General features: G+C 70.2%; 56 protein-coding genes, 1 tRNA gene and 1 pseudogene (2 of these 58 running past the window's edge). 30 read left to right on the top strand and 28 right to left on the bottom strand.

The annotated features are described in order from the left end of the window. The 3 genes from AB0K35_RS15960 to AB0K35_RS15950 all read left to right on the top strand — a co-directional run. Positions 1 to 163: the 3' portion of a YihY/virulence factor BrkB family protein gene (locus AB0K35_RS15960; RefSeq protein WP_363885895.1), read on the top strand. It extends 839 nt beyond the left edge of the window; only the last 163 of its 1002 coding nucleotides appear in the window; its start codon lies beyond the left edge, outside the window; its stop codon occupies positions 161 to 163. A gap of 69 nt (positions 164 to 232) precedes the next feature. Then, positions 233 to 1723, top strand: a complete 1491-nt coding sequence (locus tag AB0K35_RS15955) for a phosphatase PAP2 family protein (protein ID WP_238671956.1) — start codon at positions 233 to 235, stop codon at positions 1721 to 1723. Positions 1724 to 1734: 11 nt separating this feature from the next. Then, positions 1735 to 2544 (top strand): endonuclease/exonuclease/phosphatase family protein, encoded by an 810-nt coding sequence (locus AB0K35_RS15950; RefSeq protein ID WP_238671957.1) that lies wholly within the window; start codon positions 1735 to 1737, stop codon positions 2542 to 2544. A 138-nt stretch (positions 2545 to 2682) separates the two neighbouring features. Here the strand turns inward: AB0K35_RS15950 and AB0K35_RS15945 are convergent, their stop codons facing one another. Next, on the bottom strand, positions 2683 to 3558 hold the full coding sequence (locus AB0K35_RS15945) for an alpha/beta hydrolase (RefSeq protein WP_238671958.1): 876 nt from the start codon (positions 3556 to 3558) through the stop codon (positions 2683 to 2685). Further along, positions 3555 to 4517 (bottom strand): TIGR03557 family F420-dependent LLM class oxidoreductase, encoded by a 963-nt coding sequence (locus AB0K35_RS15940; RefSeq protein ID WP_238671959.1) that lies wholly within the window; start codon positions 4515 to 4517, stop codon positions 3555 to 3557. Before AB0K35_RS15940 ends, AB0K35_RS15945 begins: the two co-directional genes overlap by 4 nt. A 375-nt stretch (positions 4518 to 4892) precedes the next feature. Between AB0K35_RS15940 and AB0K35_RS15935 the strand changes: the two genes are divergently transcribed. Further along, entirely contained in the window at positions 4893 to 6269 is a 1377-nt protein-coding gene (locus AB0K35_RS15935) for a cellulase family glycosylhydrolase (protein WP_363885892.1), read from the top strand. Positions 6270 to 6324: 55 nt separating this feature from the next. On the opposite strand, the gene AB0K35_RS15930 is transcribed toward AB0K35_RS15935, so the two are convergent. The 7 genes from AB0K35_RS15930 to AB0K35_RS15900 form a co-directional block, all read right to left on the bottom strand. Further along, on the bottom strand, positions 6325 to 6645 hold the full coding sequence (locus AB0K35_RS15930) for a multidrug efflux SMR transporter (RefSeq protein ID WP_238671961.1): 321 nt from the start codon (positions 6643 to 6645) through the stop codon (positions 6325 to 6327). A 543-nt stretch (positions 6646 to 7188) separates the two neighbouring features. Next, positions 7189 to 8451, bottom strand: coding sequence for a sigma-70 family RNA polymerase sigma factor (locus tag AB0K35_RS15925; protein WP_363886144.1), 1263 nt, complete (start codon positions 8449 to 8451; stop codon positions 7189 to 7191). Positions 8452 to 8455: 4 nt separating this feature from the next. Beyond that, the gene (locus AB0K35_RS15920; RefSeq protein ID WP_238671526.1) at positions 8456 to 8857 is read right to left on the bottom strand and encodes a YciI family protein; all 402 of its coding nucleotides are present in this window, start codon (positions 8855 to 8857) and stop codon (positions 8456 to 8458) included. Positions 8858 to 8961: 104 nt separating this feature from the next. Further along, positions 8962 to 11097 (bottom strand): alpha-galactosidase, encoded by a 2136-nt coding sequence (locus AB0K35_RS15915; protein ID WP_363885890.1) that lies wholly within the window; start codon positions 11095 to 11097, stop codon positions 8962 to 8964. After that, a complete protein-coding gene (locus AB0K35_RS15910; protein ID WP_363885888.1) occupies positions 11094 to 12008 on the bottom strand; it encodes a carbohydrate ABC transporter permease in 915 nt (304 codons plus the stop codon). Before AB0K35_RS15910 ends, AB0K35_RS15915 begins: the two co-directional genes overlap by 4 nt. Beyond that, complete coding sequence (locus AB0K35_RS15905) at positions 12005 to 12961, bottom strand: sugar ABC transporter permease (RefSeq protein ID WP_238671523.1); 957 nt, start codon at positions 12959 to 12961, stop codon at positions 12005 to 12007. Before AB0K35_RS15905 ends, AB0K35_RS15910 begins: the two co-directional genes overlap by 4 nt. Before the next feature lie 21 nt (positions 12962 to 12982). Further along, complete coding sequence (locus AB0K35_RS15900) at positions 12983 to 14311, bottom strand: ABC transporter substrate-binding protein (protein WP_238671522.1); 1329 nt, start codon at positions 14309 to 14311, stop codon at positions 12983 to 12985. 283 nt (positions 14312 to 14594) lie between these two features. Here AB0K35_RS15900 and AB0K35_RS15895 point away from each other — a divergent pair, with 283 nt between their 5' ends. The 3 genes from AB0K35_RS15895 to AB0K35_RS15885 are packed head-to-tail and all read left to right on the top strand — an operon-like array spanning position 14595 to position 17933. Next, positions 14595 to 16586, top strand: coding sequence for a beta-galactosidase (locus tag AB0K35_RS15895; RefSeq protein ID WP_363885886.1), 1992 nt, complete (start codon positions 14595 to 14597; stop codon positions 16584 to 16586). A gap of 37 nt (positions 16587 to 16623) precedes the next feature. Beyond that, on the top strand, positions 16624 to 17400 hold the full coding sequence (locus tag AB0K35_RS15890; RefSeq protein ID WP_112675483.1) for a DeoR/GlpR family DNA-binding transcription regulator: 777 nt from the start codon (positions 16624 to 16626) through the stop codon (positions 17398 to 17400). A gap of 38 nt (positions 17401 to 17438) precedes the next feature. Beyond that, a complete protein-coding gene (locus AB0K35_RS15885; RefSeq protein WP_363885884.1) occupies positions 17439 to 17933 on the top strand; it encodes a hypothetical protein in 495 nt (164 codons plus the stop codon). Here the strand turns inward: AB0K35_RS15885 and AB0K35_RS15880 are convergent. The 3 genes from AB0K35_RS15880 to AB0K35_RS15870 all read right to left on the bottom strand — a co-directional run bounded on the left by AB0K35_RS15880 (position 17914) and on the right by AB0K35_RS15870 (position 19062). Continuing rightward, positions 17914 to 18447, bottom strand: coding sequence for a hypothetical protein (locus AB0K35_RS15880; protein WP_238671519.1), 534 nt, complete (start codon positions 18445 to 18447; stop codon positions 17914 to 17916). The genes AB0K35_RS15885 and AB0K35_RS15880 overlap by 20 nt on opposite strands. Positions 18448 to 18466: 19 nt before the next feature. Next, positions 18467 to 18703 (bottom strand): hypothetical protein, encoded by a 237-nt coding sequence (locus AB0K35_RS15875; RefSeq protein ID WP_363886141.1) that lies wholly within the window; start codon positions 18701 to 18703, stop codon positions 18467 to 18469. Between the two features lie 86 nt (positions 18704 to 18789). After that, the gene (locus AB0K35_RS15870) at positions 18790 to 19062 is read right to left on the bottom strand and encodes a DivIVA domain-containing protein (protein ID WP_363885882.1); all 273 of its coding nucleotides are present in this window, start codon (positions 19060 to 19062) and stop codon (positions 18790 to 18792) included. Between the two features lie 335 nt (positions 19063 to 19397). Here AB0K35_RS15870 and AB0K35_RS15865 point away from each other — a divergent pair. The 3 genes and pseudogenes from AB0K35_RS15865 to AB0K35_RS15855 all read left to right on the top strand — a co-directional run bounded on the left by AB0K35_RS15865 (position 19398) and on the right by AB0K35_RS15855 (position 21830). Then, positions 19398 to 20267: pseudogene (locus AB0K35_RS15865) on the top strand (helix-turn-helix transcriptional regulator). Beyond that, complete coding sequence (locus AB0K35_RS15860; protein WP_357365347.1) at positions 20264 to 20476, top strand: DUF397 domain-containing protein; 213 nt, start codon at positions 20264 to 20266, stop codon at positions 20474 to 20476. The pseudogene AB0K35_RS15865 and the gene AB0K35_RS15860 overlap by 4 nt, the downstream one beginning before the upstream one ends. 406 nt (positions 20477 to 20882) lie before the next feature. Then, on the top strand, positions 20883 to 21830 hold the full coding sequence (locus AB0K35_RS15855; RefSeq protein ID WP_363885881.1) for a sporulation protein: 948 nt from the start codon (positions 20883 to 20885) through the stop codon (positions 21828 to 21830). Between the two features lie 68 nt (positions 21831 to 21898). On the opposite strand, the gene AB0K35_RS15850 is transcribed toward AB0K35_RS15855, so the two are convergent. Both AB0K35_RS15850 and AB0K35_RS15845 read right to left on the bottom strand, forming a co-directional pair. Continuing rightward, the gene (locus AB0K35_RS15850) at positions 21899 to 22273 is read right to left on the bottom strand and encodes a hypothetical protein (protein ID WP_357286889.1); all 375 of its coding nucleotides are present in this window, start codon (positions 22271 to 22273) and stop codon (positions 21899 to 21901) included. 177 nt (positions 22274 to 22450) lie between these two features. Beyond that, positions 22451 to 24493: a glycerophosphodiester phosphodiesterase family protein gene (locus AB0K35_RS15845; protein ID WP_363885879.1), complete on the bottom strand. Its 2043-nt coding sequence runs from the start codon at positions 24491 to 24493 to the stop codon at positions 22451 to 22453. A 191-nt stretch (positions 24494 to 24684) separates the two neighbouring features. Between AB0K35_RS15845 and AB0K35_RS15840 the strand changes: the two genes are divergently transcribed. Continuing rightward, entirely contained in the window at positions 24685 to 25104 is a 420-nt protein-coding gene (locus AB0K35_RS15840; RefSeq protein WP_363885877.1) for a hypothetical protein, read from the top strand. 54 nt (positions 25105 to 25158) lie between these two features. Here the strand turns inward: AB0K35_RS15840 and AB0K35_RS15835 are convergent, their stop codons facing one another. Beyond that, positions 25159 to 27453 carry an ATP-binding domain-containing protein gene (locus AB0K35_RS15835; protein WP_363885875.1) on the bottom strand — a complete coding sequence of 765 codons (2295 nt, stop codon included), beginning with the start codon at positions 27451 to 27453 and terminating at the stop codon, positions 25159 to 25161. Between the two features lie 146 nt (positions 27454 to 27599). On the opposite strand from AB0K35_RS15835, the gene AB0K35_RS15830 reads away from it, so the two are divergent. Further along, positions 27600 to 28226, top strand: coding sequence for an SGNH/GDSL hydrolase family protein (locus AB0K35_RS15830; protein WP_363885873.1), 627 nt, complete (start codon positions 27600 to 27602; stop codon positions 28224 to 28226). A gap of 68 nt (positions 28227 to 28294) precedes the next feature. Here the strand turns inward: AB0K35_RS15830 and AB0K35_RS15825 are convergent, their stop codons facing one another. Continuing rightward, positions 28295 to 29434: a sigma-E factor regulatory protein RseB domain-containing protein gene (locus tag AB0K35_RS15825; RefSeq protein ID WP_238671511.1), complete on the bottom strand. Its 1140-nt coding sequence runs from the start codon at positions 29432 to 29434 to the stop codon at positions 28295 to 28297. A gap of 95 nt (positions 29435 to 29529) precedes the next feature. Between AB0K35_RS15825 and AB0K35_RS15820 the strand changes: the two genes are divergently transcribed. Then, positions 29530 to 30186 (top strand): response regulator transcription factor, encoded by a 657-nt coding sequence (locus tag AB0K35_RS15820; protein WP_124816037.1) that lies wholly within the window; start codon positions 29530 to 29532, stop codon positions 30184 to 30186. A 74-nt stretch (positions 30187 to 30260) separates the two neighbouring features. Then, on the top strand, positions 30261 to 31673 hold the full coding sequence (locus AB0K35_RS15815; protein ID WP_238671528.1) for an ATP-binding protein: 1413 nt from the start codon (positions 30261 to 30263) through the stop codon (positions 31671 to 31673). A gap of 282 nt (positions 31674 to 31955) precedes the next feature. On the opposite strand, the gene AB0K35_RS15810 is transcribed toward AB0K35_RS15815, so the two are convergent. Together AB0K35_RS15810 and AB0K35_RS15805 are read right to left on the bottom strand one after the other, a co-directional pair. Further along, a complete protein-coding gene (locus AB0K35_RS15810) occupies positions 31956 to 33620 on the bottom strand; it encodes a tetratricopeptide repeat protein (protein WP_363885870.1) in 1665 nt (554 codons plus the stop codon). A gap of 57 nt (positions 33621 to 33677) precedes the next feature. After that, the gene (locus AB0K35_RS15805) at positions 33678 to 34139 is read right to left on the bottom strand and encodes a MarR family transcriptional regulator (RefSeq protein WP_238671509.1); all 462 of its coding nucleotides are present in this window, start codon (positions 34137 to 34139) and stop codon (positions 33678 to 33680) included. A 49-nt stretch (positions 34140 to 34188) separates the two neighbouring features. Here AB0K35_RS15805 and AB0K35_RS15800 point away from each other — a divergent pair, with 49 nt between their 5' ends. Further along, positions 34189 to 34710, top strand: a complete 522-nt coding sequence (locus AB0K35_RS15800) for a VOC family protein (RefSeq protein WP_238671508.1) — start codon at positions 34189 to 34191, stop codon at positions 34708 to 34710. A 24-nt stretch (positions 34711 to 34734) separates the two neighbouring features. After that, positions 34735 to 35619, top strand: coding sequence for a hypothetical protein (locus AB0K35_RS15795; protein ID WP_363885868.1), 885 nt, complete (start codon positions 34735 to 34737; stop codon positions 35617 to 35619). 236 nt (positions 35620 to 35855) lie between these two features. On the opposite strand, the gene AB0K35_RS15790 is transcribed toward AB0K35_RS15795, so the two are convergent. After that, entirely contained in the window at positions 35856 to 36035 is a 180-nt protein-coding gene (locus AB0K35_RS15790) for a DUF4236 domain-containing protein (protein ID WP_030333600.1), read from the bottom strand. Between the two features lie 248 nt (positions 36036 to 36283). Here AB0K35_RS15790 and AB0K35_RS15785 point away from each other — a divergent pair, with 248 nt between their 5' ends. From AB0K35_RS15785 to AB0K35_RS15755, 7 genes are all read left to right on the top strand, one after another. Beyond that, positions 36284 to 36361 carry a putative leader peptide gene (locus AB0K35_RS15785; protein ID WP_349881247.1) on the top strand — a complete coding sequence of 26 codons (78 nt, stop codon included), beginning with the start codon at positions 36284 to 36286 and terminating at the stop codon, positions 36359 to 36361. 164 nt (positions 36362 to 36525) lie between these two features. Beyond that, entirely contained in the window at positions 36526 to 37563 is a 1038-nt protein-coding gene (locus AB0K35_RS15780) for an ABC transporter substrate-binding protein (RefSeq protein WP_238671506.1), read from the top strand. Next, positions 37560 to 38489, top strand: coding sequence for an ABC transporter ATP-binding protein (locus AB0K35_RS15775; protein ID WP_238671505.1), 930 nt, complete (start codon positions 37560 to 37562; stop codon positions 38487 to 38489). Before AB0K35_RS15780 ends, AB0K35_RS15775 begins: the two co-directional genes overlap by 4 nt. After that, the gene (locus AB0K35_RS15770; protein WP_363885866.1) at positions 38482 to 39354 is read left to right on the top strand and encodes an ABC transporter permease; all 873 of its coding nucleotides are present in this window, start codon (positions 38482 to 38484) and stop codon (positions 39352 to 39354) included. Before AB0K35_RS15775 ends, AB0K35_RS15770 begins: the two co-directional genes overlap by 8 nt. Before the next feature lie 11 nt (positions 39355 to 39365). Then, a complete protein-coding gene (locus tag AB0K35_RS15765; RefSeq protein WP_238671503.1) occupies positions 39366 to 40700 on the top strand; it encodes an LLM class flavin-dependent oxidoreductase in 1335 nt (444 codons plus the stop codon). Then, positions 40697 to 41257 (top strand): flavin reductase family protein, encoded by a 561-nt coding sequence (locus AB0K35_RS15760; RefSeq protein ID WP_363885864.1) that lies wholly within the window; start codon positions 40697 to 40699, stop codon positions 41255 to 41257. The genes AB0K35_RS15765 and AB0K35_RS15760 overlap by 4 nt, the downstream gene beginning before the upstream one ends. Further along, the gene (locus AB0K35_RS15755) at positions 41254 to 41865 is read left to right on the top strand and encodes a malonic semialdehyde reductase (protein WP_238671501.1); all 612 of its coding nucleotides are present in this window, start codon (positions 41254 to 41256) and stop codon (positions 41863 to 41865) included. The genes AB0K35_RS15760 and AB0K35_RS15755 overlap by 4 nt, the downstream gene beginning before the upstream one ends. A gap of 12 nt (positions 41866 to 41877) precedes the next feature. Here AB0K35_RS15755 and AB0K35_RS15750 read toward each other — a convergent pair whose 3' ends face one another. Continuing rightward, complete coding sequence (locus AB0K35_RS15750; RefSeq protein WP_238671500.1) at positions 41878 to 42333, bottom strand: Rrf2 family transcriptional regulator; 456 nt, start codon at positions 42331 to 42333, stop codon at positions 41878 to 41880. A 7-nt stretch (positions 42334 to 42340) separates the two neighbouring features. Next, complete coding sequence (locus AB0K35_RS15745; RefSeq protein WP_363885861.1) at positions 42341 to 43333, bottom strand: AraC family transcriptional regulator; 993 nt, start codon at positions 43331 to 43333, stop codon at positions 42341 to 42343. A 202-nt stretch (positions 43334 to 43535) separates the two neighbouring features. Here AB0K35_RS15745 and AB0K35_RS15740 point away from each other — a divergent pair, with 202 nt between their 5' ends. Next, entirely contained in the window at positions 43536 to 44312 is a 777-nt protein-coding gene (locus AB0K35_RS15740; protein ID WP_238671498.1) for a glucose 1-dehydrogenase, read from the top strand. 116 nt (positions 44313 to 44428) lie between these two features. Here AB0K35_RS15740 and AB0K35_RS15735 read toward each other — a convergent pair whose 3' ends face one another. Further along, entirely contained in the window at positions 44429 to 44860 is a 432-nt protein-coding gene (locus tag AB0K35_RS15735; protein ID WP_007457244.1) for an SsgA family sporulation/cell division regulator, read from the bottom strand. Between the two features lie 273 nt (positions 44861 to 45133). On the opposite strand from AB0K35_RS15735, the gene AB0K35_RS15730 reads away from it, so the two are divergent. Both AB0K35_RS15730 and AB0K35_RS15725 read left to right on the top strand, forming a co-directional pair. Next, the gene (locus AB0K35_RS15730; protein WP_363885859.1) at positions 45134 to 45772 is read left to right on the top strand and encodes a PGPGW domain-containing protein; all 639 of its coding nucleotides are present in this window, start codon (positions 45134 to 45136) and stop codon (positions 45770 to 45772) included. Between the two features lie 50 nt (positions 45773 to 45822). Beyond that, positions 45823 to 45894, top strand: a tRNA-Val gene (locus AB0K35_RS15725). A gap of 260 nt (positions 45895 to 46154) precedes the next feature. Here the strand turns inward: AB0K35_RS15725 and AB0K35_RS15720 are convergent. The 3 genes from AB0K35_RS15720 to AB0K35_RS15710 all read right to left on the bottom strand — a co-directional run bounded on the left by AB0K35_RS15720 (position 46155) and on the right by AB0K35_RS15710 (position 48346). Continuing rightward, positions 46155 to 46511 carry a VOC family protein gene (locus tag AB0K35_RS15720; RefSeq protein ID WP_363885857.1) on the bottom strand — a complete coding sequence of 119 codons (357 nt, stop codon included), beginning with the start codon at positions 46509 to 46511 and terminating at the stop codon, positions 46155 to 46157. Between the two features lie 138 nt (positions 46512 to 46649). Next, positions 46650 to 47270, bottom strand: a complete 621-nt coding sequence (locus AB0K35_RS15715; protein WP_363885855.1) for an HAD-IA family hydrolase — start codon at positions 47268 to 47270, stop codon at positions 46650 to 46652. A gap of 50 nt (positions 47271 to 47320) precedes the next feature. Beyond that, entirely contained in the window at positions 47321 to 48346 is a 1026-nt protein-coding gene (locus tag AB0K35_RS15710) for a nitronate monooxygenase (RefSeq protein ID WP_363885853.1), read from the bottom strand. A gap of 149 nt (positions 48347 to 48495) precedes the next feature. On the opposite strand from AB0K35_RS15710, the gene AB0K35_RS15705 reads away from it, so the two are divergent. The 3 genes from AB0K35_RS15705 (at position 48496) to AB0K35_RS15695 (ending at position 50347) form a co-directional block, all read left to right on the top strand. Further along, positions 48496 to 48804: a helix-turn-helix domain-containing protein gene (locus AB0K35_RS15705; RefSeq protein ID WP_357286785.1), complete on the top strand. Its 309-nt coding sequence runs from the start codon at positions 48496 to 48498 to the stop codon at positions 48802 to 48804. A 20-nt stretch (positions 48805 to 48824) separates the two neighbouring features. Then, entirely contained in the window at positions 48825 to 49691 is an 867-nt protein-coding gene (locus AB0K35_RS15700) for a PhzF family phenazine biosynthesis isomerase (protein ID WP_363885851.1), read from the top strand. Positions 49692 to 49987: 296 nt separating this feature from the next. Continuing rightward, positions 49988 to 50347 (top strand): VOC family protein, encoded by a 360-nt coding sequence (locus tag AB0K35_RS15695; protein ID WP_238671495.1) that lies wholly within the window; start codon positions 49988 to 49990, stop codon positions 50345 to 50347. Positions 50348 to 51422: 1075 nt separating this feature from the next. Here the strand turns inward: AB0K35_RS15695 and AB0K35_RS15690 are convergent. The 3 genes from AB0K35_RS15690 to AB0K35_RS15680 all read right to left on the bottom strand — a co-directional run bounded on the left by AB0K35_RS15690 (position 51423) and on the right by AB0K35_RS15680 (position 53468). Then, positions 51423 to 51803 (bottom strand): VOC family protein, encoded by a 381-nt coding sequence (locus tag AB0K35_RS15690; protein ID WP_357365410.1) that lies wholly within the window; start codon positions 51801 to 51803, stop codon positions 51423 to 51425. 343 nt (positions 51804 to 52146) lie between these two features. Then, positions 52147 to 52380, bottom strand: coding sequence for a holin (locus AB0K35_RS15685; protein WP_088990712.1), 234 nt, complete (start codon positions 52378 to 52380; stop codon positions 52147 to 52149). Positions 52381 to 52775: 395 nt separating this feature from the next. After that, a complete protein-coding gene (locus AB0K35_RS15680; RefSeq protein WP_363885848.1) occupies positions 52776 to 53468 on the bottom strand; it encodes a GNAT family protein in 693 nt (230 codons plus the stop codon). A gap of 281 nt (positions 53469 to 53749) precedes the next feature. Between AB0K35_RS15680 and AB0K35_RS15675 the strand changes: the two genes are divergently transcribed. Further along, positions 53750 to 55602, top strand: the 5' portion of a protein-coding gene (locus AB0K35_RS15675) for a hypothetical protein (RefSeq protein ID WP_363885846.1). It continues 181 nt past the right edge of the window; only the first 1853 of its 2034 coding nucleotides appear in the window; the start codon lies at positions 53750 to 53752; its stop codon lies off the right edge, out of view.

Below are 55602 nucleotides of genomic sequence, written 5' to 3'. Positions count from 1 at the left end.
CTGGGCCAACCTGACCGGGATGGCGCTCTTCGGTGGGCTGGCCTTCGCCGCCCAACTGGAGGCGCTGCGCATCGGCGCACGGGAGCCCGCCCAACCGGATCTGTGGGAGCCCGACCCGGACCGCGCCGAGCTGTACGACACCGGGGACATGTCGGCGCTCTGACGGCACCGGCGTGTACGACGGACGCAGATCGGGTAAAGCGCCTCGCCAGACAGATAAGGGAGGTGCGGGGTGACCGCGGTCAAAGAGGTGGCGCGTCGTCCGCTCGGTCATTTCGCCGAGCGGAGCATTGCCGGTCTGGTGGCCGTCACCGGCGCCGGGGTGGCCTTCGGGTTGCTGCTGCTGCTCGTCCGGGTGCAGTGGAGCCCGTTGCAGGACGTCGACCACGGTCTCGCCGAGTGGTTCAACGGCCTCGTCGCCCCGCACCACGCGCTGGTCACAGTGCTCCAGGCGGTGACGGACCTGGGCGGCCGACCGATCCTCATCTGGCTGGTCACCATCGCCGTCGTCGGGTTGCTGATCCGGCGCCAGCCCCGGCTCGCCGTCTACCTGATCATCACGGGGGTCGGTGGTCTGATCCTCGACCCGTCACTGAAGACGCTCGTCGGCCGGCTCCGCCCGGTCGTGGACGTGCCGATCGCCAGTGCGCCCGGCAACAGCTTCCCGAGCGGGCACGCGCTCGGCTCGTTCGTCGCGTACGGAGCGCTGCTGCTGGTGTTCCTGCCGGCCATGGCGCCCCGCTGGCGTAAGCCGGCCATCGTCGGCGCCGGTTTGCTGGTGCTCCTGGTCGGGCTGACCCGGATCGCGCTGGGCGTGCACTTCGTCTCCGACGTACTGGCCGCCTGGCTGCTCGGGGCCGCCTGGTTGGGCGTCACCGCGTACGCCTTCCGGCTGTGGCGGCGGGAGCGGGGGCGGCCGGTGCCGCCGCTGACCGAGGGCCTGGAGCCGGAGGCGGGGCACGACATCGCCCCCGCCCCGGCCGAGGAACACGTGCTGGCCCATCCCCGCTCGGCGGTGGCCGAGCTGCTGGTCGGCTGGGTGATCGTGTTCGGGGCGCTGTACGGCTTCGGCACGTACGTCAGCTACCACGCCAAGGGCACCTTCTTCGACACCCTCGACACCAAGGTGCCGCAGTGGTTCGCCGAGCGGCACACCGAGGTGCTGACCGACGTCAGCTGGTGGTGGAGCAAGTTCGGAGACACCCATGCCATCCTGCTGATCTCGCTGGTGTTCTGCCCGCTGGTGCTGGCGGTGTGGCGGCGCTGGCGTCCGGTGCTCTTCGTGGCGCTGGCGATGGTGGGGGAGTTGACGCTCTTCCTCGCGTCGGCCCGCGCGATCGACCGGCCGCGTCCGCCGGTGGAGAACCTTGACGGGCAGATGCCCACCTCGTCGTTCCCGTCCGGGCACATCGCGGCCACGATCTGCGTCTGGCTGGCGATCACCCTCATCGTCTTCCCGCGTACCGACCGGTGGTGGCGTTGGATCTTCGTGGGGTTGGCAGTGCTCATGCCGGTCGGGGTGGCCACCTCCCGGATGTACCGGGGGATGCACCACCCGACCGACTTCATGGGCGCGATCCTGCTCTCCGCGCTCTGGATCGGCCTGCTCTACCTGGTGATCCGCCCCAACGAGGACCTGAAGGAAGGCAACCAACCGGCCATCGAGTCGGAGGACGTGGACACCCTCGACGACGAGCTGGCGCGGGCCGGCCGAGCCGACTAGGCGCCGCCGTCGTGCTGCGGGTGATGACCTGGAACATCCGCACCGGCGGCCGGGATCGCGGCGGCCCCGACCGGTTGGATCAGGTGGTCCAGGTCGTCGACGAGCAGGCACCGGACGTGCTGGCCCTGCAGGAGTTGCGCGGCTTCGACCGGGACGGGCTGATGACCACCGTGGCGGACCGGTTGGGGATGACAGCCCACCTGGCCCGGTCCTGCTTCGGGCAGCCGGTGGCAGTGCTGGTCCGGTCGCCGTACCGGGTCGTCGAGGCCGGGTCGGTGCGTCGTCCGTTCCACCACGCCGCCGCCCGCGTCGTGGTGGCCACGTCCGCCGGCCCGCTCACTGTGCTCGGCACCCACCTCTACCCGTACTCCGGGGGCCGGCGGCGGATGGAGGTCGACTGGTTGGTCGCCGCGATGCGTCGCAACCACGGTCCGCTGACGCTGGTCGCCGGTGACCTCAACTCACTCGACCCGACCGTCGACCACACCGCCCGGCTGGCCGGTATGCCCACCCTCTACCGGCGGCGGCACCTGCGTCGCTCCGGTGACACGGTGGACACCCGCGCGATCGCCCGGCTGCTCGCGGCCGGCCTTGTCGACCTCTGGCCGTCAGGCAACGCCGATGCCCCGGAGGCCGCCGGCCACACAGTGCCCACTGGGTTGGGCGGGGCCGAGTTCGCCGGGATGCGGTTGGATTACCTGCTCGGCAGCCCTGCGGTGGCGCAGCGCACGCACGACTGTCGGGTGCTCCGCGACGGCGTGGCAGCCACCGCCTCCGACCACTATCCGCTGCTCGCCACGCTCGAGTTGTCGCCGGGCTGAAGCCGTCGGGCCATCAGAGCACCAGATTCAACAGGACGGTCAGCACCACCGAGGCCACGATCGAGAAGAGGATCATCAGGAGGCAGCCGAGGCCCCCGCCGAGCGGGCGGATCTCCGTGTTGCCGAAGCGCATGATGGTCACCTGTCCGTGAGTGCGGGCTGAGGGGCGAGCAGGTGCCGGATCGCGTCCGCGACGGCAGTTGGGGCGGTCGTGACCACGTTGTGCGCGGCACCGGGAACGACTACCAGGGCCGCCTCCGGCACCAGCCGCGTCGCCTCGTCCCGCCACCGTTGCGGCACGACCGGGTCGCGTTCGCCGGTCACGACGGCGGTCGGCGCGCTGACCTGGACGAGGTCCGCCTCGATCGCATTCCGCACCGAGTGCGACAGCGTGGCGAGGACCCGCCAGGGCCGGGCGTTCCAGACGTCCCGTACCAGGATCGGGGCCTGTAGCGGCGCCTCGCGCAGGCTGTCCACCAGCCAACGACCGAACTGGCCCCGTCGGGACCGGGCCGCCGGGTCACTTGTCGGTCCGGCCAGCACCAGCGCGCGTACCGCGTCGGGGTGGGTCGCGGCGACCGCGGCGGCCACCTCCGCGCCGAACGAGTGCCCCAACAGGCAGACCGGCGGCAGTTGGTACGTGGCCAGCCAGGCAGCCAGGTGGTCGGCGTGCCGGCGGACGTCGTACGCGCCCCGGGGGTGTTCGGACAGCCCGAAGCCGGGCAGGTCCGGCACGTACACCTGATGGGTGGTGGCGAGGGCGACGGCCAGCGGGGTGAGATACCGGTGCGAGACCGCCAAACCGTGCACGAGCACCACGGGTGGCGCCCCGGTTCCCGGGTCGGCGCTGCGGCGGGTGTGGGTGCGCAGTCCGTCGACGACCCGCCACTCGCTGGTCAGCCTGCCGGCTGGCCGGGGCGCGGCCATGGCGAGCCGCAGTTCGGCCGGCCCGAACCGGCCGACGGCGCTGCGGCTGGTTGACCCGGGCGGCCGGGGTGCCGCGCCTCGGTTCACAGCTCGCGCAACCGGGGCAGCAGTTGCTCCTGCGCCCAGTCCAGGAACATCGGCTGGGTCTCCCCACCGACCTGGATGATCGCCACGTGGGTGAAGCCGGCGTCGACGAACTTGCGGAACGCCTCGACGTGCGCGTCCACGTCCGGACCGCAGGGAATGCCCTCGGCGACGTCCTCCTCGCGGACGAACTGGGTGGCGGCGGCGAAGGACTCCGGGCCGGGCAGGTCGGCGTTGACCTTCCACCCCATACCGAACCAGCGGAACTGGTCGTGCACGATCTTGCGGCACTCGGCCTCGTCGGGCCCGTAGCAGATGGCCACCTGGCCGTAGCGGGGCTGGCCGGCGCCCCCGGCGTCGTCGTACATCTCGATGATGTGCCGATCGGGTTCGGTGGAGATCAGGCCGTTGCCGTACTCGGCGGCCAGCGTCGCGGACTGTCGACCGGACGCGGCGACGGCCATCGGCACCGGCCGTTCAGGGCGGTCCCAGACGTAGGCGTCGGGCACGTCGAAGTGATTGCCGGAGAAGGTCAGCGTCTCCCCGTTGAGCAACGGCCGGATGATCTGCAACGCCTCCTCGAACATTTCGTGCCGCTGCTGGACGTGCGGCCAGCCGCCGACCACGTGCTCGTTCAGGTTCTCCCCGGCGCCCAGGCCGAGGGTGAACCGGCCGTCCGAGAGCGCCCCGATGGTGCTGGCCTTCTGCGCGACCACGGCCGGGTGGTAGCGGCGGATCGGGCAGGTCACGAAGGACATCAGCTCCGCGCGGGAGGTGGCGTGAGCGACAGCGCCGAGCACCGACCAGGCGTACGGGGAGTGACCCTGGGAGTCCAGCCAGGGGTAGTAGTGGTCGGACATCACCAGTTGGTCGAATCCAGCCGCCTCGGCCCGTACCGCATGGTCCACCAGCTGCTTGGGCCCGGCCTGCTCGCTCATCAAGGTGTAGCCGACGCTGACCATCCTGGTATCCCCTCTCGCTGACGGATCGTTCCCGGGATACCCCGGTGCACGGCGGTCAACCCTCCCGTCCGGTTCGGCTGCCGCAGTGCTTGACGGATCCCGGCCGCCTGCCTACCGTCGCTCTTAACCGGTTAAGAGCCGGGTGTGGCGCACATCCTGTGGTGGGGATGACCGCCCCGTGACGGCCTGCGTCCGCGTGGGCCGTTGCGGCTGTCCGGGCTGCGGGCCCGTCAACTGAACCGGTTGCGAAGACCAATCCATCGTCCTACGCTGATGCCTGCGCCGGGAGCCGGGCGCGGCTGCCGGGCTGCAGCCGCCTTCCCCTGTCACGTCCCCACCCCTGTCGGGCACCGGGGGTCCTCCCTGAGGAAGGCCATGAAGATTCGACTCTCCGCCGCTGGCGCGACAGTGCTCGCGTTGCTCGCCACAGTGCTGGCGTTCGGCCAGCCGGCACACGCCGCGGCTGGTTTCTCCGTCGCTGGCGGCAAGTTGTACGACGCCAACGGCGCCGAATTCGTCATGCGCGGCGTCAACCACGCGCACACCTGGTACCCGCAGCAGACCAGCTCGTTCGCCGACGTCAAGGCCCTCGGCGCGAACACCGTGCGGGTGGTGCTCTCCAGCGGCGACCGGTGGACCCGCAACACCAACGCCGACGTCGCCAACGTCATCTCGCTCTGCAAGGCCAACCGGTTGATCTGCGTGCTGGAGGTGCACGACACCACCGGGTACGGCGAGCAGAGCGGCGCGATCACCCTCGACCGCGCCGTCGACTACTGGCTCAGCCTCGCCGACGTCCTCGCCGGCCAGGAGAGGTACGTCATCGTCAACATCGGCAACGAGCCGTACGGCAACCAGAACTACGCCTCGTGGGCCACCGACAACGCCAATGCGATCAAGCGCCTGCGGGCCGGCGGGTTGACCCACACGATCATGGTGGACGCGCCGAACTGGGGGCAGGACTGGTCGTTCACCATGCGCGACAACGCCGCCTCGGTCTTCGCCGCCGACCCGGCCCGCAACATCGTGTTCTCCATCCACATGTACGGGGTGTTCGACACTGCCGCGGAGATCAGCGACTACCTGGGCCGGTTCCGCACCGCCGGGCTGCCCATCGTGGTCGGTGAGTTCGGCTTCAACCACTCCGACGGCAACCCGGACGAGGACGCCATCCTCGCGTACAGCCAGGCCAACAGGATCGGCTGGCTGGGCTGGTCGTGGAGCGGCAACGGCGGCGGCGTCGAGTATCTCGACCTGGCCACCAACTTCAATCCGACGAGCCTGACCGACTGGGGTCAGCGCCTCTTCAACGGCGTCAACGGCATCCGGCAGACTGCCCGCGAGGCAAGCGTCTTCGGTGGCACCCCACCGCCGACGACGCCGCCGCCCACCACGCCCCCGCCTACCACGCCGCCGCCCACGACGCCCCCGCCGACGACGCCCCCGCCCGCCGGTGCTTGCACGGCGACGTACACGGTGACCAACCAGTGGCAGGGCGGCTTCCAGGGTGAGGTACGGGTGACCGCTGGCGCGAGGGCGATCACCGGTTGGAGCGCCAAGTGGACCTTCGCCAACGGCCAGAGCGTCAGCCAGTCCTGGAATGTGGCCCTCACCAGCAGCGGAACCACGGTGACCGCCCGTAACACCGACTACAACGGACGGCTGGCCGCCGGGTCCAGTGCCAGCTTCGGCTTCCTCGGCAGTTGGACCGGCACCAACAGCCCGCCGGTGGTGAGCTGCACGGCGAGCTGACCGTCGGACCGGTGGCCGGGTCCCCGTCGGACCCGGCCACCGGAGACCGCGGTGGTCAGTGCTCCCCGGCCAGGTTCACGATGACCACCCCGGCGATGATCAGCGCGATGCCGGTGAGCTTGGCGAGCCCCACCGACTCACCCAGGAACACCGCCCCGATCGCCACGATGGCCGCGGTGCCCAGACCCGACCAGAGGGCGTACGCCACACCAATAGGGATCTCCTTGACGGCCTGGGCCAGCAGGAGGAACGCCAGCGCGTAACCGCCGAGGCACGCCACCGTCGGCCAGAGCCGACTGAATCCGGCGGTGCTCTTGATCAGGCTGGTCGCCACCACCTCGGCGAGGATGGCGATCCCCAGCAGCACGTACGCCATGCGTCCCCTTGGTCCTTCGTGGTCGATGAGTGCGTCGCCGCCCCAGGCTAGTGCCGGCGATGTCCTCACCCTTCCGACCCGTCGGCGTGCCGTCGGTGCGGGCCCAGCATCTGTCACCGAACGCCTTTGGAGCTGATGTCGCAAACGAATCGGGCGTCGCAGAGGACCGGGCGTTGCACCGTCACATCCGAGTCGGCCGCGCGGGCCCGGCACCCGTCCCGTTTGGTGAATCGTTTACGGCATCAGCTCCAAAGGAAGCCCACCCACCCACCGCTCGCCGCCGCCCGCGGCCCGCCACCGCCCGCCCGCCCGCCACCGCCCGCCCGCCCGCTGCCGCCCGCCCGCTGCCGCCCGCCCGCTGCCGCCCGCCCGCTGCCGCCCGCCCGTCGCCGCTCGCCGCCGCGTCTGTAGGGCGTGGGAGAGGGCTGGCAGGGTAGATCTTGGACACTTTCCGTTCAGACCGAACGGAAAGTGTCCAAGATTGCCAGCTGTGGCGGTGAAGCGGCCGGGGTCGCACCGGGCGGGACCAGTTGGTCCCTGTCGTCATTCGTGATCAATGGGCTGGGTGGCCAGTCGGGCTGCCCGCATGGTCAGGTAGAGCTGTTCGGGGCGGCTGCTCGTGCGGGCGGCGGCGATCCGGTAGCAGGCGATCGCCTGGGCCTGGTCACCGGCCATCTCGTGCAGGTGGGCGCGGGCGGCGGCCAGCCGGTGGTGTCCGGTCAACTGCGGGTCGTCGGTCAGCGCGTCGAGGGCGGCCAGGCCAGCGGCCGGTCCGTGCACCATTGCCGTCGCCACGGCCCGGTTGAGGGCCACCACCGGGCTGGCGGCCAAGCGTTCCAGCACCTCGTACAGCGCCAGGATCTGCGGCCAGTCGGTCTGCTCGGTGCTTGGTGCCTCGTCGTGCACTGCGGCGATGGCGGCCTGTACCTGGTACGGGCCGACCGGCCCGCGCGGCAGGGCCCGGGTGACAAGTGCGACGCCCTCGGCGATCGCCGTCGCGTCCCAGCGGCTGCGGTCCTGGTCGGCCAGTGAGATCAGCTCGCCGGAGGGCCCGGTCCGCGCCGGGCCGCGTGCCTCGGTGAGCAGCATCAACGCCAGCAGGCCGGCCGATTCGCTGTCGTTCGGCAGCAGCGTGTGCAGCGCGCGGGTCAGCCGGATCGCCTCCGCCGCGAGGTCGATGCGGCGTAGGTCCGGGCCGGTGGTGCTGACGTGTCCCTCGGTGAAGACCAGGTAGAGCACCTGTCGGACGGCGATCAACCGGTCGGCCCGCTCCGCCAGCTCGGGCATCCGGAACGGCAGCCCGGATGCCCGGATGCGCTGCTTGGCCCGGCTGATCCGCTGCGCCATCGTCGCCTCGGGCACCAGGAACGCGCGGGCGATCTCGGCGGTGCTCAACCCACCGACGGCGCGCAGGGTCAGCGCCACCGCCGACGTCGGCGCGAGCGCCGGGTGGCAGCAGAGGAAGAGCAGGACCAGCGTGTCGTCCCGCTCGGCGGTCAACTCCTCGTCTGCGGCTGGCGCGTACCGCTGGTCGTCCGGATCCCGGCGGGCGACCAGGTCCTCCCGGCGGCGTCTGGCCTGCTCACCGCGGACCAGCTCGATCATCCGCCGGTAACTGACCTGGATCAGCCAGCCACGGGGGTTCGCCGGTAGCCCCTCGGTCGGCCACTGGGTGGCGGCGGCCAGCAGTGCCTCCTGCACCGCGTCCTCCGCCGTGGCGAAGTCACCGAAGCGGCGGCTGAGCACGCCGAGGACCTGCGGCGCCAACTCGCGCAGCAGGTCCTCGATGCGGGGATCGGTGTTCAGCCGCTCACAGCTCCTGCGAAGGGGCGGACATCACCGGGTGCACCTCGATCGGCATGTTCAGCGGCCGGCCACCGGGGCCGGGCGCCGTGGAGATGTGCGCGGCCAGCTCCACGGCCCGCTGCGGGTTCTCACAGTCGACGATCCAGAAGCCCGCCAGGAACTCCTTCGTCTCGGCGAACGGCCCCTCGGTGACCACCGGCGCCCCGCCCTCACCGGCGCGGACGATCCGGGCCTGCTGCGGGCCGCCGAGGCCCTGCGCGTCGACCCATTCGCCGGCGGCGGTGAGCTTGGCGTTGACCTCGCCCATGAAGGCGATGTGCGCCCGGACCTCGTCCTGGGTCCAGGTGTCGATGCTCGGGAAGTCGGTCCCGGCGGCGCTGAACTGCATCAGCAGCATGTACTTCATTGTGTGCTCCTCACGCCTGCGCACCCTCGTCGGTGCTCTCACAGTGAGGTAGAAGCAGGCCCCGTCGTTCTCGACACCCCGGCCGAAGATTCTCCAGAATTTTGTCAGTCGACGGCGTCGACCTCCAGCACCAGGCTCTGCTCCGGGTGCAGGGCGGGTAGCTGCACACCCACCCGGGCCAGCGCCGCCCCGCTGAGGGTGAGACCACCCGCCAGCCAAGTGGGCGGGGACAGGTCGATGTTCGCCGGGGCCGCTACGCCCGACACCTGTCGCACCCGGTACCGCCGGCCCGGGTCGAGGCCGGGCAGCCGCACCGCGCCGGGCACCCGCGTCACAGAGGTGGTCAGCCGGGCCACCGCGTACACCGCCCGGGTGTTGTCGTGATCGACAACGCCGTGCGCCCAGACGGCCGGGTCCGGGTGATCGACCCGGACCACCCGACCAGCGTGCAGCAGCGGGCGCAGCCGCTTGTGCAGCGCCACCCAGGCGGCCAGCTCGGTCTGCTCGGCGGCGCTGATCGAGGTGATGTCCCACTCGATGCCGTGGTGGCCGAAGAGCGCTGTCGCCGCCCGGAAACCCAGGTCGTGTACGCGGTTCGTGGTGTGCGAGCGTTCCGGGCCGACGTGGGTGCCGATCAGCTCCGGTGGCAGCAGCAGCCCCGTCCAGCGTTGGATGCTGAGCCGTTCCAGGGCGTCGTTGCAGTCGCTGGCCCAGACCCGGTCGGTACGCGCCAGGATGGCCAGGTCCACCCGGGCTCCGCCGGACGAGCAGCTCTCGATCTCCACATCCGGGTGCCGACTGCGCAACTCGTCGAAGAGCCGGTAGACCGCCAGGGTCTGCCCGTGCACCCCAGGGCGGCCATGATGCCCGGCCTCGGTGAGGTCCCGGTTCTGGTCCCACTTGAGGTACCGGATTCCGGGGTGGTCGGTGAGCAGCGTGTCGAGACGTTCCAGCACATGGTCGTACGCCTCGGGGCGGCCCAGGTCGAGCACCTGCTGGTGACGCCAGGCCGGCGGTAGCCGCCCCGGCACTGCGAGCACCCAGTCGGGGTGCGCGCGGAACAGGTCCGAGTCGGGGTTGACCATCTCCGGCTCGACCCAGAGGCCGAACTGGAGGCCCTGGCCGGTGACGTGCTCGATCAGCGGTTGCAGGCCGTCCGGCCAGACGCCCTCGTCGACGTACCAGTCGCCGAGCCCGGCGGTGTCGTCGCGCCGGCCGCGGAACCAGCCGTCGTCGAGCACGAACCGCTCCACGCCGATCTGCGCGGCCCGGTCGGCGAGCGCCCGCAGCCGGTCCAGGTCGTGGTCGAAGTAGACCGCCTCCCAGACGTTGAGGGTGACCGGGCGGGGGGAGCGCGGGTGCCCGGGGCGGGCCCGGAGGTGGGTGTGCAGCACGTCGCTGAGCCCGTCCAACCCGGCGTCGGACCAGACCGCGTAGAGCAGTGGAGTGTCGTACGACTCGCCGGGGACGAGCCGGACCTCGCCGGGGGCCAGCAGTTCGCCGCCGCCGAGTGTGGACTCGCCGGTCGGTAGACGTTCGGCGAACGTGACGTGGTTGCCACTCCAGGCGGTGTGCACCGCCCAGACCTCGCCGTGGCCGAAGCCGAACCCGGTGGTGCCGGCCACCAGCAGCAGGGTGGCGTCGTGCCCGGTACGGCCGTGTCGGCCCTCGCGGACCCAGGTGCCGTGCTGCCACGGGTGCCGCTGCGGGGACCGTTCCCGGCACCACCGGCCGGTCAGGTCGAGCAGTTCGGTGGCGACCGCCGGCACCGGCAACAGCGGTGTCAGTTCCCGCAGCTCGTACGCGCTGTCGCCGTCGTTGCGCAGCCGGTGCCGCGCGGTCAGCAGGCCGTGCGGGTCGAGCGTGATCTCGATGGTCAGAGTCAGCCCGGCGGCCGGGTCCGACGCCCGCACTGTCACCAGCGCGGCACCGGGCACGCCGTCGCGCACGTCCACCCCGTCGAGGCGGAAGGAGGTGGACCAGTCTCGTCCGTCGCGGTGCCCGGCCAGACCGGGTCGGCCGCTCCAGCCGGCGCTCGCCTCGGGCAGCACTGACAGCATTGTCGGCTCGTCGAAGCTGCTCGGCACCACCGGCGGTACTGTCGCGTCGCTGAGCTGACGCAGGCCGTCGTCGTCGAGGTCGCCGACGTCGCCGCCCCAGTGCACGATCCGGGGCAGCCCCGGGCCGCGCGCGTCGAGCACCAGGCTGGTCCGCGCGCGGCGCAGGTGCAGGATCGTCATCCTTTGGAGGCTCCCAAGGTCAGGCCCCGAACGAAGTGCCGCTGGAGCATAAAGAAGATCACCAGGGTGGGGATCGCGACGAGCACGCTGCCCGCCGAGACCAGGTTGTTGTCGGTGAAGAACTCACCGCGCAGGTTGTTGAGTGAGCTGGTCACCGGGAACTTGTCGCCGGTACGCATGAGGACCGTGGCCCAGAAGAACTCGTTGTAGATCCAGGTCACCTCCAGCGTCGCCAGCGCGGCCAGGGCCGGCCGGCACAGCGGCATGGTGACCTGCCAGTACTGTCGCCAGATGCTCGCCCCGTCGACCATCGCCGCCTCGTACAGGTCACGGGGCAGCGCCTTCATGTAGTTGCTGAGTACGAAGACGCAGAAGCCGCACTGGAAGGCCACGTTGATCAGGATCAGGCCCCAGTAGCTGTCGTAGAGCAGCTCCGAGTCGCTCATGAACTCCGGCAGCGGCACCTCGGTGAACAGCCGGAACAGCGGGATGAGCAGCGCCTGCTGGGGCAGCAGGTTGGCCGCGGTGAAGATCCCGAGCAGGACGAGGTTGAGCTTCCAACTGAACCGGGCGATGACGAACGCCACGCAGGAGGCGAGGAAGAGGGTGAGCAGCACCGCCGGCACTGTGATGTACACCGAGTTGAGGAAGTGCTGCCCGAACTCCGCCGTCCGCCAGGCGGTGACGTAGTTGTCGAAGGTCCAGCCGCCGAAGGAGACGTAGCCGTTCGCGGCGGTGTAGTCGTACGAGCGCAGCGAGGTCAGCACCGCCCAGGCGATCGGGAAGAGCCAGGCCAGCGAGACGACGATGAGGAAGCCGTGCAGCAGCATCCGCAGCGGGGTCAGTTTGCGGCGGCGCGGCGGCGCGTCGGGCCCGTCCTCCGTACGCCGGGTGATTGTCGCGGTGCTCATTCCCGGTTCTCCCTCATCACGGTCGCCAGGTAGATGGTGATGAAGACCAGCGAGACGACCAGCATGATCGTTGCCAGTGCCGAGCCGAAGCCGATCCGGCTGGCCTCACCGACCACGTTCTGGGTGACCAGCGCGGAGATCAGCTCCAGCCCGTTGCGGCCCTTGTTGACCACCCAGACCAGGTCGAACGCGCGCAGCGACTCGATCACTGTCACCACCAGCACGATGATGTTGATGGGCCGCATGACCGGGAACACGACCCGGAAGAACGTCCGGCTCTCCGACGCGCCGTCGACCGCCGCTGCCTCACGCAGGGACGGATCGACGCCCTTCAGGCCGGCGAGGTAGAGCAGCATGATGTACCCGACGTGCCGCCACCCGGAGGCGACCATGACCGCCCAGATGTTGACGTTCGAGTCGCCGTACCAGTCGATGGTGCTGCCGAAGACGGCGTTGATCAGCCCCTGGTCCCGGGAGTAGAGCAGTTGCCAGACGAAGCCGATCAGCGCCAGCGAGAGCACCACCGGCAGGTAGAGCGCTGTCTGGTAGAAGCGGCTGCCGCGCAGTTCCTTGTCCAACAGCACGGCCAGGAACATGCCGAACGGGGTGGCGACCACGAAGAGCGCTGCCAGCCAGAGCAGGTTGTGTTGGATCGCCGGTACGAACGGCGGGTAGATGTTCACCACGTCGCTGTAGTTGCGTGCGCCGACGAACTCAATTTCGTTGAGGGGGCCGATGCCGTCCCAGTTGGTGCCGGAGAGCAGCACTGTTGCTGCCGCCGGCAACCAGACGAACCCGGTGACGAGCAGCAGCGGGACGAGCACCATCAGCGTGATGACCACGCGGTCGGTGCGGGACAGGAGCCGTAGCCGCCGGCGACGACCACCAGTGGAGGTGGTCGCGGCCGGCGGCGGCACGGCGCGATCCGCTTGGATCAGGGGCAGGTCGGACACGATGTCCTCCCCCTTCCGCCGTCAGTCAGTGAAGATCGACTTTTTCTGGTTCTCGATGGACGAGGTGAGCCCGCCGATGTCCTTGGGGTTCTTGATGAACTGCTGGAGCGCCGGGATGATCACTGTCGAGGCGAAGTCCGGCCGGGTGTCCCGGTCGAGGAACTGGGCGATCTCGGTGGCCGACCCGACCAGTTCGGCTGCCTTCTTCTGCAGCGCGGTGTAGCCGCCGACGTCCGCGCCGCTGTTGGCGACGAGGACGGCCGGGTCGTTCTTCAGGTTGATGTCCGCGGCGGCCTTGCCACCGAAGTACTCCAGCAGCTTGCGCGCGTTGTCCTCGTTCTTGGGCTTGCGGGCCATCATGTAGCCGTCGATCGGGGCGTCCAGCGCTTTCGCGCCGATGGCCGGGTCGATCTCGGGGAAGGTGAAGAAGTCGAGATCGTCCTGCTCGTCGTTGCTGAACTGCTGACCGACGAAGAGGCCGAGCAGGTACATGCCGCTCTTCTTCTGCTGCAACGACTGCGCGGCCTCCTGCCAGGTGCGGCCGAGGCTGTCCGGCTGGTGCAGGGGGAGCAGGCCGGCCCAGGTGTCGAAGACCTTCTTGACCTTGTCGGAGGTCCAGGCTTCCTTGCCGGCCATCAGGTCGATGTGGAACTGGTAGCCGTTGATGCGCAGGTTGAGGATGTCGAAGGTGCCCATCGCCGGCCAGCCGTCCTTGTCGGCGAAGGCGATGGGGATGAGGCCGTCCCTCTTCATCTGCGCGCCGAGCGCGGTGAACTGGTCCAGGGTGGTGGGCACCTGGTAGCCGCGTTGCTGCCACACCGACTTGCGGTAGAAGACCGCCCACGGGTAGTACGTCCCCGGTACGAAGTACTGTTTGCCGTCGTCGCCGGTGGATGCCTTCTTGAAGGCGTCGGAGTAGCCGGAGAGCTTGCCCCACACGTCGCTGATGTCACTGGCCAGGCCCTTCTGCGCGAAGAAGCGCATCCGGTAGCCGGCGAACCAGGTGAACACGTCGTCCGGCTTGCCCTGTAGGTAATTGTTGATGTTCTCCTGGAACGTGTTGTGGTCGACCGTATTGACAGCTACCTGCACCCCGGATGAGGTCTTGAAGCCGTCGGTGATCTTGACCAGGACGTCTTTCGGCTTCGGGTCGGACTGGTTCGAGCCGAGCGACACGTCAGTGCTGGACCCGCCGGAGCCGGAGTCGTCGCCGCAGCCGGCGAGCAGGCCGGTGCCGAGCAGCGCGCCGGTGCCGGCCGCGCCGGCCAGCAGCGATCGTCGGTTGATGCCGGCGACTGAGGGCGGTACGAGCCGAGCCAGGTACTCGGCTTGGGATTGGGGACGGGACATCTGTGCCTCCTGCGGATGAGAAGGAGCTACGCCCAAGGGCCGTCAGTGTGGTGAAGGCAGGTCCGGCGTCGTGATCGCACATTGAGATCCACCGAGAATCCACATTGGCGAACACGAACGGCCATTGGGGCCTCAAGCTACCCTGCAGTCGGGCGCTGTCAAGAGGGCTGTTCGCCTCTGATAACCCAGTCGTGACACGGCCGTTACCTGGTAAACGTTGGAAAGAAGCTCGATGTTGGAACCTGTTGACTTCCGTAGGTCAGCGGGTGCACCCTCAGCTGTCATGCGGCGATGGCAGGGTGACAGCATCCATTTCGGCGGCGACTACAACCCCGAGCAGTGGCCCGAGGAAACCTGGTCCGAGGACGTCGACCTGATGCGCCAGGCCGGGGTCAACCTGGTCTCCGTCGGCGTCTTCTCCTGGGCGCTGCTGGAGCCCACCCGGGGGCGGTTCGAGTTCGGCTGGCTGGACCGGGTGCTGGACCTGCTGCACGACTCCGGCATCCAGGTTGACCTGGCCACCGCCACGGCCAGTCCACCGCCGTGGTTGGCCCACGCGCACCCGGAGACGCTGCCCCGCCGGGCCGACGGCGCGATCCTCTGGCCCGGGGGACGGCAGGCGTACTGCCCCAGCTCACCGATGTTTCGCGAGCGATCGCTGGAGCTGGTACGCGCGGTCGCCGGCCGGTACGCCGAGCACCCTGCCGTGGTCATGTGGCACGTCTCCAACGAGCTGGGCTGCCACAACGCGCATTGCTACTGCGACGTCAGCGCCGAGGCGTTCCGCGGTTGGCTGCGGGAGCGCTACGGCGACCTGGACCGGCTCAACGACGCCTGGGGCACCGCGTTCTGGAGTCAGCGCTACGGCGACTGGGCCGAGATCAACCCACCCCGTACCGCGCTGACCTTCGCCAACCCCACGCAGCAGCTCGACTTCCTGCGCTTCTCCTCAGACGAGCTGCGCGCCCAACTGCGCGCCGAACGCGAGGTCCTGAAGACGCTGGTCCGCCAGCCGATCACCACCAACTTCATGATCGGCATGGGCGTCAAGCACATGGACTACCAGTCCTGGGCCGACGATGTGGACCTGGTGTCCAACGACCACTACCTGACCGCGGCCGACCCGCAGGCGCACCTCGGTCTGTCGCTCGCCGCCGATCACACCCGGGGCGTCGCCGGCGGCGATCCGTGGCTGCTGATGGAGCACTCCACCAGCGCCGTCCAATGGCAGCCGCGCAACGTGGCCAAACTGCCTGGGCAACTGCGCCGCAACAGTCTGGCGCACGTCGCCCGGGGCGCCGACGGAGTGCTGTTCTTCCAGTGGCGTGCGTCCCGGTCCGGTGCGGAGAAGTTCCACTCCGCGCTGGTGCCGCACGCCGGGCCGGACACCAAGGTGTTCCGCGAGGTCTGCCAGCTCGGCGCGGACCTCAAGGCCCTCGCGGAGGTGCGCGGTAGCCGGGTGGACGCCGACGTGGCGATCCTGTTCGACTGGGAGGCGTGGTGGGGCGTCGAGCTGGACTCGCACCCCAGCGTCGACGTCACCTACGCCGACCGGCTGAACGCGCTGTACGGCTCGCTCTGGCGGGCCGGCGTGACCGCCGACATCGTCCACCCGTCTACCGACCTCAGCGGCTACCGGCTGGTGCTGGTGCCGACCCTCTACCTGGTCCGGGACGCCGACGTCGACGCGCTGCAGAGGTACGTCGAGTCCGGCGGCACGGTGGCCGTCACCTACTTCAGCGGCATTGTCGACGCCAACGACCACATCCGGTTGGGCGGCTACCCGGGCGCGTTCCGGGAGTTGCTCGGCGTCCGGACCGAGGAGTTCTTCCCGCTGCGCGAGGGCGAGCAGGTCCACCTCGACGACGGCGGTACCGCCGACGTGTGGACCGAGTGGGTGCACCCCGACGGCGCCGAGGTGCTCGCCTCGTACACCGATGGGCCCCTGCCGGGCGTGCCGGCGCTGACCCGGCACCGGGTGGGCGACGGCGCGGCCTGGTATGTCGGCACCCGGCTGGACGAGCCGGCCACCGACCGGCTGGTGGCCCGGCTGCTCGCCGAGGCCGGCGTCCGCCCGGCGGTGTCGGCGCCGTCCGGGGTGGAGGTGGTCCGCCGCCGCGACGGCGACCGGACCTGGCTGTTCGCGATCAACCACACCGACACCGAGGTACGCCTGCCGGTGCACGGCGTCGAGCTGTTGACCGGCGGACTCTGCGCCGGTGAGCTGTCACTGCCGGCTGGTGAGGTGGCGGTGGTCCGTGAGGATCGGACCTGATTCTGACGACAGTCACTGCGCGAAGGAGGTTCCCCACATGCTCGCCCAGCAGCGGCAGACCGCCATCCTCGATCTGATCCGCCAACGCGGCGGGGTGCGGGTGAGTCACCTGGTCAGTCGGTTCGGCGTGTCAGACATGACGATCCGGCGTGACCTGGAGGTGTTGGCCGAACGCGGACTGGTCGACAAGGTGCACGGCGGCGCTACCCTCGCCGGGCCCGGCTCGGCCGAGGAACCCGGCTTCGCCGCCAAGTCGATCCGGCAACAGGCGGAGAAGCGGGCCATCGCCGAGCGGGCGGCGACGATGGTGGAGCCGGGGATGGCCATCGCGCTGTCCGCCGGCACCACCACCGCCGCGCTGGCCACGCTGCTCTCCGACGTACGCGGGCTGACAGTGGTGACCAACTCGATCCCGGTGGCCGACGCGCTCTACCAGAACCCGCGCGCCGACCAGACAGTCGTGTTGACCGGTGGCATCCGCACCCCGTCGGACGCGTTGACCGGGCCGGTGGCCGAGGCGGCGATCAGCGCGCTCAACGTCGACCTGCTGTTCCTCGGTGTGCACGGCCTCAGCCCACGCACCGGTTTCACCACACCCAACCTGCTGGAGGCCGGCGTCAACCGCTGCCTCATCGGCGCGGCCCGCCGGCTCGTGGTGCTCGCCGACCACACCAAGTGGGAGACGATCGGCATCGCCACCATCGCCCCGCTGGAGGCCGCCGACGTGCTGATCACCGACCGTGGGCTGCCGACGGAGGCACGCACCACGATCGGGGAACAGGTAGGCGAACTGGTGATCGTGGAACCCGATTAGCGGCGCGGTCCATGCGCCTGAGTGAGAGGAACACGGCCATGACCGCGGTCAAGGTGCGATGGGCTGCGATCGTCGTCGTGGGCCTGGGCCTCCTCGGGATGCTGACGTGGTCGGCCGGCTCGTGGCCCGCCGACCAGACCCGGGCGACGGTCGATCACTGCTATGTGACCCACGATCGGCTGGAGGCCATGCACAGCCGGTGCGTCGGCAACTGGACCCGTGGCGGACGCGGGCGGCAGGGGCCGATCCACGGCGTCGACGTCAAGGAGTCCTGGAAGGTCATCGACGACGAGCCCAACAGTGCGTACGAGTGGGAGGTGGCGGTCCCGGCCTCGGCTCGACAGCCACGCGTACTCGCCGACACCCGGCAGGCATGGACGTTGTCGCCGCGTGCCCTGCCGTGGGGTCTGGTCCCCGCCGGCCTCGTGGCGCTGCTGGCCGCGCTCGCCTGGCTGATCACCACGACGGTCGGGCACCGAGGTCGGCGCGGAGCGTGCCGGCCGAGTCCAGCCGCTAGTGGTCGTTCAGCATGAACAGGAGCGTTCGATGCTCCAGGTCCAGGAACACCACTCGCCAACGTGTCGACGGCGCTGCCTCGTTGTAGATCTCACTGTGCAGCCAACGGGGCTTGGTCGGGAGGAACGGCACGAGGTCCGGTCGCACGTCCGTCGGCGTATGCGAGTGGAGCAGCTCAGCCGGGTCGATGGAGGCGAACGGAACGAATGCGAACTGCTCGGCCAACCTGTGCGCATCCTCCGGACGCAGGACGATGACGCCCTGGTACTCCCAGTCCGTCGGGCCCGGCGCCCGTGAGCACGGATTGCCCAACGCGCGCGCCTGCCAATGGATCTCCGAATACTCACCGACGAACGGAAGCTCTTCCGGCGACTCCCAGCGGCTGACCCGGACCTTTGCCTCGTCGGCCTGCCGTTGCTCCTGGCAGCCACGCGTCTCGTCCGCAACAGCCGTGTCGCATCCGAGCACCACCAGTAGCAGCCCCGCCACCGCAGCGAGCCCGGCTGGACGTGCCCGTCTCCCCGTCTTCATCGCCAGACTGTAGATCGATCTATGGACCGTCGTTGGGTAGGCAGGCACCGGCGTGGTCGGCCTCCCGCGCACATCGGCGGCGATCGGGCATGATCCGGTCGCAGAAAACCCAATGTCGTACGTGCTGCGCGTCCTCGGCCGAGACGGTGGTGGCGCCGAGGTCGACCTGCGGCGTGGAGGCCAGGGAACGGGCGAGCGTCCGCGCCAGGTCCAGCGCCTCGGCCAGGTTGGTGACCGCCACCGGCAGGTGGATCACATATCGAGGTCTCTCCGTGTACGCCTCGACGGCGAACCGCGGCAACGGCGTGAAAAGCCCGCTGTACTGGTGCTCCCATCCCGGGCTCACGGCTGACGCCGCTCGGACCAGGCGCTCTGCCAATCGCGCAGCGCACGCTTCACCCGGGCGTTCTCCTCGCTGAGCCGAGCCACATCGTGGTGCAGCGTCGCCAGGTCGAACGCGACGCGGTGCAGGAACCGCCGTACCTCCCGGGGATCCAGGCCTCGCCGGCCGAAACCGACGACGGTGAACTGCCGGTCGCGGACCTGGCTCGGGTGCAGCCGCGCCAGCCGAGCGCCGCCGTGGAGCGTGCCGTCGTAGAGAGTGCCTCGGGTCATTCATCACCTCACGCGTCGTCGATCGATGGGCGGGTCAGGGTCGCGAAGGCGCCCTTTGCCGTGGTAGTTATTCGTTCAAGTCGGTTCGGAGCCGGGATTCGCACATCCCGACGCTCTAGTTGAGACCCGACGAGAGCCGGTATGCGCCTGCCACTCGCGAGGCCATCTCTCGTCACCTTCTCGGCTGTTGGCACAGCCGCGGTTGCCGTGTTTGCACCGGGCGTCCCCGGGGGCCGGCGATCACCTCACCCGAAGGCCACGTTTCCAGTGGCCTCGGTATTGGTGCAACGACACCAACAAAATTCGTCGTGAGGGTCCGCGAGGAGAGGGGCACCATGCCCGCCAGGCGTGAATCGTTCGTGCAGACGTTGCGTGCCCAGTGGCTCGGTCAGCAGATGCGGCAGCTACGGGAGCAACGCGGCATCACTCTGAAGCAGGCCGCCGAGTTCCTGGAGCGCGACTTTTCGTCCATCGCCCGCTGGGAGCGCGCGGAGTGGCCATTCCGGCGCGGGGTTGTCGTGTCGCTGCTCGATCTCTACGGCGAGCACGACGGGCGCGAGCGGAACCGTTTCATCCAGCTCGCCGAGGATGCTTGGCGAACGGATCGGTGAGACGACGACTATGACGAGTTGGTTGACGCCTCATTCATCGATTTCCCCTGGCTGGAGAGCAGGGCCGAACGCATCTACTCGTGGGATGCCTTCCTCATGCCGGGGCTCATGCAGACGCCGGCTTACGCGGAGGCGGTGATCCGTAACGCGGAGGGGGAGGGTGCGACAGATTTTTCCGTCGGCAAGTGGCTACAACTCAGGATTGACCGTCAACGTGTGCTGGCACGGGACCCGACCGTCCGGGTGGCGGCGATTATCGACGAGAGCGTGCTGCGCCGGCCTGTCGGTGGCCCTGCCGTGATGCGCGGCCAACTCCACCACCTGGCTGACCTGATCGGGCAGCCGAACATCGATGTCCGAGTGCTGCCATCAAGGGTGGGGCTGCACGCCGGTCTCGATGGCTCGTTCGTACTCTTCGGGATGCCCAAGCCGTACCCGGAGGTCGCCTATGCCGAGACACTGGGCGGGCGACGTTTCATGGAATCTCCAACGTCGAAGCGCTACGCGCTTGCGTACGATCGGCTTCGTGATGTCGCGTTGGATCGGCGCGAGGCGGCCGAGCTGATCGCGGAGATCAAGGAGGAACTGCCATGAGTGAAGCCTTGCCTGCGGTGGCCTGGCATGTCAGCACCCGGAGCAACAGCAACGGCGGTAGCTGCGTGGAGGCGGGGCCCGTCCTGGACGGTTCCGGCCGGGTGGCGGTGCGCGACAGCAAGGATCGCGCGGCGGCGACCCTCGTCTACCCGGCAGGCGGCTGGATGGCGTTCGTCGACGGGGTGAAGGGCGGCGAGTTCGCGCCCTGATGCGTGATCGACTCGGGTTCCTGGAAGTCGGGGTGTTGCCGCGATCCGGATACCCCGACTTCAATGGATGCGAGTTGATCACCGCTGCTGGTGTCACCTTCCCGCACGCTGCGGCGCGGAAGCTCGGCCGAACTGCGCCCGGCGGCCCGCGTCGCCGTCGACGATCTGATCGGTCGCCGGTCCAAGGGTGCTGCGCAGCGGAGGCCCGGACGCCTGATTCGTTTGCGACATCAGCTCCAAAGGCTCGCCGACAGACATTGGCTCGCCGCTGACTGTGAACGTGGAGGCCGACATCGGGCGGCCGACGTGGCGCTTCACAGCCACCTCACAGGGCTGCTGGATAGGGTGCCGTTCGAGTCAACGTCCGACTCCAGCCTGGAGCGGTCGGCGTCGCACAGGAGTTCCGATGGTCTTCAAGAAGATGTTGAGCGCGTTCGGTGTGGGCGGTCCCAGCGTGGACACCGTGCTGACCAACCCCAACACCCGGCCCGGTCTGACCCTCGACGGGCAGGTCAACCTCGTTGGTGGCGACGCTGAGGCAGCCATCGAGCAGGTGGTGATCGGCCTTGTCACCCGGGTCGAGGTCGAGGGACACGACACCGAGTACGCGGGCACGATGGAGTTCCACCGCATGGCGGTCAGCGGGTCGCTCGTGCTCGCCCCGAAGCAGCAGCTCTCGATCCCATTCCAGCTGCCGGTGCCGTGGGAGACCCCGATCACCGACGTGTACGGCCAGCGCCTGCACGGCATGACGATGGGTCTGCGCACCGAGTTGGCGATCGCCCGCGCGGTCGACAAGAGCGACCTGGACCAGGTGGCGGTGCACCCGCTGCCGGTGCACGAGCGGATCCTGGAGGCGTTCCAGCGGCTCGGCTTCCGGTTCAAGCACGCCGACCTGGAGCGTGGTCACATCCGGGGCGTGCAGCAGACGCTGCCGTTCTACCAGGAGATCGAGTTCTTCGCCTCCCCGCAGTACGCGAGCACGATCCGGGAGGTCGAGCTGACCTTCGTGACCAGCCAGCGCGGTGTGGAGGTCATCCTGGAGTGCGACAAGCGCGGCGGGTTCCTCAGCGCCGGGCACGACGCGTTCGGTCGCTACCAGGTGGCGCACACCGACGCTGACCGCGTCGACTGGGCGCAGGTCGTCGACGGCTGGCTGCGCGAGACCACGTCCCGTTACGGCAGCCTGCGCTCCCAGTACGGCCCCAGCCACGGTCACGGGCACAGCCGCGGGCACGGCATGGGCGGCATGGTGGCCGGAGCGGCGCTCGGCGTCGCCGGCGGCATGATCGCCGGCGAGGTGATCGAGGACGCGTTCGAGGGCGACTTCGGCGACTTCGGTGGCGACGAGTAACTGATCCACAAGCGACGACAGTGGCCTCCGGGAGTCCTCCCGGAGGCCACTGTCCTACGCGTGACGCGTCAGTGCTTGTTGCGTTCCTTGCCGGACCGGCGCGCGGAGCCGGCCTTCGACAGACCACGGCTGACCAGGTAACCACCGGTCAGAATGGTCAGGAACAGCCACGCCTGGTTCGGGTTGTTGATGTTCAGCCCGTTGGCGGTGGTGCCCTTCCAGAACGCGGCGATCACCACGAGCGCGACCGCAGCGGCGTAGACCCAGAATTCCGTCGTCAGGAACGCCTGCTTGGTCTCCGTGCCCGGCGACGGCATCGGGTCTCGGTGCCCGTCCCGCATGGACGGCATCTGCTGGGTCTGCATGTCCCGCATCGACGCGGGATTCTGCGGGTCGTTCATGGGCCGGTTCATCGGCCGGGTGGAAGCAGCCTGCGTGCTCATCTGGTCCTCCTCAGGATGCGATGAGTCGTACCTGCATTCCCTCGCCCCGCTACCGCGTTTCGGCCACGGCACGGTTCGCTTTCGTGGCGGGGACAACCCCCGACTACCCGAGACCCCGGAGCAGGTAACACCGATCGCCGGCCGGGAAAATCCGGCCGGCGATCGGATGTCGACAGGTCAGCGCAGGCCGTTGCGCCTGGCCACGCTCACCAGAAGGTCCGGGTCGTCGGTGATGATGCCGTCGACGCCCAGGTCGATGACCCGCTGCATGACCGTCGCGTCATCCACGGTGTACGGGATCACCTTCAGGTTGTCGCGCGTCTGCAGGGTCCGAACGTCCGGTCCGTGAAAGTATGCCGGGTTCTCCCGCAGGTACCAGTCGGTCGAGGCGACAGTGCCCTGCTTCGGGTCGTGCACCTGCCAGTTGGCGGAAACCGTGCCAGCCCCCGCGGCCCGGGTCAGCTTGCCGAGGTCCTGGTACTTCCACCAGTCCAGCCCACCGGTCCAGGGGCTCTTCACCGACGGGTTGCCGTAGACCGCCTCCAGCGAGCACTCGTCCGCGAGGGTGACGCACTCGGCGGGACCGTACTGCCAGACCAGGCCGACAGTGCCGATGCGGCGGTCGAGCTGCTTGGCGTACGTGATGGTGCGCCAGTCGAACGACTGGATGGTGGCAGTGCTGGTGAAGCCGGCCCGCTGGATCGCGTCGACGAGCTTGCGGGTGAAGCTGCGGTACGGCTCGGTGTCGTTCACCACCGGACTGATCTTCGTTTCGATGTTCATTCCGATGTCGGTGCGGCCACTCGCCTTCACCAGGGCGAAGACCTCGTCCAGGGTCGGGATCCGGGCACCGGGCGCGGGCACCTGGGCGGGCAGTTCGGGCAGCGTCTTCGTGCCGCAGTCGACGGTCTTGAGCTGCGCCAGGGTCAACTCGTGCACCGGCTTGCCCACGTACGGGAACTTCCGGTCCCCCTTGCGCACCGGGGCGGTGTCGACGCAGTGCGACCCGTTGACGGTCCGGTCGTGCAGCACCACGAGCTTGCCGTCGGCCGTCACGTTGGTGTCCAGCTCAAGGGTGGAGATGGCCCGGTTGGACAGCGCGTTCGCGAACGCCGGCAGTGTGTTCTCCGGTCGGGTGGCCCGACCGCCCCGGTGTGCCTGGATGTCGAACGGCGCGGCGTACGCCTTCGGCAGCCGGTAACCACGCTGCGCCAGCACGCCGCGCAACCGGTCCGGGTAGTCGGTGATCATGCCGTCCACGCCGTCGTCGATCAGCTTGCTCATGGTCGGCACGTCGTCGACCGTCCACGGGATCACCTTGATCCCGTAGCGGTGCGCCTGGGCGACCATCTCCTTCGTGACGTACGGCTTGTAACCCGGGTCGGTGACAGTCCCGTTCTGCGGGGACCCGTGCACCGGCGAGAAGGCGCTGGCGCCGAAGCTACGGATCGCCTTGATCGGGTCGCCGCCGAAGTCGTCGATGTCGAGCCCGCCCAGCCACGGCGACGCACCCGGCTGACCGGTCTGGAGGAAGTCGTAGTTGGTCAGGGCGACCAGCGGCAGCTTCGGCTCGACCTGACGCATGCGCATCAGCGCGCCCCAGTCGAAGCTCTGGATGGTGACCTGCTTGAGCAGCCCGGCGGCGCGGATCTCGGCGGCGGTCACCTTGACGAAGTGCTCGCGGGGAGCGGTCTCGGTCGGTGCGCCAGCCTCGACCTTGGTTTCGACGTTGAGCTTCACGTCCTTGGCCTGGTAGCGGTTGACCAGCGCGAAGACCTCACGCAGCAGCGGCATCCGGGCACCGGGGACGGCGAGTTGGCCGGGCTTGTCCGACAGTGTCTTCGAACCGCAGTCCAGCGAGCGCACCTGGGCCAGGCTGAGCGTGTTGATGTACTTCCCGACGTACGGAAACTCCGGGTCGCCGGGCGTCACCGCAGCGGTATCGACGCACTTGGTGCCGGTGACCTTCCGGTCGTGGGTGACGACGGCCTGACCGTCCTCGGTGATCTGCACGTCCAGTTCGAGGGTGCTCACCCCGAGTTGGAGGGCGTTACCGAAGGAGGCGAGGGTGTTCTCCACCCGCAGCCCGAGGCCGCCCCGGTGGGCCTGCACGTCGAATGTCCGGTCCGGTCGTGGCTTCGCCTGAGCGGGCACCGCGAGCCCGGTCGTCACCGTCGCGGCCACCAGGGCCGCGACGGCGGTACGGCGTACTGTGCGCACGCTGTCATCCCCTCCTGCCGGCGGGCATCTCCCACCGGTCGCGGGACAGCATGGACATCTCGGGCTGCGGGCAGGCGGCCAGCGGGCGGCGTGACGGTGAACCGCCGTGGACGACCTCCCGGTCACGCCGGGTTTGGTCGGCCGGTGGTCGGGCACCCAGTCAGTTCCACAGCTTCTGCGAGGTGATGGACGTGCGTGAGGACGACATGCGGCAGGACGCCGCCCGCGAGGCCGAGGACCGGATCGCCGGTGGCGTGTACGGCAAGGGCGCCCTCGACGAGGTGACTGTGCCACGCACCGATGTGGAGAGTCAGATCCAGCGCGACGACCCCTTCGATCCGGCCAAGGAGCGGATCGACCCACAGGTGCTGCGCGACGGTGGCCCTGTCGGCGGGCAGGGCGCGGTGACGACCACCGGTGGCACCGCCGGGCCGGCGAACGTACGCCGGGTGGCCCGACAGCCGGAGCGACACCCGGGCAAGGTAGCGCCGACCACCACCGGTGATGCCACCACCGGCGGCCTGAGCACCCCGATGGGCGGTGGCACCAGCGACCAGTCCACGTCGGCGACCGGCCCAGCAAAGTCCATCAGGGACAAATCAAACGACTAACCCACCCGCCGCCCCGACCGCGTGACAGCTCGGTCGGGGCGGTGAGCCTCGTGGTCAGCTCGCCGGGCGGAGGACGCCCAGGCGTTGGGTGGCGCGGGTCAGGGCCACGTACAGGTCGCTGCGCCCACGGGGAGACTCGGCCACCATCCGGTCCGGATCGACCACCAGCACCGAGTCGAACTCCAACCCCTTGGCCTGCGCGACTGTCAAGACCACCACCCGGCTCTCCAACTCCGGATGCTCGCCGACGGCGGCCTCCGGCAGGGCGGCGGTCACCGCCGCGCCCAACTCACCCACCCGGCCGGCCGGCACGAGGACCCCGAGCCGCCCCTCGGTCAGCCCGGACGCCTCCCGGGTGGCCTCGGCGACCAACTCCGCCGCCAACCGGCCGGCGGGGACCGTCCGGTCCCACGGCGGTACGCCGCTCTCCCGCACCGAGCGCGGCGGCCGCAGTGCCGGGTCGATCTCGGCCAGTACGTCGGCGGCGACCGCCATGATCTCGGCGGGAGTGCGGTAGCTGACCGTCAGTTCGGTGAGCCGCCACCGCTGCTCGACGTACGGGGCGAGGGCGTCCGCCCACGACGGCGTACCGCTCAGCGCGCCGGTCTGTGCCACATCTCCGACGATCGTCATCGACCGGCTCGGGCAGCGGCGCATCAGCAGTCGCCAGGCCATCGGCGAGAGCTCCTGCGCCTCGTCCACGATCACGTGGCCGAACGCCCAGGTGCGGTCGGCGGCGGCCCGCTGCGCGGTGGTCAGCCGGTCGGCCTCCTCCTGCCGCTCCAACAGTCGATCCGCGTCGATCAGGTCGGTCACGCCCAGGATCTCACCGCCCTCGGCCTCGTCCTCGACGTCGATCGAGCGGGAACCCCTGGCGATCTCCAGCACGCCCTCGGCGTACTCCCGTTCCATCATCCGGATGCGGTCCCGCCGGGCGGCGGCGGCGCGTTCGTCCTCGCCGAGCAGTTCGGCGGCCTCGTCCAGCAGCGGGACGTCGGCCGGCGTCCAACCGCCGCGCTCACGGTGCAGCAGCGCCCGCTCGTCCTCGCTGAGCATCGGCGCGGCGGCGGCGATCCGGTCCCTGTCGGCGTACAGGTCGGCGAGCAGCCGCTGCGGGGTGAGCACCGGCCACAGCCGGTCCAGGGCGGCCTGGATCTCCGTCTCCTCGCGCAGCTCGCGGCGGATCTCGGCGCGGTCCGCCTCGTCGAGGAGGTTGTCCCCGCCGAGCGGGTCGGCGCCGATCCGTTCGGCCACCTGGTCGGCGAGTGCGTGCACGATCTCCACGTCGAACAGCGCGCGGGCCAGGTTGTGCGGTCGGTCGGCGCGACGGACCCGATCCCGGGCCGCGCGCACGATCTCCGGGTCGAGGGTCAGCGTCTCCCGCTCGACCTCGATCTCCAGCGGCTCGTCCGGCACCCACTGCCGGTCCCGTACGGCCAGCGCCAACACCTCGGCCAGCACCTCCCGGCCCTTGAGCGCCGCGGTCTCGGCCGGCTCGGTCCGTTGGGCCCTCACCCCGGGAAAGAGATCACCCTGGGTACGCAGCAGCACGCCGGTCTCGGCCAGCGTCGGCAGCACCTGGGAGATGTAGCGCAGGAAGGTCGCGTTCGGGCCGACCAGCAGCACGCCACGGCTGGAGAGTTCCCGGCGGTGCGTGTAGAGCAGGTACGCCGCCCGGTGCAGCGCGACAGCGGTCTTGCCGGTGCCGGGGCCGCCCTGGACCACCATCACGCCCGGCAGCTCCGCGCGGATGACCTCGTCCTGTTCGGCCTGGATGGTCTCGACGATGTCGCGCATCCGGCCGGTACGGCCCGCGTTCAGCGCGGCGAGCAGCGACGCCTCACCGGTCAGCTCCTCGTGGGCGCCGGGGGAGGCGGTGTCGATGTCGAGCACCTCGTCGTTGAGCCCGGTCACCTTGCGCTGCCGGGTACGCAGGTGCCGGCGACGGCGTACGCCCTGCGGGTTGGCGGCGGTGGCGAGGTAGAACGGGCGGGCGGCGGGTGCCCGCCAGTCCATCAGCAGCGGGTCGTAGTCACCACTGGTGTCGAAGATGCCGATCCGGCCGATGTAGCGGCGGGAGTCGTCGTCGCCGTCGAGACGGCCGAAGCAGAGCCCGTTCTCCACTGCGGAGAACTGTTCGACCTGATCGGCGTACATCGCTACCGAGCTGTCGCGCTGCGAGCGATCCTGGAGGGTGCCGCCGGTGTTGTGCAGCTCGGCGGTGAGCCGGTGGGCGGCCTGCTCACGCAGCTCGTCCAGCCGGTTGTAGAGCATCGAGACGTACTCCTGCTCGCGACCGATCTCGTCGTCGAGCGGCAATTCGCCGGAACCGCCGGAGTGCCTTGACAAGCCGTCTCCCTAAAGATTAGAATCCTTTGCAGGAACGGCTTTAAGCCGTTCTTTTTTGTGCCTTCGAACTGTTGAAGATAGCGCGTTCCGCCGGTTCTCACCAAGCCGGGCGGTCCGGCGCGCCGGTGATCGCGAGGTGACGGCGGATGATCCTGCGGACCGGCCAACGGGTGGTCTTCATCGGGGACAGCATCACCGATTGTGGTCGACGCGACGTCGCGGCGCCCTACGGCAGCGGATATGTGAGTCTCGTGCGTGCCCTGGTCGACGCCCGGCACCCGGAGTTGGAGCTGGAGTGGGTCAACCGGGGTGTGGGCGGCGACACGGTGCGGGACCTGGCCGCCCGCTGGGAGGACGACGCCATCGCCGAGCGCCCCGACTGGCTCGCGGTGCTGATCGGCATCAACGACATCTGGCGGCACTACGGTGACCGGCCGGATGAGGCGGTCGGCATCGAGGAGTACGAGCGCACCCTGCGCGACCTGCTCCGTCGGGCGGTCGACGCCACCGGCTGCCGCCTGATCCTCGGTGACCCGTTCTTCATCGAGGCCGACCGGAGCGTCCCGCAACGCGCCGACACCGACCGGTACGCGGCGGTCGTCGCGGGGCTGGCGACCGATTTCGACGCGGTGCACGTGCCCAACCAGGCGGCGTTCGACAGGGTGCTGGCGGTGAGTCCGGCGACGCGGTGGGCCGACGACCGGGTCCACCCGCACCTGCCCGGCCACGCGGTCCTCGCCGACGCGTACCTCAACGCCCTCGGCGTCTCCTGACCTCGGCCTGACCCACAGCGAAACGCCGGGCCGACCGTCAGGTCGACCCGGCGCGAACACTGCGGAGATCAGCCGCGCGCGGCCTGGTAGAGCCGCTCCGGCGTCACCGCTCCGGCGAGCACCCGGCCGTCGTCGGTGAGCAGCACGCTGAACAGTTTGCTGCTGAAGAGCCGACCGCTGCCCCAGTCGCCGCTGACCGCCGGCAGCCCTCCGAGCAGCTTCGACATGTCCAGGTCCGGCCCGGCGCCGGCCGGGGGAGCTGCCGGCTTCGGGGCGGGCTTCCCGGCGACATCGGTGCCGTCGAGGCGGCCAACCAGCACTGTCGTCCAGCCGTCGCCCACCGCGCGGACCTGCCTGTCACCCGCCGGCTCGACGTGACCGGGCTTGCCAGTCGGCTTTCCCGTCGGGCGCTCGGCCTTCTCCTCGTCGACGGTCACGCCGGGCGGCGGGTTGAAGCGGAACTGGTCGGCGTCCGGGCGGCGGTAGTCGACCTGGGTGAACGCCACCTCGAACGCCGGCCGGTCGCTGCCCTTCGCGAGCACCTCGAAGCGCAGCGGCACGTGCTGCTTGGCGTCGATGGCGATCCGCAGCTGGTGCACCAGGGAGTCCTGGTCGCGCGGCTGGAGCACCAACTCGTACGCGTCCCGGCCGGCGACGGTGGCCGACCGGCCCACGCTGACCTCGGTGCTCGGGTCGATAGCGTCCAAAGCCAGGTCGGCGGCCTGCTGCGGGGTGGCCGGCAGGCTCGCTGCCGGCTCGGGAGCGGGCTTCCAGGCCCCGGCGTCGCCGCCCAGCGTGCGGTGGGTGGCGGTGTTGCTGCGGCTCTGCCACGTCCACAGGTCCCGGCCGTTGCGGATGATGTCCTGCTCGCCCAGAGTGTCCATCAGCGCGACCCGCTGCTGGTCCGGCCCGGAATACCAGACCCGCAGGGTGTGGGTGCCGGTCAGCAGGGTGGTCAGCTCGTTGCCGGGAATCAGCCCGACGAGGGGCGGCAGGCCGAGGTCGGCGCGTTGCACGACGGTCCCGGACAACCCCTCCAGCCGGGATGTCTGCAGGTCGACCAGGAGCTGAGCGGCGGTTCGGGGCGGCAGGCTCGGCTCGGCCTCGGCGGCGAACGTGCCGATCGCCGCGCCGCCGCCGATGACGGCGACGGCCGCGGTGGCCGGAACCAGCCAACGAAGGACGGGACGGCTTCTCAGGACGGACATGGTGGCACCTCCTGCGGCCATCTTGCCTCGTCCGTGCTGTGAACGCGCTGAGGACACCGAACCGTGCCGATTGACCCGGGTGGCACCCTTGAGCTGTGCGGGTGCTGGTGGTGGAGGACGAGGCCCGGTTGGCGGCTGCCCTGCAACGCGGTCTCCAGGCGGAGGGGTTCGCGGTGGACGTGGCGGCAACCGGCCCGGCGGGCCTGGACGCGGCCCGGCACGGCGGGTACGACGCCATGATCCTCGACGTGATGCTGCCCGGCCTCTCCGGGTACGAGTTGGTCCGGCGGCTGCGCGCGGAGCAGCACTGGTTGCCGGTGTTGATGCTCTCCGCCAAGGACGGCGAGTACGACCAGGCCGACGGCCTCGACTGCGGCGCCGACGACTACCTGACCAAACCCTTCTCGTACGTGGTGCTGCTGGCCCGGTTGCGGGCGCTGCTGCGTCGGGGCGCGCCGGAGCGCCCGACCGTGCTGGCGGTCGGTGACCTGCGGCTGGACCCGGCCCGACGGCGGGTGACCAGGGCGGACGCCGAGGTGGCGTTGACCGCGCGGGAGTTCGCGTTGCTGGACTACCTGATGCGCCGGCCGGGCCAGGTCATCTCCAAGATCGAGTTGTTGGACCACGTCTGGGACGCCAGCCTGGAGACCGCGCCGAACGCCGTCGAGGTGTACGTCGGCTACCTGCGCCGCAAGCTCGGCCGGGACCGGCTGGAGACGGTCCGTGGCGCCGGCTACCGGCTGGCGACGTGACCGCCGACGGCCCGGCACCCACCCGTCGGGCCAGGCCCGGCCAGATACCGGTCCTCGGGCTGCGCGGGCGGCTCATGGCGATCGGTGTGGTCGGTCTCACCATCGGGCTGGCCCTGGGCGGGGTGGTGCTGCTCGGCGCGCTCAGCTTCGTGCTCCAGCGCACTGTCGACACCGAGGCGTTCCGCACCGCCGACGCGGTCGCCCTGCTCGCCGCCGAGGACGCGCTGCCCGACCCGCTGCCGGTGGCCGGGGGACAGGTCCGCGTGCAGGTGATCGACGGGCAGGGACGGATCCGGGCGGCCTCGATCGACGCCGATCGCCTGGTGCCGATGGTCCGTCCGGAGCGACTGAACCGCGACGGTCGGCAGCGGCTGGAGGTGCCGGCCGAGCGGGTCGGGCTCGTCGGCCCGGTGCGGGTGGTCGCCGTGCCCGCCGGCACCGCGGCCGACCCGCTCACCGTGCTGGTCGCCCGCTCGATGGCCGACGTGCGGCACAGCACCCATGTGGTCCGGACCATCCTGCTGGTGGCGTTCCCGCTGCTGGTCGCGGTGTTGGCCGGGGTGGCGTGGCGGGTGGTGGGCGCCACCCTGCGGCCGGTCGAGGCGTTACGTCGAGGCGCCGAGGAGATCACCGGGAGGGCCGCCGCCGGCCGGCTGCCGGTGCCGGCGTCGGCCGACGAGATCCACCGCCTGGCGGTCACCCTCAACGGCATGCTGGGCCGGCTGGAGTCCGCCCGCGTCCGGCAGCGGGCCTTCGTCTCCGACGCCGCGCACGAGCTGCGCAGCCCGTTGACCAACATCCGGACCGAGCTGGAGGTGGCCCAGCGCCTCGCCGACCGGACCGACTGGACTGCTGTGACCGCCAACCTGCTCGCCGACACCGACCGGTTGAGCCGCCTGGTCGACGATCTCCTGCTGCTGGCCCGCCTGGACGAGACTCCGCCGGCCCGGGGGACCGGTCCGGTGGAGTTGGGCGCGTTGCTGACCGAGGTCGCCGCCCGCTACCCGTCACCGCCGGTGCGGGTGACGCCGCCGGCCGGCCCGCTCTGGACGATCGGCACCGTCGAGGAGTTGCGTCGCGTGCTGGCCAACCTGGTCGACAACGCGGTACGCCACGCGTCCGGCAGTGTCGTGCTCGCTGCCGAGGCGACGTCGGCGGCGGTCGCCACGGTCGGGCCCGGCGTCGGGGCGTACCACCTGGTGACGGTGACCGACGACGGCCCGGGGATCGCGTTGGCGGACCGGGAGCGGGTCTTCGACCGGTTCACCCGGCTGGATGACGGACGGGCCCGCGACGACGGGGGCGCGGGTCTGGGGCTGGCCATCGTCCGGGAGTTGGTCCGACGCGCGGGCGGCAGCATCACCCTGACCGACGCGCCGGAGCAGCGAGGACTACGGGTCTGCCTGCTGCTGCCAGCGTTGCCGGCCGAGGACGGGCAGAGGTGGACGGCCAGTGACGGCGACCTCCCCCCAACCGCCCACCGATGACCCTTTGCTCTGCATCAGCGGAGGCGACAGTTACGTCACGTAACGCGTGTCGAGGCGGCCGGTTACGACGTTCCAGCTGCTCATCGGGAGTGGTGCGTATAGGTAAGCAGAGCAAAGCCTGAGCCGGAGTATGGGCGGGGGCGTCGGGTGTGACGGCGTGTCACGGTGGGTTCGTCAGCGCGTAGCCCACGCTGAGTGAGGTCTGCGGGGCGTAGCCGGGCAGGACAGTGGCGGGCGGGGCATAGCCGGCGGGGCGTGGCGGCCAGGGCAGTGGAGGACGGGTCAGCGGCGGCGGGTGCAGACCTGCTTGGAACGCGCCACGGTGTCGGTGGACCAGGCGACGGCCACGGTGAAGCAGAAGTCGTTGGTGCGGTTGAGCGCGTAGATGACGAAGCTGGTGGTGCCGGCGGGCAGCGTCGCGAAGATGTTGTGGGTCTGGCCGGTGCGCCCACCCGCGATGACCACCGGGCCCTCGCCGCCGGCCGGGTAGGTCCAGTTCAGCGCGATGCTGTCCCGGGTGTCGCGCAGGGTCACCGCGCTGGGTGGGGTGCCGGGTGGGGCCGCGGCGGCAGCCGACGTCGGTGCCGTGCCGCCCGGGGCGGGCGCGGAGCTGGCCGGCGCGCCGGCGGAGGGGGAGGCGCTGGCCGGCGGCGGGTTCGGTTCGTCGTCGCCGTCGACCCGGGCCACCCCGGCGATCACCGCCGCCGCGCCGAGGAGCACCACGACCACCCCGGCCACCAGCACCGGGACCAGCCGGTTGCGCTGCTCCGGCGGCGCGCGGTGCACGGGCACCGGCAGCAGCCGTGACGGCGTGTACGGCTCGACCTGCCCGTACGGATCAGGCCGCGCGTACGGCTCGGGCTGGGCGTACGGGTCGGGCTGGGCGTACGGGTCGGACGGTTGGTGCTGGTCGGACGGCGGGTTCGGGTCGGGCGACCCGTACGGTTCGGCGGGTCGGTGCAGTCGGTACACCCCGGGCTGCTCCTCCGTGCCGCCGGCCAGCCCGACCACCGACGGGGGCACCGGAGGGTCGCTGTGGTGGGGCGACGGCTCGTCCGCCGCTTCGGGCGACCACCTGCCGCCCGACGACCCGACCGACTCATCGGAGGGCAGCCGGGGGTTCGGCACCGCACCGGCGTGGTGGGTTGCGGCTGCCGGCGGGTGGTAGCCGGATTCGGCCGGCCCGTCACTGTGCGGTGGGACGCGGGCGGCCGGCACGACCGGCGTGTCCCGAGCCGTGGGCTGGTTGTCCGCGCAGGCGTGGTCGGGACTGGCCGCCGCCCGGGCCAGGGCCGCCACCTGGGTGGCCAGCGGGTCGTCGCCGGGCAGGTGCTGGCGACACAACTCGCGGGCGAGCGCCAGGTTGTCATGTGCCTCGGCGAACTGCCCGCAGTCGCGCTGCATCGCCCCGAGCCGCGCCAGCATCTTGATGCCGCTGGGGTGCCCGTCGCCGTACACCTCGCGGTGCAGCTCCCAGGCGTCCTGGAGGCGGTCGCGGGCCACGGTGCACTGGCCGCGCGCGTACTCGACGGTGGCCAGGTCGGCGTGCGCGGCGAGCACCCGCAGCGACTCCGGGCCGTCCTGCGCGGTCAGCTCGATGATGACTTCCTGGTAGAGCCGCGCCGCCCGGGAGTGGCTGCCGACCCGGTGCAGCACCGCGGCCAGGGTCGCCGCCGCGGCCACCGTGCGCGGGTCGGCGCGGCCGTGCAGGCGGGTGGTGGCCGCGTACGCGAAGGCGGCCCACCCTCGGGCCGAGTGCGGCTCGCCGAGGGCGATCAGCACCCGCGCCTGGAGGCTGGCAGCCTCGGCCAGCTCGGGGGTGGCGTTGGCCGGGCGGGGGTCGGCGTCGGTGAGCGCGTCGGACAGCAGTTGCTGTGCGCCGGCCAGATCGCCGGAGGACACGAGGTGGTGCGCCTGATCAGTCAGTTCACCGAAGCCGGAAGACACGCCCCATCGTGCTCATCCGACGACGGTAAGTACAAGACCCGCGCCGGTGTCGATTGGTCAGGATCCGGTCAGGTGCTCGGCCAGGGTCTCGCTGATCCGGCGCAACTGGTCGACCTGGGCGGGGCTCAACGCGTCGAACAGATGTTGGCGTACCCCCTCGACGTGGCCGGGTGCGGCGGCCGCGAGGGTGGCGAAACCCTCGTCGGTGAGGACCGCGATCTGCCCGCGCCGGTCGGTGGGGCAGTCCTCGCGGCGCACCCAGCCGGCGGCCTCCAGTCGGGCCACGGCGTGCGAGAGCCGGCTGCGGGATGACCCCGCGGCCTGCGCCAACTGGCTCATGCGCAGTTGCCGGCCGGGGGCCTCGGAGAGCTGAACCAAAATCTCGTAGTACGCGTGCGGCATGCCCGCGTCGCGTTGCAGCTCACGGTCGAGAGTGTCCATCAGCACCCGGGAGGCGGTGAGGTACGCGCGCCACGTGCGCTGCTCGTCGGGGTCCAACCAGCGGGTCATGACCGCCATCATACTCCCGATGGTTGAATGTTCAACTAAACCGCGCTAGTCTCGGGTCATGGGTATTCATCGGCTCAACCACGCGGTCCTCTACGTCAGTGACCTCGCCCGCAGCGTCGCGTTCTACAGCGACGTGCTGGGCTTCCGCCCGGTGGCGATGACCCCGGACGGCTTCCGGGGCGCCACCTTCCTCCAGGCCCCCGACTCCACAAACGACCACGACCTCGGCCTCTTCGAGATCGGCGCGGGCGCCGGGCGGTCGGCCGCCGGCCGGTCCACCGTCGGCCTCTACCACCTCGCCTGGGAGGTGGACACGCTCGACGAGCTGGCCGCTACCGCCGAGCGGCTCGCCGCGGCCGGAGCGCTGGCCGGCACCTCCGACCACGGCACGACCAAGAGCCTCTACGGCAAGGACCCGGACGGTCTGGAGTTCGAGGTGGTCTGGCTGATCCCGGCCGACCTGCTCGACGACACCGCGCTAGCTGCCCGCAAGCAGATCGGTCGGCTCGACCTGGACGCCGAACGGCAGCGTTACGGCGGGCAGACCCGGGGCGGGGTGGGGATCTCCGTCCCGGCCTGACCGCCCGTACGGTAGAACGGACCGATGCCGACCGACCGGACCACTGAATTCCTCCGCGAGCTGCTGGTCCGCCAGTTGACGACCTGGCTGCCCGCGGCCCTGCACCGCTCCCGGCGGGCCACCATTGCCCTCGCGGGCGCCGACGCGGGCAGCGCGGAGGCCGCGCTGCGCCTGGTCGCCACCCACGGCGACCAGGTACGCGGCCGGCAGGTGTCGGTGCTGGTGCTGGCCGACGCCGCAGCCGACCTGCCGGCCCGACTCGGCCCGATCGAGGCGGAACTGCCCGCCGAGGTCACCGTGCACCTGCTGCCCGGCGAGCCGTACCGGCTGCCGGTCGCGGTCAAGGCCGCCGGGGCGGCCGGCGCGCCGCTGTTCTCCTTCGTGGACCTGCCCGGCGCGGTGACGTCGAAGCTGCTCACCGCCGCAACCAACGGCCGGACCGGAGAACTGCTGCTGCACACCGGCGACAGCGCCCGAGACATGCTCGTCTCCGCCGGCTTCCCCCTGGTCGCCGAGGTGGCACCGGTGCTGCCCGGCGGCGAGGCCGCCGGGGTGATCGCCTTCGGCAGTCGCTCCGACCGGAGTCTCGAGGCGGTCCGTGACGCCCTCTGGGCCATCGGCGCGGACCTCGACGTGCGCTACCGCGACCCACTCGACCCGACCGGCACGACTGTCGACGTCGTCGGCGATCCCGACCTCGAACCGCTGGCCCACGAGTTGCTGGCCGAGTTGCGGGCGGGTGGGCCACGGCCGGTCACCGAGCTGCGTCGGCACACCCTCACCGCGACCGTCTACCGTGCCGCTGACGCGAATCAGGCGCTCGTCGACCTTCTCGACGCCGGTGCCCTGCAACGCGATCGCGAGTCCGGGCGGCTGGCCGGCGACGAGATCATCACCCTGGCGCGCTGACCACCCCCACCCCCACCCCACCCGCACCCTGCCCGCAACCCGCCCGCACCCACGCGATCTTGCACTTCCTGCCCCGGCATAAGGGCTATTCCACGCAAAACAGCGACAGAAACTGCAAGATCGCCGGGCCGGCCCGGGCGGGCTGGGCCGGGCCGGGGGCGGGCCGGGCTGGGGTGGGGTGGACGCCGAGCGGGGTGCCGGTGAATCACCGGCACCCCGCTCGACTCCCGGGATACTTACGACCGGGACTTGTCCTGCTTCCAGCTCAGTGGACCCGGCAGGTCGACCCGGTGCGCGCGGGCCTTGGAGTTCCAGGACCAGCGACCGATCTTGATGCTCCACGAGGAGAAGCCGTTCTCGGTGAAGTTCAGGATGATCGGACCGTACTTCTTGCGCTTGCGAAACATGAGGCCCATCGGAGGTCTCCCCTCGTCACCGTTCCCTGCCGTGTCGAGATCGAACATGCCCGAACCGACAACTTTTGAAACCCTCTCGCTGTCCGTCCTGGACGGTCGCCCACCGGATGCCGCAATCTCTACCCATCAGATAGGTGTTTCGGCACGGTAAACCCTGTTCGGGGCGCTTCGTAACATCGGCAGCGATAGAAGTCTCACCTTCTGGAAGGCCGTTGACCGCTCGTTCCGATCCCGGGCAGCATGGGGTCATGTCGCAGCGGGATGAGCTTCTCCTCACCGCTCGTGTGCACGTCGACCTGGTCCGACACGCGAGCGCGCTCTGTTGAGCTGACCGGTCCATACGGCTCGGCTCCAGCGCCGCACCGGTCCATCCGGCTCCGCGCCGCACTCCCACCGCACGCCCGCGCACCGCGCACCGCGCCGCGGCGTGCCCGCACGCCCTCTTCCGGGCGTTCCCGCTTCCCATCGTGGACAGATCAGGAGACTCCCCATGTCCCCACCCCGTCGTGCCATTCTGCGTGAGCTCGCCGCCGTTGCCGCGCTGGCCGTGCTCACCGCCACCGCCACCGCCGGCTGCGCCGGTGACGCGGCAGCCGACGGCACCCAGGCCAGCGAGCTGCGCTACCAGGGCTCGGTCGGCCAGGTCACCCTCCCCGAACTCGCCGCCGATCTCGGCTACCTCGGCGACGTCAAGCTCAGGTGGATCGGCAACGTCACCGGTGGCCCGCAGGACATCCAGGCCACTGCCACCGGTCAGAGCGACTTCGGCGGCGCGTTCAACGGCGCCATCGTCAAGCTCGCCACCGCCAACGCCCCGATCACCGCGGTGGTCAGCTACTACGGCTCGGACGCGCACACCTTCCAGGGCTACTACGTGCTCGACGACAGCCCGGTCCGCAGCCCCCGTGACCTGATCGGCAGGAAGGTCGGCATGAACACCCTCGGCGCGCACGCCGAGGCCGTGCTCAAGACCTGGCTCGCCCGCGGCGGCCTCACTCCCGCCGAGATCAAGCAGGTCGAGCTGGTCGCCCTGCCACCTGTCAACACCGAGCAGTCGCTGCGGCAGCGGCAGATCGACGTCGCGGTGCTCGGCGGGGTGATCCGGGACAAGGCGGTCGCCAGCGGCGGCATCCGCACCATCTTCACCGACTACGAGCTGCTCGGCGCCTTCAGCGGCGGCACCTACGTCTTCCGGGACGACTTCATCAAGCGCAACCCGGAGACCGTCAAGGCGTTCGTCACCGGGGTCGGCAAGGCCATCGAGTGGGCCCGCACCCAACCCCGGGAAACAGTGGTCGCCCGGATGCGGGACATCATCGGCAAGCGCGGCCGCAATGAGGACCCGTCGCTCGTCGCGTACTGGAAGAGCAGCGGCGTCGCCGGGCGCGGCGGCGTGATCGGCGAGCAGGAGTTCGGCACCTGGATCGACTGGCTCGCCGCCGAGGGCGAGATCAAGGGCGACCGTCCGAAGCCGGGCGACATCTACACCAACCGGTTCAACCCCTTCGTGGACGGGGGGAGCGCGTGAGCACCGACAAGATCCTCTTTGATCGGGTGAGCAAGACCTTCCCGGTCCGCGCCAGCCGGCGTGGCGGCGCCGGCGCGGTCACCGCGCTGGACGAGGTCACCCTGGGGGTACGCCCCGGCGAGTTCCTTGTCGTCGTCGGCCCCAGCGGCTGCGGCAAGTCCACCCTGCTCGACCTGCTCGGCGGGCTCACCGAGCCGACCGCGGGGCGGGTGCTCGTCGACGGTCGGCCCGTCACCGGCCCCGGCCTGGACCGGGGCATCGTCTTCCAGCAGTACGCGCTGCTGCCCTGGCGCACCGCCGCCGGCAACGTCGCGTTCGGCCTGGAGGCCAAGGGGGTACCCCGCGCCGATCGCGCCGCCCTGATCGAGCACCACCTGGACCTGGTGGGCCTGCGCGGGTTCGCCGACCGCTACCCGCACGAGCTGTCCGGCGGGATGAAGCAGCGAGTGGCCATCGCCCGCAGCCTCGCGTACGACCCGGACGTGCTGCTGATGGACGAGCCGTTCGCCGCCCTGGACGCGCAGACCCGCGACTCGTTGCAGGACGAGTTGGTGCGGATCTGGGCCCGTACCGGCAAGACGATCGTGTTCATCACCCACGGCATCGACGAGGCCGTCCACCTGGGTCAGCGGGTGGCGGTGCTGACATCGCGGCCCGGGCGGCTCAAACAGGTCATCGACATCGACCTCGGTGACCGGGACGCGGTCGAGGACGTCCGCTCCACCGACGCGTTCCGCCACCACCGTCACCAGATCTGGACCCTGCTGCGGGACGAGGTGCGGGCCGCGCAGGCCGCCGAAGGCGCCACCGGCAGCCGCACCGCGCACACCGGAGCAGTTGGTGCTCGTACTCCCGTCGTCGCCGGAGCCGACGCGCGGCGCGCGGCGCCGGCGGCGGCCCACACTGAGGAGGCCCGCGTTGGTTGACATCGCCGAACGTCCCGCCCGGCTGGCGGCCCTGGCGGCCGTGCCCGACGCGGTGGCCGCCGTCGGACCCGGCTCCGGCGGGCTTGCCGGCCGGCTGCTCGGCATCGGCGCGAAGGTGCTGCACCGCACCGTCGCGATCGTCGCGCTGGCCGCGATCTGGGAGGGCGCACCTCGGCTCGGGCTGGTGGACCGGGTCTTCCTGCCGCCGCTGTCCGAGGTGCTGGTGGCCTGGTGGGAGTTGCTGCGCAGCGGGCAGCTCGCCGAGCACGTGGGCGCGAGCCTCACCCGGTCGTTGGCCGGGCTCGGCCTGGCGGTGCTCACCGCCATCCCGCTCGGGTTGCTGATCGGCTGGTACCGGCCGCTCGCCGAGCTGCTCAGCCCGCTGCTGGAGGTGTTCCGCAACACCGCCGCGCTGGCCCTGCTGCCGGTTTTCGTGCTCATCCTCGGCCTGGGGGAGACTTCCAAGATCGCCCTGGTGCTGTACGCGTGCTCCTGGCCGATCCTGCTGAACACCATCGCCGGGGTGAAGGGCGTCGACCCGCTGCTGATCCGGTCGGCCCGCTCGATGGGGCTCAACCACCTGCGGTTGTTCCAGAAGGTGATCCTGCCGGCCGCGGTGCCGACCATCTTCACCGGCGTCCGGCTGGCCGGGGCGTACTCGATCCTGGTGCTGGTCGCGGCCGAGATGGTCGGCGCGAAGGCCGGGCTCGGCTACCTCATCAACTACGCGCAGTACAACTTCGCGATCGCCGACATGTACTCCGGGATCATCACGATCTCCGCCATCGGCCTGGTCGTCAACCAGCTCCTCATCGCCCTCGAACGTCGCTTCTCCACCTGGCGCGTCGACGTCTCTGCCGGATAGGACGGACACCAATGACCCGCACTCTGCACCTCAACGCGTTCCTGATGGGCGTCGGCCACCACGAGGCCGCCTGGCGGCACCCCCGCACCGACCCGCGTCGGGTCACCGACGTACGGCACTTCCAGGAGCTGGCCCGGATCGCCGAACGCGGCACCCTCGACTCGCTCTTCCTCGCCGACGGTCTGTCGGTCGGGCCGAACCCCCGGCACAACATCCAGGCCGTCTTCGAGCCGCTGACCCTGCTCGCGTCGCTCGCCGCGGTGACCGAACACATCGGTCTCATCGCGACGGTCTCCACCACCTACAACGAGCCGTTCCACGTCGCCCGCAAGTTCGCCTCGCTGGACCACCTCAGCGGCGGTCGGGCCGGCTGGAACATCGTCACCTCGGCCCAGGAGCGGGAGGCGGTCAACTTCAACCGGGACAGCCACCCCGAACACGCCGACCGTTACCGGCGGGCCGCCGAGTTCGTCGACGTGGCGATCAAGCTCTGGGACAGCTGGGAGGACGACGCGCTGGTCTTCGACACCACGGCCGGGGTGTTCGCCGACACCGACCGGGTGCACGAGGTGGCGCACCGCGGGCCGGAGTTCCAGGTCCGTGGCCCGCTGAACATCCCCCGGGGGCCGCAGGGTCGACCGCTGCTGGTGCAGGCCGGCTCGTCGCCGGACGGCATAGCCTTCGCCGCCCGCTACGCCGAGGCGGTCTTCACCGCGCAGCAGACCCTCGCCGACGGGCAGAGCTTCTACGCCGAGCTGCGCCGGCAGGTCACCGCCGCCGGCCGGGACCCGGACCTGGTGAAGGTCCTGCCCGGCATCGCGCCGGTGCTCGGCGGCACCGAGGCCGAGGCGCGGACGCTCGCCGCCGAGCTGGAGGAGCTGATCGTCCCCGACTACGCCCTGGCCCAGCTCTCCGGGATGCTCGGCATCGACCTGACCGGCCTGCCGCTGGACGGGCCGCTGCCGGAGCTGCCGGCCGCCGGCACCGTGCAGGCCCACCAGAGCCGCTACCAGCTCGTCACCGAGCTGGCCCGCCGGGAACAGCTCACCATCCGCCAGCTGATCGGCCGGCTCGGCGGCGGTCGGGGTCACCGGGTCGTCGCCGGTACGCCCGAGCAGATCGCCGACCAGATCGAGCTGTGGTTCACCCAGGGCGCCGCCGACGGGTTCAACATCATGCCGCCGCACCTGCCCGGCGGGCTCGCCGACTTCGTCGACCACGTGGTGCCCGTGCTGCGCTCCCGTGGGCTGTTCCGCACCGAGTACGCCGGTCGGACGCTGCGCGAGCACTACGGCCTGCCCCGACCGGCCAGCGCGTACGCCGCGTCGGGCCTGGTGCCAGCATGACCACGGTGGAGCGCCCCGCGGCGGACATCGCCGGGCTGCGACCGGTGAACCCGGACCTGTTCCGCGCTCTGCTGCGGCGCCAGGCCAGCACCGTCACAGTGGTCACCGCTGTCGCCCGCGCCACCGACCCCGCCTGCCTCGGCGGGATCGGCGCGCCCATCCGGGCGGGCTTCACCGCGACCTCGTTCACGTCGGTGTCGCTCGACCCTCCGCTGGTCTCGTTCTGCCTCGGGGTGGCGTCGTCGAGTTGGCCGGTGCTCGCCCGCGCCGAGCACGTCGCCGTGCACCTGCTGGGCGTCGGGCAGCGGCAGGCCGCCACTGTCTTCGCGACCAGCGGCATCGACCGGTTCGCCGCGTACCCGGACTGGACATCGGGACCGTTCGGGGTGCCGCTGCTCGACGACGTGCTGGCCCGGCTGCTCTGCCGGGTGGTGCACCGGGTCCCGGCGGGCGACCACACGCTGGTGATCGCCGAACCGCTGGCGCTCGGCGACGGCGGCGACGGCCCGCCGCTGGTCCACCACCGGGGCGGCTACACCACCGCCGTGCCAACGTGAGCGGGGTCACCACTGCCGACCTGCTCGCGTTGGACCGGGCCGCCCAGGACCTGCTGTTCCGGGCAGCCCGCACTGCCAACACGTTCACCGACGAGCCGGTCACCGACGCCCAGGTCGCGGCGATCCACGACCTGGTCCGGTACGGGCCGACCGCGTACAACGGTCAGCCGCTGCGGGTGTTGCTGCTCCGCACGGCGGCGGCGCGGGCGCGGCTGCTGCCGTACGTGTCGTCGAGCAACCGGGCGAAGACGGCCAGCGCGCCACTGGTGGCGGTGCTCGCTGCCGACCTGGACTTCCACGAACGGCTGCCCGAGCTGTACCCGCACCGGCCGCAGGCCCGCGACTGGCTGAGCGACAGTCCGTCCCGCGCCGAGCAGGCCCGGTTCAGTGCGACCCTCCAGATCGGCTACCTGCTGGTGGGCGTACGTGCCGCCGGGTTGGCCGCCGGCCCGATGGCCGGGTTCGACGCCGCCGGGGTGACCCGCGAGTTCTTCTCCGACGGCCGGCACGAGGCGCTGCTGCTGCTCAACCTGGGCCACCCCGGCCCGGACGCCTGGGAGCGGCGGCTGCCCCGACTCAGCACCGAGGAGGTGGTGTGGACGCTGTGAGCCGACCCGGGGTCAGCGGGGCTCCCACGCGTCGGGCAACGCGGTGAGCTTGCGGACGTGCGCGGGCAGTCGACCGCTGACGATCTCGGCGAGGCTCACCTCGTCGACGACCCGCCGCACGGCGGCGCGGACCGCCACCCACAGGCCGGGCAGGTTCTCCGCCGAACCCTCGTACCGGGTCTCCTCGGGGCGCAGCCCGCGTACCCCGGCCAGTGGGCCTTCGACGGCGCGCAGCACCGCGCCGACTGTCACCTCGCGTGGTGGCCGGGCCAGCGTGTAGCCGCCCTCGGCGCCGCGTTGGGCGCGGACGACGCCGGCCCGGCGCAGATCCGCCAGGACCGCCTCCAGGAACTTGCGGGGCATGTCCTGCTCCGCGGCGATGGCCTGGGTGGACATCAGCGAGGGGTACGCGGTGGCGAGGCTCAACGCCGCCCGTACCGCGTAGTCGCCGCGCGCGGAGATCTGCACCCTGCCATCATGCCCGCCCGGTGCCGCCCGGCCCTCCGGCGGGCGACCCGGGTCTCGTGGCGTGCCCGCCGTTGGCGGGTTCGCCGGGGGTGCCGGGGCGGAACCAGCCGCCGTTGACGCCCGTCGAGTCGGCCGGCGGTCGAGGTCGGACCACCCGGCCGGCCACCGCCTGATCCCGGCCGGCCCGGAACGCGCCGGGGCTGACCCCGACCTCGCGGGTGAAGAAGCGGCCGAAGTTCGTGGGCTCGGAGAAGCCGAGCCGCCTGCCGATCTGGGCGATCGGCTGATCCGTCGCGGCCAGCAACCGGCCGGCCTGCAACGCGACCCGCTCGTCGATCACCTGTTTGGCGCTGCGGCCGGTGACGGCCAGGCAGGCCCGGGTCAGGGTCCGCACCGAGCAGCCGAGTTCGGCCGCGTAGTCGTCCACCCGCCGGGTGTGCGAGTAGCCGTGCTCCACCTCGCTGCGGAACCGGTGGAACGTCTCGTCCTCGGGTCGGGACGGCGGCCGGTCGTCGTGGGCCACGGCCAGCCGCAACAGCAGCACTGCCAGTTGATGCCGGAGCAGCGCGCGGGCGGTGGGGCCGTCGGGGTGCCGGCGACAGTCCACCGCCAACTGGCTCACCTCGCTGATCACCGCGTCCTCGTCCTCACCGGCCAACTGCCGCCAGGTCGCGGTGGTGGTCAGGTCGACGTCGAAGCCGTGCAGCGCCTCGGGATCCCAGGCGACCACTGTGGCGTCGAACTGCGGGCCGGCGCAGCGCAGCACCTGACCGGGGCGGACCCGCAGCAGCGTGCCGGGACGGCAGGGCAGCAGGTGAAAGTCGAGTTCCGCGTCGCCGTGCCCACGCGTGGTGAGAATCAACAGCTCCCGCTCGACGATCACCGGCCGACGCCAGCCCGGGGCACCGGCAAGATCGGCCAGCGCGAACGTGGCTATCTCGTCGGTGACGGGAGACGCCGTTCCGATCGATGGCGCGGGGGAGGGACCGGTGGAGACCATCGCCTGCGACGGTAGCCCGAACCGCAGGTCACCGCATCCCGATCGGCGTTCGCAGCGGAATCCGCGGCAAGCTGCGGGCTTGTCCCGGTCCCGGCGGCCGGGCTACGTTACCCGGCGGTAGCGCCATCGGTCCGCGGTCCACCCGGTATCCGCCGGTCACCCGACCGGCCGGCGGCACCCGCCGACTCGCGATGGGATGGGCATGACGCAGCTGTTCTCGGTCGAAGGTAAGACGGTCCTGGTCACCGGTGGCTCGCGGGGGATCGGGCTGATGATCGCCCAGGGCTTCGTCAGGGCCGGCGCACACGTGATCATCTCGTCCCGCAAGGCGGATGTCTGTGAGGCCGTGGCCACCACCCTGTCCGCCGAGGGCCGCTGCGAGGCCATCCCCGCCGACCTCAGCGACGACGCTGGCGCCGAGACGCTGGCCGCCGCCGTGCGCGAGCGCTTCGGCCGCCTCGACGTGCTGGTCAACAACGCCGGCGCGACCTGGGGCGCACCGTTGAAGGACTACCCCGAGGCCGCGTTCGACAAGCTCTGGGCGGTCAACGTCAAGGCCGTCTTCCGGCTCACCACCGCGCTGCTGCCGGCGCTACGCGCCGCCGCCAGCGCCGACGACCCGGCCCGCGTGATCAACATCGGGTCCATCGACGGCATCCGGGTGCCGATGATGGAGGTGTACGCGTACTCGGCCACCAAGGCGGCCGTGCACATGCTCACCCGCAGCCTCGCCCACCAACTCGCCGGTGAGCAGATCACCGTCAACGCGATCGCGCCCGGCCCGTTCGAGAGCAAGATGATGGCGTTCGCGCTCGACGACCCGGCGAGCCGGGCCGCCATCGAACAGCAGGTGCCGCTGGGCCGCATCGGGCGCCCCGAGGACATGGCCGGCACCGCCATCTACCTCTCGTCGCGCGCCGGCTCATACCTCACCGGGGCGGTCATTCCCGTCGACGGCGGCATCACCACGCACGGCTGAGCACCGGCCGACCCGGGGGCGCACTGTCCGCGTACCCCTGGGTGTGTGTGCCGGGGCCGCGCGGACTCGGCAGATCCGCGCGGCCCCGGTGTGGCCGGTGTTGCCCGTTCGGGCGGTCAGCGACCGGCGAGCAGCCGGTTCACCGCCGTGTCGACGTCCAGGTGCTCGGCCTCACGGCCGCGCGGGACGACGACGTAGGTCCGTCGAAGGAAACGCACCAGGACGCTGCGCGGCACCTCGAAGAGGGCGTTGCCGTCCGGTGACGAGAGGGCCAGCGCGACGAAGTCGCCGCGCGGTGTGGCCCAGGGCCAGACCCGCACATCCCCGATGCCGGCCGGTTCGTCCAGGCCGGTGACCAGAAGTTCGCGAGCGAACGACCAACTCACCGCCTCGCCCCCTGCCGATTCGGCATGGAACAGGACATGGACCGCATACGGGTCAGCAGGGTCGTAACGCAGACTGGCACGCACCGGCAAGGCGGTGGCGTCAGGTGCGACGAGCCTTAGCGACGTCTCGACCTCTACGGTCGTCGGTCGGATGACACTCATGGACGTTCTCCCCCCGGCACCGCTGCGGAACGCGCGTGTCCCGCTTTTCCCATACTCAGGTGCTACTCCTGGCTACGCTCCGCCATACGCTGACTTCACCCAGTGGTGGGAAGGGGGACGGAAAGGCCGCGTGAATGTGAGCATTCATGTAGGATTTCCGGTTCTGCCCAGTGCGTGATCCCGCCCGGTATCGGGTGGCTCAGTCGTCGACTTACTCCGGTAACGTCCAGTCGGCCGTTGCAGTGACGGGCCCGAGCGACACTGGGGGGTGAAATGGTGACGAAGCAATCCTCAGTGGATCCGGCGGCGGCGCCCGGCCCGCCGAAAGTCGGGGTCCGAGCAGCCGAAAAGCGGGGGTACGGAGTGCCGATGGAGCAGCCCGAACGGGCCGGTCGGCCGGCGTCCGGCGCCGGTCGTCCCGGCGGTGATGGCGCCGGTCGTGGTGGCGACACCGCCGGTGGTCGTGGCGGCGGCACCGGTGCCGGTGGAGTCGCCGTGCAGGAGCGGCCGAGGCGCCCCCGCTGGCGCGAGCGGATCTCGCTGACCCTCGACCTGATCCGCGCCAACCCCACCGGCCGGATCGCACTCAAGATCTTCATTGCGATCGCCGGGGCGCTTGTGGTCACCATCGGCATCGCCCTCATCCCGCTCCCCGGGCCCGGCTGGCTGCTGGTGATCGCCGGCCTGGGCATCTGGGCAGTCGAATACCACTGGGCGCGCCGACTGCTCGGCTTCACCCGCCGCCACGTCCACGGATGGACACGCTGGGTTACGAGACAATCGCTGCTGGTGCGAATCGTGCTCGGCTCCGTCGGCCTGGCCTTCGTGGCCACGGTGGTCTGGCTGTCCCTCAAGTACAGCCTCGGCATCGACGTGGTGGCCGAGGCGATGCACTACCTCGCGACGCACTGACCCCGGATTTCCGGTCCGGTTCCACGATCGGGTAGAGTCAGTGGCGCTGAGGGCGATTAGCTCAGTGGGAGAGCGCTTCGTTCACACCGAAGAGGTCGCTGGTTCGATACCAGCATCGCCCACCCTTGGTTCGCGCAGGTCGGAAGCCCGTTGCCGGAGTCATCGGTAACGGGCTTTGCTGTGTGCGGCCTACATTGGGAACTGCTGGCGGGGCGCGGACGAATACGACCGGTGACGAATACGTGCGTTGCACCAATCCGCGCCGGCATTACCGCAGCGCACTCCCTGTGGAGTGCCGTCGCCGACGCCGTTCGCGTCCTTCGACCGCCGTTCGTGTTCGAGGAGAACGTCGCCGCCCTGCTCCGACGGTAGGTGTCCGCCGTCAACGGTGGTACTGGACCAGGCAAAACTCGTGGTCCTCCGGATCGGCCATGACGACAACCACGCCGTCGTCGTAGTCGTGCCGTTCGCCGGTGAACCGGCCACCGAGATTGACGACCAGGGCCATGGCCTCGTCGATCTGGTCGACGGAGATGTCGAGGTGGATCCGCACCTTGCCTGTCCTGGCTTCCGACACCGGCTGGAACACCAGCCGTGGCTGAGGATCACCTCGTTCACCGAGGTAAACCCAGCCTTCCTGCGACGGACCGCGCTCGCGGCCGAGCAGGCCGCTCCAGAATAGGGCTACCCGCTCGGGGTCAAGGCAATCAATCGTCACACCGGACCAGACGTTCACCATGCGCCGATCCTGACGGAACTTCCGCTGCTCGGAGGCCGTGCATGACCACGCACGGCCGGGTGCTGCCGATCTGGAGTCGCGGCGGCTGCGATGCACAGTGGCGTCGGCACGTGTCGACGTGGATACGTGGACCCCTGGTCATGGCACCGTTGCGTCGAGCCAGTTCTCGATGAGTGGCGTCGTCTCGCCGAGGGTCTTGGTGATGTGATGTGCGGCGGTGAGCTGGGCTGCGGGATGGGTGGTGGTCAGTGCGATCACGGTCATCCCTGCCGCGCGGGCTGCTTCAATGCCGGCCGGGGCGTCCTCGATGACCAGGCAGTGCTTTGGCGAGGCTCGCAACAGGGCGGCTGCACGGAGGTAGCCTTCCGGGTCTGGTTTTCCGAGGGCGACCTGCGTGCTGTCCACCAGGACCGGGGGGTCAGGTAGGCCGCCTGCTCGCAGTCGTTGCCGCACGGTAGGGGCACGGCCGGAGGTCACCACACCCCATCGCTGGTTCCGGATGACCTTCAGCACGCTCCGGGCGTCGGGGTACACCGGGAACGCGTCGCCTTCGTCCGCCATGAAGTCGCGTACCAGTCGATATTGGGCTTCGGCGTCGAGGTGTGGGGCGACGACTGCGATGGTGTCGATCGGGCGGCGGCCGTGGGTGTGCGTCCAGACGATCGCCGGGTCCAGGCTGTGATGCAGCGCCCAGCGGTCCCAGATGCGGCGATATGCGGCGTAGGAGTCGACCAGAACGCCGTCGACGTCGAACAGCACTGCAGCACCGCTGTCGGCATGTCCGCTGAAGCGAGCGAGGGACGTCATGGTCACCCAGTCCCGTCTGCCGTTTGAGTCGTGTGGCGCATCTGGTCGATGACGTTCACGGCCTGCGCCGTGAGTTCCTGGAGGAGTTGGGCTGCCGGTCGGACGTCCCGGACGAGCTCGACCGATTGGCCTGCGTAGAGAGCCATGTCCGCCAGGTCGCCGGTCATACCGGGTAGGGGCATCAGATCCTCGTACCGGTAATGGGCCTGGCCCGCGCTGTCGAGAGCTACGACTTCGCCTTCGCCCGGGCGGCCCGGCGCGGTAGGTGAACCGGCTAGTTCCCACCGTTGCAGGGTCGGATTCCGCAATGCGCGGTGCGGGGCGTCGGGCCATCCGCCATCGAAACAGTGGGTGTGGACGGTGTCCTCGGCGGTGGCGGCGACGAGGTGTTGCCGGTACAGCTGGTGGGTGGAAGCTTCGGTGGCCGCCAGGAAACGCGTGCCCAGCCACGCGCCCTGTGCGCCCAGGGCCAGAACAGCGGCGAGGCCGCGGCCGTCGCTGATGCCGCCGGCCGCCATGACCGGAATCGGGCCCACCGCGTCGACAACGGCCGGCACCAGAACCATGGTGGCGGTCGTGCCGCGAACATGGCCGCCAGCCTCCCAGCCCTGCGCCACGATGATGTCGACGCCGCAGCTAGCCGCGTGCACAGCCTCCCTGACGCTGCCGATGGTGTGCATATGCAGCGCACCGGCATCACGGATCCAGTGGCTGACGGGCTTTGGATCACCCCAGAAAGTGGAGATGACCGGTACGCCCTCGTCCAAGCACACCGCCAGCGTGTCAGCAATGGGAAAGTCGATTACCAGATTCACCCCGAACGGTCGCGAAGTCCGCTGCCGCACGTGGCGGATGTCGAGGCGCGCGCGCTCGGGAGTCCGCCAGGTCGACGCCAGCATGCCGAGTCCACCGGCTTCGGCCACCGCCGCAGCCAGTTCGGGCGCTGCCGCGGAGCCGATCGGCGCCTGCACCACCGGCACGTCGATACCCAGCCGCTCGCACAAGGCGTTCCGCAATATGGACGTCACGTATGCCCGACCCCCTGTGCTTCGAAAACCGAATCACTGGCGAGAAGGTACTGTATCGAAAAAAGAAGCACCAGGAGAAGTGGGGCGAGGCTATGGCAGCGCCGAGGCCGGGAAGCCCGGTTCGCGGATCGAGCACTGGGCGGCCCTTGATGGCGGCACTCGACCTCTTCGGACGTCGATGGAGTCTGCGCATCGTCTGGGAGCTACAGCGCGGCGCACTCGGCTTCCGCGCACTGCAGCAACACTGCGACAACATGTCGTCCAGCGTCCTGCGGCAGAGGCTGACCGAGCTGTCAGAGGCACGCATCGTCAAGCAGGAACCGGATGCCACCTACGCCCTCACCCAGCTCGGAGAGGGTGCCTACCGAGCCCTGCGCCCCCTCGTCCGGTGGTCGGAGGAGTGGGCTCGCGCCCTCGCCGACGACGACCCGGCTACCACTGCGGAAACCCCGACGTGACTGGGAGCGTCGGCAACGACGTGACGATCGTCGACGCCTGCACCCGCCGCCGCCAAGGTGGCAGTCCTACCGCCGTGCTGATCGATGACATCACGCTCAGCGACAGAGCTCGGCGCGCGATCGTCCGGCGCGCTGGCACCTCGCACGCGGCGTTCGTCGACACCGACGCGGGGGCCACGCCCACGGTGCGGTTCTTCACCGCACACGGTGAGCTCACCAACTGCGGGCACGGCACAATCGCCGCCCAGGCCGTCCTGTTGCACCGTCGCCGGATCAAGGAACATCGCTCTCGCCAGCGGACCGGTGGCCGCACCTTCGACACAACCGCGATCCAGCGCGACGACGGCATCGAGGTCTGGTTCGACCAGGGCCCGGTGGAGATTCAGGGCTGCTCTGCCGCAGAACGAGACAGCACCCTCGCCACCCTTGGCATCAGACCCAACGACATGGCCACCGAGGACATCCCGTGTGTCGCCTCACCGGGAACACCACGCCTGCTCGTACCGGTCAGAACGCTGCCGACCCTGCTCTCGATACGGCCTGACCTCCGTCGACTCGCAGCCGAATGCCGCCGTCTCGGCTATCTCGGCTGCTTCGTCTACACGCTCTCCCCGACCCGCAACGCAGCGACCGCGCGGATGTTCGCGCCAGCGATCGGAGTCGCCGAGGACGTCGTCAACGCCAACAGCACAGGATGCCTCGCCGCGCACCTGTTCGCGACCCACGGCCGCAACAGCATCGAAGTCGAGCAAGGGCACACTGCAGGCCGCCCCTCGTCGGTCTTCGCCACCGCCACCGCCACCGCGGAAGGCATCTCCGTCAGGGTCGGCGGAATTGCCAGGGTCCGATCCAGTCCCACCGATACGGCAGACGAAGAAGTGCCGTAGGTCGCCATCGCAGCAACGCGCCTGAGACTGCACCCTCCTGGCTCACGGGCTGACTGGTGGCCGAGGGCCCGGTGGTCGGCCCGTCGCCGGTCCATCTTGCGAGGTCGTGACCCAGCGCTCGGTGTTCTGCCGGGCCTGGCAGCCCACTTCGTTGCGATCCTTGACGCGAAGTCGTCCAGGACGTGTTGGTCAGTCGCGGTCCATGCGGGAAGCTGGGTAAGCCACTGTTCTGCTTGGGGTACCTGTCAGAGTGGTTCATGCCCTTGAGCGCGTACCACCTCAGAACCTCGGTCGCCGTGTCCGACATTCAGAAGGCAGTGGCCTTCTACGAAGGCGCGCTGGGCCTTCGGGCGTTGCGGTCCGGCCCCAGCGCCACCATCGCCGACGGCAGCCGCGTCTACGGCTCCGGTGGTGGGCCGGCGTTGAACGTGTACCAGTCGGTCACTGCCGGGAAGACCCCGGCGACGCTGGCGACGTGGTACGTCGACGACATCGACCAGATTGTCGAGGAGCTCTCCTCGTCCGGCGTCGAGTTCGTTCGCTACGAGCAGCTTGAGCACGACGTCAAGGGGATCACCGCGCGGGCCGGAGGTGGACGTATCGCGTGGTTCCAGGACCCGGACGGCAACACCTTCGCTCTCGAAGCCGACGTATGACCTCCTGGCTCCCGTTACCCCGCAATCGTGTGGACTGCGGCCTCTGAACGGGCGGACTTCGACTCTATTTCCACAGGGCAACTATTGCCTCATAGCAAGATCTTTCCCTGTCGATGTGCCCACTGTTCGATGTGTTCACCATCTTGATTACGAGCGGGGGGTACCCACCTTCCACTGTGGTTGCTGCCAGTCTCGGCTGGCATTCACTGAGTGACCATGGGGGGATTAGTGAGAAAGCTTTCCTGGGGTGGCGTCGTGTTGCTCGCCGCGTCGACCGTCCTCGCCGCGCCGGTGGCCGCGCCGGCCGCTGCCAAACCGGTCCCGGGCCGTAACCGTCCACTAGCGTAAAGGATTGCCGCCTGGCGCTCGGATTCCTCTTTCGGCATCAGCTCCTCAACCCCGTCGGTCCGTAGTGCATCAGACACGGCTTGGTTCCTGAGGCGGGTGCGTTTGGGGTATGCGATGGCTCCCAATCCGCGGGCCGAGAGCCGCCACCGCATTCCGGCCAACCGGGGGCACTGGCCCACCAAGGCGCAGCAGTGAGCAACGAAGCGGAGCAGCGGATCCTGGCCGTGCATCTGCATGGGCACGGACGGCCTGTGCGAGGGCTGTCGGGCGTGCGGTCGCGGCTCACGCCGTACCCGTGCTGGCAGGTCGAATGGGGGACCAGCCGGCAGGCGCGGTCTCTGACGGCGGCGCTGCTCGGAGGCCGCGTGTGACCACGCATGGCCCTGTGCTGCCGATCTGGAGTTGCGGCGGCTGCGATGCGCCATGGCCCCGCCGAAGCCGGCAGCGCGAGCTACGCGTCGAGTTCACCTGGGTGCCCAACTGGTGCGGGCCTCCGCGGACCTGACCTGGGTGCCGGCGGGTTCGCCGCACAGACGCTTGCTCGGCTGGTTTCGGTGAGCATCCTGCGACGCGGTGACGAGAAGTTCCACGACAGCGACAGCTCGCACAGGTGGATCCACACGGGCTGGTCGAGCGTCCACCCGGCCCCCCAGCTATTGACGGGGGCCGCCAGATTTTGTCGGCGGCTGCGGGGTGGCGGCTGCGTCGATCGTTTGGGCGCGGGCCGTCAGAGCGGGTCGAGGCGGCGCTTGAGCAGGCAGAACTCGTTGCCTTCTGGATCGGCCAGGACGTGCCAGGACGCATCCGCGGGCTGACCGATGTCGACGAGTTTGGCCCCGGCGGCCAGGAGGCGTTCCAGCTCGGCGTCCTGATCGCGGTCGGTGGGGTTGACGTCGATGTGCAGCCGGGCCTGCCCGTTCTTCGGCTCGTCGTCGCGGATGAGGAAGATCGTCGGCTGCGGGCCGCCGAACCCTTCGCGCGGGCCTATCTCGATGTAGACCTCCGCTTCGCGATCGAGCTCTATGAAGTCCAGGACCTCGCACCAGAACCGCGCCAGCGCCTCGGGGTCGCGGCACTTGAGAACGAGCTCACCGATACGGCATGCCATTTGACGAAACCTACTCTCAGCACGGGAACTGCCGGGGCTGCCGCACGCGGATCTCATGGGGTCCCTGCAGTGAGAACAAGTTCGCGATCGTACCGGGCTGTGGAAGTGTCCCGCTGTCGCGTCAGTGATCCGCCGAGGTGCTTGGGTGCGCCAAGGTCGCCTTCGACCAAACCGGGGCGTCGACCTCCGTCGTTAGGGGCAGCGGGCTTGCCGGAGGACCGGTATGGCAACTCGCGGGTGGGGCTCGGGTCGGCCAGGCTGCACCCGACGAATGTCCGGAGGTGATGAGACGCCCCCACCGGTCCAAAGCCAGCGGGGGCGCAACAGTTGCAGCCGCCTGAGGCTACTGTTCGGCACCGACAAGGCTGGGCGAGTCGCCCTCTCCCGACACCTTCGCACTCACCAGCGAGGTGAGCACCGACAGCACCGCCGCACCGGACGCGATGCCACCGGCCGCTGCCCAATCCGCCTGCCATGCGTTGAACACGACGTCAGCGCCCCAGTAGAGCAACAGACCCTGCGCGGCGCTCTTCACCGCCCGCTCGGCGGTGGCCTTCCAGAACTTTGTGGTGAACATTGTGGTACCTCCAGGGGTAGGTTCATCGGACGGTCCATACGTCAAGAATGCCTGGTCAGGGGCGGTTGGTGCTTGCCGCGCTGTCCGGGGTCGCCGACCCACGGCAGCGGCGGTGACCAGAACGCGATCCGGGCGCAAGCCGACAGCGTCCGGGTCGGGGCCGACGCGTTGAGGCGCAGCAGGCGGGGAAGGCGGCGCGCGGCCTGTGACGGTCCTGAGGCGGCAGGCAGGCCGGAAGCGTTGGGTTGGTGGGGCGCAGCGCCGAGTGGGTCAAAGCTGGATCGCATCGCGCGTCCGTGGTGCTCGCCGCCCGCTCGCTGACAGCGGCAGATCAGTGCGACCGGTCTTGTGGGCTGTCCACCCCGCCGGGGCGGCGGCGGAGGCCGGTAGCGTATTCAGACTTGGTCGGCATGCCGATTCGCCGGGGTCCACGGCAGGCCCAGCATCTCAGTTGCGCCCGGCGAGAGACCCGTGATTATGCAAGCCTCCGACGGTCGTCGCCAATCGGAACACCGCAGCGTCAGATTGACCTGGTCCACGCGCTTTCCTTCAGCGGCCCTGGTCGTGGTGCCGTTGTCCTGATAGCCCATGGCCCGCGAGACGCCCAGCGAAGCGTGGTTCGTGATCCAGGCCGCGGTGTCTGCCCGCTCGGCGCGCAGACCGTCGAAAGCCAGATGCAGGACGGCCTCCCGCATGGCTTTGCCGTACCCGGCACCTTGAAACTGGCGGCCCACCCAGGAACCGGTGGAGGCGGTCTTGGTCACGGCGAAATGCTGCGCTCCGATCTCCTGCACGCCGATGATGTCGCGGCCAACGCGAGCGGCGAGCATCAGATTCCACTTCTCGGGTCTCCAGTCCGCGAACGCGGCCCAGTAGTAGCGCAGGAAGCGGCGTTCGGCCTCGGGTGAGGCGACGTCTTCCCACCCGCCGACGGGAGTGCGTGGAAGGTATTGGTTCTGGGGGTCGTAGATGCCTTCCGCGGCGAGCCGCGCCAGTCTCTCCAGCGCCTCCTGGTCCGGGACGAACAGCTCGACCGTGGGCGTGCGCACGCCTATGCCCAGTACCGGCCAGATATCTACGAGCGCCATGCATCCATCATGATCGCCAACGGCCGGAGAGTCATCCCTGGTCCAGGCGCTTGTTCGGTGAACACCGTAGCGAATTACCACTTTCGACGGATGTGCGCGTCGGCTTATCAGCGCCGTCGCCATCAGGATCTCGGGTGATGCTGCCTGCGTGGTACGGCACGGCGTGAGCTCGGCGCAGATGGCAGCTTCAGCCTGGCGAAGCAAAATCGCCTTGCAGCTCTCAGCTATCGTCGGAGAACGATCTGAGAAGGAATCGACATGCCTGTGTCTCCAGCGCTGCGATGACCCGGTCCGGACGACACCAGATACTGCGTTGGGCGGCAGCTGCGCTCACAGTGCTCGTCGGCGTAGTCCTCGTGGTCACCGTTATCCGATTCATCCCGGCCTACCGGGCCGAACCGACGCTTTCCGGCCAGTCCGGCTACCTGGGCACGATCCTTGGCGCGGTGGCTCTGCTTGTCGTGATGGTGCAGTGCCTGCGCTGGCTGGCCCGTCGAGAGGAGCCACTCGGGCTGCTCGCGCGACTGCAGTTGAAGGTCGCCAGCGACGTCGCCGCCCGGGCCGCGCAGATGCGCCGGACCGCGGAGGACATCGACCTGGCGTACGGGGCAGGCGGCGGACCCGATACGACGCTGAAGGCGCTCGCCGACGGGCTGCGGCACCGGCAGACACGGGTGGTCCTGGTCGCCCACCCCGGCCGCGGGAAGTCGTACAGCACGCTGCGGATCGCGCTGGAACTGGTCAACGACGATCCGCGGGTGCTGCCACTGGTCGTGCCGTTGAGCCGCTGGACCGGTCAGAACGACATAACGGCCTGGCTGGCCGGCTTCGTCGCGGTCGAACTCAACGTGTCCCGCCGATCCGCCCGGGAGCTGATCGAGTCGGGCGACGTGCTGCCCCTGTTTGACGGACTTGACGAGCTCTGCAGCACGGATGAGGCCGTGGAGCCAGCCGAGTGGTTCCTCCAGCGGCTCGTCGAGTGGCGGCTGCGCGGCAAGCGGCCGCCGTTCCTGCTCACCTGCCGCCAGACCACCTGGCGGGCGATCCGGGCGGACCTGCGCGAACATCACACCTTGACCGCGTACACGGTTCGGCCGGTCGACTACGCCGACGCCACGACCTACCTGTCGCGCTCCATCGGCGGCACCGACCGCTTCCCCGCGGCGGAGAGCCTGGCCGAGTCGTTGCGAGACGCCGGCCAAGTGAAGGCGCTGAAAAGCCCGTGGCAGCTGAGCATGGTGGCGGAACTGGCCCGCAATCGGCGGGCGGTCGGTGGTTTCTCTGCCCAGTTGGTCGCCGGCGCAGAGGCGGCTGATGTCAGGTCGCTGGTGGCACGCTACGTGGAGTCAGTTGTCCTGACAGGCCCGATGTGGCGTCGTCTCCGCAACGTCGCTGACCTGTACTGGCTGTCGCGGTACGCGCGCCACTTGGAACACAATCGCATCACCCAGGCCAGCTTCGCAGGAAGGACCCTGCCGTCCCGCGACATCGTGCTGCACCGACTCTGGCCGATCGCAGGCCGCCGGGCGCCGCGCTTCGTGGACTTCGCCATGTGCGTACTGTTGTCCGCTCCCGGCTTCGTCTGGCTGACTCTGTTCCTGTGGCCGCGCGGGTGGCTCGGCCGCGCTGTCCTGCTTGTCGGCGCTGTGACGTGGGTGGCGATGCTGGCGCGGACGAGCACGAAGCCGTGGGTGCCCGCGGCCACCCCAGACTGGTCCCGGCTAGGCAATCCGCGCTTCTTTCTGCCGCAGGCGGCAACGGCCCTGCTTGTCGGCGCGGCCGCCTGGTTGCTCATTGGCCCGTTGGTCGGGCTGATCGGATTCGCCACCTCGTGGCTCGCGATCGGGCTGACCGTGGGGTTCGGACAGACCCTGGCTACCGATGCCCGCCCGGAGATCGTCGGTCCGCTCGGCGTCCTACGCCACGAGCGCACGGTATCCCGGCTCTCCGCGGCGGTCGTCTGCCCGGCAGTGGTGTGGGGCTTCAGTTACACCTGGGGTTTGTGGCCCGGCGCCGTGCTGGGTATCGGTTACTGCGTACTCGTCGGCGAGACGGTCGCCTGCGCGCTCTGGCGGCGCTACCTCGCGATGATCGTCGCCTCGGCGTTCCGGATGCCTCCGGCGCCGGCCCGCTG

Origin of the sequence: Micromonospora sp. NPDC053740 (assembly GCF_040677775.1) — a bacterium.
Classification (GTDB): Bacteria; Actinomycetota; Actinomycetes; order Mycobacteriales; family Micromonosporaceae; genus Micromonospora; species Micromonospora alfalfae.
The sequence above is the reverse complement of the archived record's forward strand: the minus strand, read 5'-3'. Positions and strand labels throughout refer to the sequence as shown.

Excerpts from the sequence above, each read along its gene's own strand:
- AB0K35_RS15730 (WP_363885859.1), top strand. The coding sequence starts at position 45,134 with ATGGTGACGAAGCAATCCTCAGTGGATCCGGCGGCGGCGCCCGGCCCG.
- AB0K35_RS15735 (WP_007457244.1), bottom strand. The coding sequence starts at position 44,860 with ATGAGTGTCATCCGACCGACGACCGTAGAGGTCGAGACGTCGCTAAGG.
- AB0K35_RS15815 (WP_238671528.1), top strand. The coding sequence starts at position 30,261 with ATGGCGATCGGTGTGGTCGGTCTCACCATCGGGCTGGCCCTGGGCGGG.
- AB0K35_RS15760 (WP_363885864.1), top strand. The coding sequence starts at position 40,697 with ATGACCACGGTGGAGCGCCCCGCGGCGGACATCGCCGGGCTGCGACCG.
- AB0K35_RS15720 (WP_363885857.1), bottom strand. The coding sequence starts at position 46,511 with ATGGTGAACGTCTGGTCCGGTGTGACGATTGATTGCCTTGACCCCGAG.
- AB0K35_RS15900 (WP_238671522.1), bottom strand. The coding sequence starts at position 14,311 with ATGTCCCGTCCCCAATCCCAAGCCGAGTACCTGGCTCGGCTCGTACCG.
- AB0K35_RS15880 (WP_238671519.1), bottom strand. The coding sequence starts at position 18,447 with ATGAAGACGGGGAGACGGGCACGTCCAGCCGGGCTCGCTGCGGTGGCG.
- AB0K35_RS15740 (WP_238671498.1), top strand. The coding sequence starts at position 43,536 with ATGACGCAGCTGTTCTCGGTCGAAGGTAAGACGGTCCTGGTCACCGGT.
- AB0K35_RS15920 (WP_238671526.1), bottom strand. The coding sequence starts at position 8,857 with ATGAAGTACATGCTGCTGATGCAGTTCAGCGCCGCCGGGACCGACTTC.
- AB0K35_RS15895 (WP_363885886.1), top strand. The coding sequence starts at position 14,595 with ATGCGGCGATGGCAGGGTGACAGCATCCATTTCGGCGGCGACTACAAC.
- AB0K35_RS15885 (WP_363885884.1), top strand. The coding sequence starts at position 17,439 with ATGACCGCGGTCAAGGTGCGATGGGCTGCGATCGTCGTCGTGGGCCTG.
- AB0K35_RS15785 (WP_349881247.1), top strand. The coding sequence starts at position 36,284 with ATGTCGCAGCGGGATGAGCTTCTCCTCACCGCTCGTGTGCACGTCGAC.
- AB0K35_RS15805 (WP_238671509.1), bottom strand. The coding sequence starts at position 34,139 with ATGGCGGTCATGACCCGCTGGTTGGACCCCGACGAGCAGCGCACGTGG.
- AB0K35_RS15680 (WP_363885848.1), bottom strand. The coding sequence starts at position 53,468 with ATGGCGCTCGTAGATATCTGGCCGGTACTGGGCATAGGCGTGCGCACG.
- AB0K35_RS15935 (WP_363885892.1), top strand. The coding sequence starts at position 4,893 with ATGAAGATTCGACTCTCCGCCGCTGGCGCGACAGTGCTCGCGTTGCTC.
- AB0K35_RS15765 (WP_238671503.1), top strand. The coding sequence starts at position 39,366 with ATGACCCGCACTCTGCACCTCAACGCGTTCCTGATGGGCGTCGGCCAC.
- AB0K35_RS15860 (WP_357365347.1), top strand. The coding sequence starts at position 20,264 with ATGAGTGAAGCCTTGCCTGCGGTGGCCTGGCATGTCAGCACCCGGAGC.
- AB0K35_RS15825 (WP_238671511.1), bottom strand. The coding sequence starts at position 29,434 with ATGTCCGTCCTGAGAAGCCGTCCCGTCCTTCGTTGGCTGGTTCCGGCC.
- AB0K35_RS15800 (WP_238671508.1), top strand. The coding sequence starts at position 34,189 with ATGGGTATTCATCGGCTCAACCACGCGGTCCTCTACGTCAGTGACCTC.
- AB0K35_RS15795 (WP_363885868.1), top strand. The coding sequence starts at position 34,735 with ATGCCGACCGACCGGACCACTGAATTCCTCCGCGAGCTGCTGGTCCGC.
- AB0K35_RS15855 (WP_363885881.1), top strand. The coding sequence starts at position 20,883 with ATGGTCTTCAAGAAGATGTTGAGCGCGTTCGGTGTGGGCGGTCCCAGC.
- AB0K35_RS15890 (WP_112675483.1), top strand. The coding sequence starts at position 16,624 with ATGCTCGCCCAGCAGCGGCAGACCGCCATCCTCGATCTGATCCGCCAA.
- AB0K35_RS15705 (WP_357286785.1), top strand. The coding sequence starts at position 48,496 with ATGGCGGCACTCGACCTCTTCGGACGTCGATGGAGTCTGCGCATCGTC.
- AB0K35_RS15915 (WP_363885890.1), bottom strand. The coding sequence starts at position 11,097 with ATGACGATCCTGCACCTGCGCCGCGCGCGGACCAGCCTGGTGCTCGAC.
- AB0K35_RS15940 (WP_238671959.1), bottom strand. The coding sequence starts at position 4,517 with ATGGTCAGCGTCGGCTACACCTTGATGAGCGAGCAGGCCGGGCCCAAG.
- AB0K35_RS15685 (WP_088990712.1), bottom strand. The coding sequence starts at position 52,380 with ATGTTCACCACAAAGTTCTGGAAGGCCACCGCCGAGCGGGCGGTGAAG.
- AB0K35_RS15930 (WP_238671961.1), bottom strand. The coding sequence starts at position 6,645 with ATGGCGTACGTGCTGCTGGGGATCGCCATCCTCGCCGAGGTGGTGGCG.
- AB0K35_RS15745 (WP_363885861.1), bottom strand. The coding sequence starts at position 43,333 with ATGGTCTCCACCGGTCCCTCCCCCGCGCCATCGATCGGAACGGCGTCT.
- AB0K35_RS15690 (WP_357365410.1), bottom strand. The coding sequence starts at position 51,803 with ATGGCATGCCGTATCGGTGAGCTCGTTCTCAAGTGCCGCGACCCCGAG.
- AB0K35_RS15780 (WP_238671506.1), top strand. The coding sequence starts at position 36,526 with ATGTCCCCACCCCGTCGTGCCATTCTGCGTGAGCTCGCCGCCGTTGCC.
- AB0K35_RS15870 (WP_363885882.1), bottom strand. The coding sequence starts at position 19,062 with ATGACCCGAGGCACTCTCTACGACGGCACGCTCCACGGCGGCGCTCGG.
- AB0K35_RS15790 (WP_030333600.1), bottom strand. The coding sequence starts at position 36,035 with ATGGGCCTCATGTTTCGCAAGCGCAAGAAGTACGGTCCGATCATCCTG.
- AB0K35_RS15850 (WP_357286889.1), bottom strand. The coding sequence starts at position 22,273 with ATGAGCACGCAGGCTGCTTCCACCCGGCCGATGAACCGGCCCATGAAC.
- AB0K35_RS15830 (WP_363885873.1), top strand. The coding sequence starts at position 27,600 with ATGATCCTGCGGACCGGCCAACGGGTGGTCTTCATCGGGGACAGCATC.
- AB0K35_RS15910 (WP_363885888.1), bottom strand. The coding sequence starts at position 12,008 with ATGAGCACCGCGACAATCACCCGGCGTACGGAGGACGGGCCCGACGCG.